This window comes from Komagataeibacter saccharivorans, assembly GCF_003207825.1.
In the GTDB taxonomy this organism is placed as follows: Bacteria; Pseudomonadota; Alphaproteobacteria; order Acetobacterales; family Acetobacteraceae; genus Komagataeibacter; species Komagataeibacter saccharivorans.
This window is the reverse complement of record NZ_NKTY01000027.1, coordinates 1-42,280: the sequence shown is the minus strand read 5'-3', so window position 1 is coordinate 42,280 and position 42,280 is coordinate 1. Positions and strand designations below refer to the sequence as shown.

At 62.5% G+C, this 42,280-nt stretch carries 43 protein-coding genes, 2 tRNA genes and 1 rRNA gene; 25 read left to right on the top strand and 21 right to left on the bottom strand.

Features of this window, described 5'->3' with window-relative positions:
• The 3 genes from CFR79_RS13265 to CFR79_RS13255 all read left to right on the top strand — a co-directional run.
• Positions 1–433, top strand: a 433-nt coding sequence (locus CFR79_RS13265) for a carbohydrate porin (RefSeq protein WP_146220140.1), incomplete at its 5' end; no start/stop codon positions are given.
• A gap of 235 nt (positions 434–668) precedes the next feature.
• Complete coding sequence (locus tag CFR79_RS13260) at positions 669–1,301, top strand: hypothetical protein (RefSeq protein ID WP_254057983.1); 633 nt, start codon at positions 669–671, stop codon at positions 1,299–1,301.
• 21 nt (positions 1,302–1,322) lie between these two features.
• Positions 1,323–1,817 carry a peptide deformylase gene (locus CFR79_RS13255; protein WP_110548208.1) on the top strand — a complete coding sequence of 165 codons (495 nt, stop codon included), beginning with the start codon at positions 1,323–1,325 and terminating at the stop codon, positions 1,815–1,817.
• Between the two features lie 18 nt (positions 1,818–1,835).
• Here the strand turns inward: CFR79_RS13255 and CFR79_RS13250 are convergent, their stop codons facing one another.
• Both CFR79_RS13250 and phoU read right to left on the bottom strand, forming a co-directional pair.
• Positions 1,836–2,564 carry a response regulator gene (locus CFR79_RS13250; RefSeq protein ID WP_102325350.1) on the bottom strand — a complete coding sequence of 243 codons (729 nt, stop codon included), beginning with the start codon at positions 2,562–2,564 and terminating at the stop codon, positions 1,836–1,838.
• Positions 2,554–3,273: a phosphate signaling complex protein PhoU gene (phoU, locus tag CFR79_RS13245; RefSeq protein WP_102325349.1), complete on the bottom strand. Its 720-nt coding sequence runs from the start codon at positions 3,271–3,273 to the stop codon at positions 2,554–2,556. Before phoU ends, CFR79_RS13250 begins: the two co-directional genes overlap by 11 nt.
• Positions 3,274–3,444: 171 nt before the next feature.
• Here phoU and CFR79_RS13240 point away from each other — a divergent pair, with 171 nt between their 5' ends.
• Entirely contained in the window at positions 3,445–5,805 is a 2,361-nt protein-coding gene (locus CFR79_RS13240; protein WP_110548207.1) for a TonB-dependent receptor, read from the top strand.
• Between the two features lie 40 nt (positions 5,806–5,845).
• On the opposite strand, the gene panB is transcribed toward CFR79_RS13240, so the two are convergent.
• A complete protein-coding gene (gene panB / locus CFR79_RS13235) occupies positions 5,846–6,676 on the bottom strand; it encodes a 3-methyl-2-oxobutanoate hydroxymethyltransferase (protein WP_102325347.1) in 831 nt (276 codons plus the stop codon).
• Between the two features lie 102 nt (positions 6,677–6,778).
• Here panB and CFR79_RS13230 point away from each other — a divergent pair, with 102 nt between their 5' ends.
• The 3 genes from CFR79_RS13230 to CFR79_RS13220 all read left to right on the top strand — a co-directional run bounded on the left by CFR79_RS13230 (position 6,779) and on the right by CFR79_RS13220 (position 11,175).
• A complete protein-coding gene (locus CFR79_RS13230; RefSeq protein ID WP_110548206.1) occupies positions 6,779–7,705 on the top strand; it encodes a glucosamine inositolphosphorylceramide transferase family protein in 927 nt (308 codons plus the stop codon).
• A 291-nt stretch (positions 7,706–7,996) separates the two neighbouring features.
• Complete coding sequence (locus tag CFR79_RS13225; protein ID WP_110548205.1) at positions 7,997–8,992, top strand: hypothetical protein; 996 nt, start codon at positions 7,997–7,999, stop codon at positions 8,990–8,992.
• 188 nt (positions 8,993–9,180) lie between these two features.
• Positions 9,181–11,175, top strand: a complete 1,995-nt coding sequence (locus tag CFR79_RS13220) for an AAA family ATPase (RefSeq protein ID WP_110548215.1) — start codon at positions 9,181–9,183, stop codon at positions 11,173–11,175.
• A gap of 89 nt (positions 11,176–11,264) precedes the next feature.
• Here the strand turns inward: CFR79_RS13220 and CFR79_RS13215 are convergent, their stop codons facing one another.
• Positions 11,265–12,110, bottom strand: a complete 846-nt coding sequence (locus CFR79_RS13215) for an acid phosphatase (RefSeq protein WP_102325653.1) — start codon at positions 12,108–12,110, stop codon at positions 11,265–11,267.
• Between the two features lie 165 nt (positions 12,111–12,275).
• Between CFR79_RS13215 and CFR79_RS13210 the strand changes: the two genes are divergently transcribed.
• Positions 12,276–12,485 carry a hypothetical protein gene (locus CFR79_RS13210; protein ID WP_102325344.1) on the top strand — a complete coding sequence of 70 codons (210 nt, stop codon included), beginning with the start codon at positions 12,276–12,278 and terminating at the stop codon, positions 12,483–12,485.
• 18 nt (positions 12,486–12,503) lie between these two features.
• Here the strand turns inward: CFR79_RS13210 and CFR79_RS13205 are convergent, their stop codons facing one another.
• The 4 genes from CFR79_RS13205 to CFR79_RS15705 form a co-directional block, all read right to left on the bottom strand.
• Positions 12,504–12,842 (bottom strand): hypothetical protein, encoded by a 339-nt coding sequence (locus CFR79_RS13205; RefSeq protein ID WP_110548204.1) that lies wholly within the window; start codon positions 12,840–12,842, stop codon positions 12,504–12,506.
• Between the two features lie 225 nt (positions 12,843–13,067).
• On the bottom strand, positions 13,068–14,045 hold the full coding sequence (locus CFR79_RS13200) for a TrbI/VirB10 family protein (protein ID WP_110548203.1): 978 nt from the start codon (positions 14,043–14,045) through the stop codon (positions 13,068–13,070).
• Positions 14,045–14,962: a TrbG/VirB9 family P-type conjugative transfer protein gene (locus tag CFR79_RS13195; protein ID WP_258373600.1), complete on the bottom strand. Its 918-nt coding sequence runs from the start codon at positions 14,960–14,962 to the stop codon at positions 14,045–14,047. Before CFR79_RS13195 ends, CFR79_RS13200 begins: the two co-directional genes overlap by 1 nt.
• The gene (locus tag CFR79_RS15705) at positions 14,959–15,189 is read right to left on the bottom strand and encodes a hypothetical protein (RefSeq protein WP_132305144.1); all 231 of its coding nucleotides are present in this window, start codon (positions 15,187–15,189) and stop codon (positions 14,959–14,961) included. The genes CFR79_RS13195 and CFR79_RS15705 overlap by 4 nt, the downstream gene beginning before the upstream one ends.
• A 152-nt stretch (positions 15,190–15,341) precedes the next feature.
• Here CFR79_RS15705 and CFR79_RS13190 point away from each other — a divergent pair, with 152 nt between their 5' ends.
• The 3 genes from CFR79_RS13190 to CFR79_RS13180 all read left to right on the top strand — a co-directional run bounded on the left by CFR79_RS13190 (position 15,342) and on the right by CFR79_RS13180 (position 17,930).
• Positions 15,342–16,049 carry a lytic transglycosylase domain-containing protein gene (locus CFR79_RS13190; RefSeq protein WP_181417443.1) on the top strand — a complete coding sequence of 236 codons (708 nt, stop codon included), beginning with the start codon at positions 15,342–15,344 and terminating at the stop codon, positions 16,047–16,049.
• Between the two features lie 130 nt (positions 16,050–16,179).
• Positions 16,180–16,710, top strand: a complete 531-nt coding sequence (locus CFR79_RS13185) for a DUF1269 domain-containing protein (RefSeq protein WP_102325340.1) — start codon at positions 16,180–16,182, stop codon at positions 16,708–16,710.
• 98 nt (positions 16,711–16,808) lie between these two features.
• Complete coding sequence (locus tag CFR79_RS13180) at positions 16,809–17,930, top strand: L-dopachrome tautomerase-related protein (protein WP_110548201.1); 1,122 nt, start codon at positions 16,809–16,811, stop codon at positions 17,928–17,930.
• 21 nt (positions 17,931–17,951) lie between these two features.
• Here the strand turns inward: CFR79_RS13180 and petA are convergent, their stop codons facing one another.
• Positions 17,952–18,587: a ubiquinol-cytochrome c reductase iron-sulfur subunit gene (petA, locus tag CFR79_RS13175; protein WP_102325338.1), complete on the bottom strand. Its 636-nt coding sequence runs from the start codon at positions 18,585–18,587 to the stop codon at positions 17,952–17,954.
• A gap of 247 nt (positions 18,588–18,834) precedes the next feature.
• Between petA and CFR79_RS13170 the strand changes: the two genes are divergently transcribed.
• The 3 genes from CFR79_RS13170 (at position 18,835) to CFR79_RS13160 (ending at position 19,993) form a co-directional block, all read left to right on the top strand.
• Positions 18,835–19,023, top strand: coding sequence for a YqaE/Pmp3 family membrane protein (locus CFR79_RS13170; RefSeq protein ID WP_102325337.1), 189 nt, complete (start codon positions 18,835–18,837; stop codon positions 19,021–19,023).
• Positions 19,024–19,030: 7 nt separating this feature from the next.
• Entirely contained in the window at positions 19,031–19,675 is a 645-nt protein-coding gene (gene grxB, locus CFR79_RS13165; protein ID WP_110548200.1) for a glutaredoxin 2, read from the top strand.
• Positions 19,676–19,777: 102 nt separating this feature from the next.
• Entirely contained in the window at positions 19,778–19,993 is a 216-nt protein-coding gene (locus CFR79_RS13160) for a hypothetical protein (RefSeq protein WP_102325335.1), read from the top strand.
• Between the two features lie 276 nt (positions 19,994–20,269).
• Here the strand turns inward: CFR79_RS13160 and CFR79_RS13155 are convergent, their stop codons facing one another.
• Both CFR79_RS13155 and CFR79_RS13150 read right to left on the bottom strand, forming a co-directional pair.
• Entirely contained in the window at positions 20,270–20,902 is a 633-nt protein-coding gene (locus CFR79_RS13155) for a hypothetical protein (protein WP_110548199.1), read from the bottom strand.
• A gap of 534 nt (positions 20,903–21,436) precedes the next feature.
• Entirely contained in the window at positions 21,437–21,757 is a 321-nt protein-coding gene (locus CFR79_RS13150) for a hypothetical protein (RefSeq protein WP_254057978.1), read from the bottom strand.
• 301 nt (positions 21,758–22,058) lie between these two features.
• On the opposite strand from CFR79_RS13150, the gene CFR79_RS13145 reads away from it, so the two are divergent.
• The 3 genes from CFR79_RS13145 to CFR79_RS13135 all read left to right on the top strand — a co-directional run bounded on the left by CFR79_RS13145 (position 22,059) and on the right by CFR79_RS13135 (position 24,429).
• Entirely contained in the window at positions 22,059–22,814 is a 756-nt protein-coding gene (locus CFR79_RS13145) for an SDR family NAD(P)-dependent oxidoreductase (protein WP_110548198.1), read from the top strand.
• A gap of 27 nt (positions 22,815–22,841) precedes the next feature.
• Positions 22,842–23,156, top strand: a complete 315-nt coding sequence (locus CFR79_RS13140) for an antibiotic biosynthesis monooxygenase family protein (protein WP_102325333.1) — start codon at positions 22,842–22,844, stop codon at positions 23,154–23,156.
• Between the two features lie 61 nt (positions 23,157–23,217).
• Positions 23,218–24,429 carry an SMP-30/gluconolactonase/LRE family protein gene (locus CFR79_RS13135; RefSeq protein WP_110548197.1) on the top strand — a complete coding sequence of 404 codons (1,212 nt, stop codon included), beginning with the start codon at positions 23,218–23,220 and terminating at the stop codon, positions 24,427–24,429.
• Positions 24,430–24,432: 3 nt separating this feature from the next.
• Here CFR79_RS13135 and fumC read toward each other — a convergent pair whose 3' ends face one another.
• Complete coding sequence (gene fumC / locus CFR79_RS13130; protein ID WP_102325331.1) at positions 24,433–25,887, bottom strand: class II fumarate hydratase; 1,455 nt, start codon at positions 25,885–25,887, stop codon at positions 24,433–24,435.
• A 107-nt stretch (positions 25,888–25,994) separates the two neighbouring features.
• Complete coding sequence (locus CFR79_RS13125; RefSeq protein ID WP_110548212.1) at positions 25,995–26,624, bottom strand: LysE family translocator; 630 nt, start codon at positions 26,622–26,624, stop codon at positions 25,995–25,997.
• A 115-nt stretch (positions 26,625–26,739) separates the two neighbouring features.
• Between CFR79_RS13125 and CFR79_RS15960 the strand changes: the two genes are divergently transcribed.
• The 4 genes from CFR79_RS15960 to CFR79_RS13110 are packed head-to-tail and all read left to right on the top strand — an operon-like array spanning position 26,740 to position 29,427.
• The gene (locus CFR79_RS15960; RefSeq protein WP_132305160.1) at positions 26,740–26,940 is read left to right on the top strand and encodes a hypothetical protein; all 201 of its coding nucleotides are present in this window, start codon (positions 26,740–26,742) and stop codon (positions 26,938–26,940) included.
• Entirely contained in the window at positions 26,859–27,665 is an 807-nt protein-coding gene (locus CFR79_RS13120; protein WP_110548211.1) for a metal ABC transporter ATP-binding protein, read from the top strand. Before CFR79_RS15960 ends, CFR79_RS13120 begins: the two co-directional genes overlap by 82 nt.
• A complete protein-coding gene (locus CFR79_RS13115) occupies positions 27,662–28,534 on the top strand; it encodes a metal ABC transporter permease (RefSeq protein ID WP_110548196.1) in 873 nt (290 codons plus the stop codon). The genes CFR79_RS13120 and CFR79_RS13115 overlap by 4 nt, the downstream gene beginning before the upstream one ends.
• Before the next feature lie 2 nt (positions 28,535–28,536).
• Entirely contained in the window at positions 28,537–29,427 is an 891-nt protein-coding gene (locus tag CFR79_RS13110; RefSeq protein ID WP_110548210.1) for a metal ABC transporter solute-binding protein, Zn/Mn family, read from the top strand.
• Here CFR79_RS13110 and CFR79_RS13105 read toward each other — a convergent pair.
• On the bottom strand, positions 29,399–31,171 hold the full coding sequence (locus CFR79_RS13105) for an ABC transporter ATP-binding protein/permease (protein ID WP_174234090.1): 1,773 nt from the start codon (positions 31,169–31,171) through the stop codon (positions 29,399–29,401). The genes CFR79_RS13110 and CFR79_RS13105 overlap by 29 nt on opposite strands.
• Before the next feature lie 385 nt (positions 31,172–31,556).
• On the opposite strand from CFR79_RS13105, the gene CFR79_RS13100 reads away from it, so the two are divergent.
• On the top strand, positions 31,557–32,003 hold the full coding sequence (locus tag CFR79_RS13100) for a DUF2501 domain-containing protein (protein WP_102325329.1): 447 nt from the start codon (positions 31,557–31,559) through the stop codon (positions 32,001–32,003).
• Positions 32,004–32,079: 76 nt separating this feature from the next.
• Here the strand turns inward: CFR79_RS13100 and CFR79_RS13095 are convergent, their stop codons facing one another.
• The 4 genes from CFR79_RS13095 to CFR79_RS13080 are packed head-to-tail and all read right to left on the bottom strand — an operon-like array spanning position 32,080 to position 37,434.
• Positions 32,080–33,771, bottom strand: coding sequence for an ABC transporter substrate-binding protein (locus CFR79_RS13095; protein ID WP_110548195.1), 1,692 nt, complete (start codon positions 33,769–33,771; stop codon positions 32,080–32,082).
• 23 nt (positions 33,772–33,794) lie between these two features.
• Positions 33,795–34,424, bottom strand: coding sequence for an SCO family protein (locus CFR79_RS13090; RefSeq protein ID WP_102325327.1), 630 nt, complete (start codon positions 34,422–34,424; stop codon positions 33,795–33,797).
• Entirely contained in the window at positions 34,424–37,204 is a 2,781-nt protein-coding gene (gene polA / locus CFR79_RS13085) for a DNA polymerase I (RefSeq protein ID WP_110548194.1), read from the bottom strand. The genes CFR79_RS13090 and polA overlap by 1 nt, the downstream gene beginning before the upstream one ends.
• Before the next feature lie 14 nt (positions 37,205–37,218).
• Positions 37,219–37,434, bottom strand: a complete 216-nt coding sequence (locus CFR79_RS13080; RefSeq protein ID WP_102325645.1) for a zinc-finger domain-containing protein — start codon at positions 37,432–37,434, stop codon at positions 37,219–37,221.
• A gap of 61 nt (positions 37,435–37,495) precedes the next feature.
• On the opposite strand from CFR79_RS13080, the gene CFR79_RS13075 reads away from it, so the two are divergent.
• From CFR79_RS13075 to CFR79_RS13065, 3 genes are all read left to right on the top strand, one after another.
• Positions 37,496–38,593: an alpha/beta fold hydrolase gene (locus CFR79_RS13075; protein WP_181417442.1), complete on the top strand. Its 1,098-nt coding sequence runs from the start codon at positions 37,496–37,498 to the stop codon at positions 38,591–38,593.
• 57 nt (positions 38,594–38,650) lie between these two features.
• A tRNA-Arg gene (locus CFR79_RS13070) sits at positions 38,651–38,727 on the top strand.
• A 247-nt stretch (positions 38,728–38,974) separates the two neighbouring features.
• Positions 38,975–40,501: a CYTH and CHAD domain-containing protein gene (locus CFR79_RS13065; protein WP_181417441.1), complete on the top strand. Its 1,527-nt coding sequence runs from the start codon at positions 38,975–38,977 to the stop codon at positions 40,499–40,501.
• Between the two features lie 48 nt (positions 40,502–40,549).
• Here CFR79_RS13065 and CFR79_RS13060 read toward each other — a convergent pair whose 3' ends face one another.
• The 3 genes from CFR79_RS13060 to rrf all read right to left on the bottom strand — a co-directional run.
• Positions 40,550–41,911 (bottom strand): sensor domain-containing diguanylate cyclase, encoded by a 1,362-nt coding sequence (locus tag CFR79_RS13060; RefSeq protein WP_110548191.1) that lies wholly within the window; start codon positions 41,909–41,911, stop codon positions 40,550–40,552.
• A gap of 186 nt (positions 41,912–42,097) precedes the next feature.
• Positions 42,098–42,174 (bottom strand) — tRNA-Met (locus CFR79_RS13055).
• 21 nt (positions 42,175–42,195) lie between these two features.
• A 5S ribosomal RNA gene (rrf, locus tag CFR79_RS16440) occupies positions 42,196–42,280 on the bottom strand; the annotation flags it as partial.

Here is a 42,280-nt window from a genome sequence, read left to right as displayed (position 1 = left end):
CAACTGGATGGTGTATGGCATCATCGACCAGATGATCTGGCGGCCTTCGCTGCAATCCGCACGGTCGGTGGGCGTGTTCCTGCGTGCGACCGGCAATGGCGGCGACCGCAACCTGATCAGCTTCGCCATCGATGCGGGCGTGAACCTGAAGGCGCCGTTCAGGGGGCGTGACAACGACACGATCGGGCTGGGCTGGGGCATTGGCCGGGCCAGTTCAGGCCAGCGCCAGTTCGACCACGACAGCGGATCGATCGTGCAGGGCAACGAAAACCATCTGGAACTGACCTATCAGGCGCAGGTCACGCCGTGGATGGTGATGCAGCCTGACTTCCAGTACGTCTGGAACCCCTCCGGCGGGGTGGCGGACTGGACCGGAAACCGCCGCGTGGGCAACGAGGCCGTTTTCGGCCTGCACAGCAGCCTGACCTTCTGAAAACGTCCTGTTCGCCCCCCGCATTACCGTCGTGATGCACGGGGTCAAATGGAAATGTTTTCACACCACAAGGAGACTGCCAGCACATACTGGCGGTCCCGGCAGGTCATGCAGGAACAAAAGCACAGACCGGCATTGAAATTTACATTATTGTGAGGCCGCCAGCCCTTCTATACCCGTGACGGGACAGGGCGGATGACCATGTCACGCACCCTAACTGTAAAGGAAGAATCCGTTGCGCCGTCTTGTTGCTTTATGTCTCCCGCTCAGCATGGCCGCCTGCGCGCAGCATGCACCGCGTCCACTGGTGAATTACTGCAGACAGCCAGCCGTGACGTCCGCCGTGGTGGCAACTGCCAATCAGGGTGCGCCGCAGGCTTCCCCCGCAATCCGTTTTGAAGATGGCACGATCAAGAGCGCCGTCTATGACGACCATATGCAGGTTCTGGCCTGTCACGGCACGGTGGTGCGCAAGGATGGCACACGGCAGGATGGCGTCGCCATTGCCCGCCTGCCCCACATGCACACCGGATGGAAGCAGATCTGGCATACATCAGTCGCCACGCATCAGTGGATACCCGATGCGGATATCATCAAAAACCGGCAGGAACAGTACGCCCGCTATTACGACCATACGCCGCAGGCGTGCAAACCCTACGCGCATGAACTGTTTTACGGCACCCCGAAGTCCGATAAGGAAAACAGCACCCTGCGCGAGACGCTGTACGACTGCCTTGCCGAACACGATGTCAAACCCATGCGGCCCGTATCGGGCATTGACCATACCTACAGCCCGTTTGGCATGAATTTCTATATTCCCTACTACACCAACCTGAACGCGGACGATAACGGTCCTTTCCTTTACTGACCGGGGACCCGGACACCTGTCATGGCCATTCTGCCCATCATCCGCTTTCCACATCCCTGTCTGGAACAGGTCGCAGACCCGGTGGACGCCTCATCGGCGGCTACGCGGCAACTGGCCGCCGACCTGCTGGAAACCATGCATGCGGCACCCGGCATCGGCATTACCGCCTGCCATGCAGGCATCAGCCAGCGGCTTGTCGTCATTGACCTCCCGGACGGTGACGGGCCGCATGTCTATGCCAACCCGGAAATCGTCTGGCAGTCCGATGAAAGCGTAACCCGTGAGGAGGGCAGCGTGTCCATGCCCGGCATTCATGGCCCGATCACGCGCCCGGCGCGCGTGCGGGTGCGCTATACCCGCCCCGATGGCACACAGGCCGAGGAGGAGGCGGATGGCCTCATGGCCGTGTGCCTCCAGCATGAAATCGACCAGATCAACGGCATTTTCTGGATACGCCGCCTGTCCCGCCTACGCCGGGAACGGGCGGTCAAACGGTTCGCCAGACTGGAACGGTAATGGATGGGTGGACCGGGTTCAGTCCACCTTCCCGTCATCAAGCATATAGCCACTGGAACGGACCGTACGGATCAGATCCGCCCCGCCGGATGCGTTGAGCGCCAGACGCAGCCTGCGGATATGCACGTCCACGGTGCGTTCTTCCACATGGATGCCGTCATCCCACGCCGATGCCAGTATCTCGGCGCGTGAAAAGACCCGGCGGGGATGGCGCATGAGGTGCAGCAGGATACGGTATTCCGTGGGACCAAGGGCAATGGCTGCCCCCCCACGCGTAACCCGGCGCGCGCCGTGGTCCAGCGTGACATCGGCAAAGTTCAGCACGTCTTCCACCGGCAGGGCGGAAGCCCCCGCCGCCCGGCCCATGCTGCGCCGCATGACGGCGCGCACACGCGCATGCAGCACGTCCATCCCGCACGGCTTGACCAGATAGTCATCCGCACCCAGATCGAGTGCATGGACGGAATCGCGTTCTTCCCCGCGCGCGGTCAGCATGATGACGGGCAGGTAGCGCGTGGCGGTGGCCATGCGCAGCCTTCGGCACAGGTCCACCCCTGACAGGCCCGGCATCATCCAGTCCAGCAGCACGAGGTCGGGCTTCCACTCGGTTACTTCGCGCAGGGCGTCCAGACCGTTATCCACCGGCATGACGGTGTGGCCCGCAGCCTCCAGATTGTAGGACAGCATGACGGACAGGGCGGCATCATCTTCCGCAACAAGGATGCGAAGCGGTCGGTCAGGCTGCACCGTCCCGCCCTCCCTGCCCGGAGAACCCGCCACGCGGGCGCACGACAGGCAGGATTTCGCCCGTGGCGGTGTAATAGACCCGTTCGGCGATGTTGGTGGCGTGATCGCCGATGCGTTCAAGGTTCTTGGCGATGAACAGCAGATGCGTGCAGGCGCCGATGTTGCGCGGGTCTTCCATCATGTAGGTAACCAGTTCACGGAACATGGCGTTGTACAGTTCGTCCACCGCCGTATCGGACTGCCAGACTTCCCGCGCAAGCGTGGCGTTGCGCTGGCTCATCGCGTCAATGGCGCGGCGCAGGTTGTCCTGCACGAGGCGGCCCATGCCGCGCAGCCCGCTGAGCGAGACGCGCGACGCCACCAGTTCCGCCCGCAGCGACCGCCGCGCGATGGAGGCGGCGCAGTCACCGATGCGTTCCATATCCCCCGTGATCTTCAGCGCCGACACCACTTCACGCAGGTCGCCCGCCACCGGCGAACGCAGGGCGAGGATGCGGATGACCATGGCTTCCACATCGCGTTCCAGCGTATCGACCTGCGGATCGAGGTCGGATGCGATCCCGGCGGCGCTTTCGTCACGGTCGGCGATGGCGGCGATGGCCTGCGATGTCTGTCGCTCCACCAGGCCGCCCATGCGTGCCATCATGGAGCGCAGATGCTCCAGCTCCTGTTCATAACTGCGTACGATATGTGCCGATTCCTGTCCCACCTGCGAACCTTCCTGCCTGCCCGCACAATTATACGGGATGTGCCCGAAAACGGGGCTTACGATACGCTATTTGAGTATATTATATCGGTCCCGAATTTGTTCAAGACGATGTCATACCCCACCGGGGTGGGACAAAATAATGAAATAAAAAGATTTTTTCAGGAATACGAAATGCCGCGCACACCCCGCCCCCCTGTTGTGCCCGATGCCGGTATTCTCTCATGCCGTCAGATGCTTACGGCGGCCCTTGGCATGGCGCTGGGCATGGGGCCGGGCATGGCCGCGGGTAACGACAACGTCCCCGCCACATCCACCGCCGCCCCGGCCACGTCCCATGCCACCAGCCAGCCAGCCGCCCCCAAGGTGGAGCGGATGACCGTGACCAGCCAGCACGTGGTCGGCACCCAGCCCGGCGGCGGCCTGATCCGGGAGGAGGACGCGGCAAAATCCGTCAGCACCATCGGCACGGATTTCATGCGCAAGCAGGCGCCAAGTGCTACCGCGTTCGACATGGTCAGCCTGCTGCCGGGCGCCAATGTATCCTCATCCGATCCGCTGGGATTTTCACCCCAGACCAATATCAGCGTACGCGGGCTGGGCGGGGATTCGCTGGGTTACGTGCTTGAAGGCATGCCGCTTAACGACATCGCCTATTACAACGGTTATCCGGGTCAGTTCGCTGATACCGAGAATTACCAGAGCGTCTCGCTCGAACAGGGATCGGCGGATCTTGATTCCCCCGTGCTGAACGCGGCGGGTGGCCTCATGAACCTGTCCTTCCGCGATCCGTCCACCCGCGCGGGTGGGTATGCGGATGTGTCCTATGGTTCGTACAACACCAACCGGCAGTTCCTGCGGCTGGAAACGGGGCAGATCGGGCATACCGGCATACGGGGCTTCGTGTCGTATTCCCATGGTTATACCGATAACTGGCGCGGTCCCGGCCATGATGAACGCCAGCATATCGATTTCAAGTTCCTGCGCGAATGGGGGGCGGGCAACCGCGTTTCGGTGCTGGGCACGTGGAATACGATGGTCGCCAGCTACTATCCCCCCGTGGACAAGACGGACTGGCAGGCCGAAGGACCGCATGGGGCGGCAAACAACCTTGCCGCCACCTACAACCCGAACGATGCCGCGGGCGGCACCGATTACTGGGCGCTGTACCGCCAGCCCGAACGTATCTTCTACGTCGCGGCACCGGCGCGGCTGACGCTGGCGGACCGGCTGCACCTCAAGCTCACGCCCTATGCCCAATGGAGCTACGGCAACGATCCCGGCGGCACGACGATGGGGGAAACCGGAATGTTCAGCGGGGCAAGCCCCGCCGGGGTGCCCGATGCGGATGCCGTCGTGCGCGCCAACTGGACCCAGACCAGTTACCGTTCCGGCTTCAATGCCGCCCTGGACTGGCAGGTAGCCAACCATGATCTGGTGTTCGGCTACTGGTACGACTATTCCGACGATAGCGAACACCAGCCCTTTACCGCCGTAAACGGCAGCGGTTACGCGCCGGACATATGGGTGGACCGGATCAGCCGCACCGTGCTGCTGCCCGATGGCCAGCAGCTTGATGCAGGCAGCTACCATATGATTTCCCAGACCAATGCGCTGTATGTGGGCGACCGGATGCACTTCCTCAACCACAGGCTTATGGTTGATGTCGGCTTCAAGGAAGTAATGCTGGACCGCCATGGCACCACCACTTCGGCTGGCGTGCAGACGGCTGCGGGCAGCAATGCCGCTACGCCGCTGCCGCGCATCGCCATCCGCTACCGCATCACGCCCCGGCATATGATATTCTTCAACACCACCACCAATTTCCGCACACCGGATGAAAGCGCGCTGTTTGGCGGGGTGACGGCCAGCGGGATCACAACCCAGCTCAAGAACGAATATTCCGTATCGGAGGAACTGGGCTACCGCTACAGCGGCAACCTGATTATCGGCAGCCTTACGCTGTTCAACTATGATTTCACCAACCGCGAAATCCAGACGCTGCTGAACGTGAACGGCGCGCAGGTTGATTCCACCATCAATGGCGGGGGCCAGACCTCACGCGGGGTGGATGTGGAAATCGGGCTGAAGCCATGGCATCACTTCGCACCCTATCTGTCGGGGGAATACCTGCACGCGACCATTGACAGTGACATCCCCTCCACCAGCGGCATGCTGGCCACGCGGGGCAAGACAGCGGTGGAAAGCCCGACGCTGCAGGCTTCCGCCGGGCTGAGTTATGATGACGGCCACTTCTTCGGTATCGCGTCGGTCCATTATACGGGCCGGCAGTATTCCACCTTCATGAATGACGAACGCATGCCCGACCACACCACGGGCAATCTTGCCATCGGCTACCGCATGGACGACCACGCCTTTCTGTCACATCCCGAATTCCGGATGAACTTCGTCAATATCACCAACCAGCATTACCTGTCCGGCGTTGCGACCCCTACCCTGACCGCAGCCGACGGGCCGCAATATTACGTGGGCGGCGGGCTGGCGGTGCTGTTTACGGCAGCATCAGGCTTCTGAAGGGCCGCATGCCCGCGCCGATGCGGCGCGGGCAAGGGGATCAGCCCGGCGTAACCTGACGGCGCACGCCAAAACATTCCTCCGGTCCGGGAAAACGGCGCGCACGCACGTCATCGGCGTAACGGGCGGCGGCATCCTCAATCACATTCCCCACATCGGCATAGCGGCGGACAAAACGCGGCGTAAACGTGCCGAACACGCCCAGCATGTCATCGACCACCAGCACCTGCCCGTCACAGGCGGGCGATGCCCCGATGCCGATAACCGGCACCGGAACACTGGTTGCGATTTCACGCGCCAGAGGCTCAATGGTGCCTTCCAGCACCACGGCGAAGGCCCCGGCGGCGGCAATGGCGTGGGCGTCGTCATGCACCTTGCGGGCCTGCTGTTCATCGCGGCCCTGCGTGCGGAAGCCCCCGGTGGTGTTGACGGCCTGCGGCATAAGTCCGACATGGCCGCATACCGGTATGCCGCGCTGGACGAGGAAACTGACGGTCGCGGCCATTTCGGTCCCGCCTTCCAGCTTGACCGCGCCGCAGCCGGTTTCCGCCATGATGCGGGCCGCATTGCGGAAAGCCTGCGCCGGTGATTCCTGATAGGAACCAAACGGCATGTCCACCACCACCAGCGCCTGCCGCGATGCGCGGACAACGGCAGCGCCATGGGCGATCATCATGTCCATGCCCACGCCAAGCGTATCGGGCATGCCATAGACCACCATGCCCAGCGAATCCCCCACCAGCATGACATCCACATGCCCGTCCAGCAGGCGTGCCATGGGTGCGGTATAGGCTGTCAGCCATACACCGGGCACGTCCCCCTTGCGAACGTCACGAATGGTCCGCCGCCGGGGCTGTTCCACATTGGCCATGCTTGCTATTCCCCTGATATTCCATCTGGTACAGATGGCATCTGGCATATTGCAGCACCCCTGTGTTTGCAAATCCAACCCGGACAGGAGCGGGATAGCGTCATGGGACTTGGCCGTACCGACATATGGCAGACGGGCATCATAAACCGTCCGCTGCCTGATATCATCCGCGCCGGTACGCTGGATTCCATGCCGGTTACATGGCTGCCCGATCCCGGTTCCTTCCGCTTTCTGGCCGACCCGTTCGGCATCTGGCATGAAGACCGTCTGTACCTGTTTGCCGAAGCCTATGATTACCGCGTGAAGGTAGGACGCATCGACGTATTCGTGCTGGACCGCACCCTGCGCATCCTGTCGCACCGCCCCGTTCTGGTGGAGCCGTGGCACCTGTCCTACCCCGTCATCATGCGTGATACGGACGGCAGTTTCCTGATGATGCCGGAATCGGGGGCCAGCGGCACGCAGCGCCTGTACCGGGCAACGGATTTCCCCTTTCACTGGAAAGCGGTGGAAAACTGCGTCTTCCCCGGTGCGCTGATCGATGCCTCCCCCCTGTTCCACGATGGCAGATGGTGGCTGTTCTATACCCCATGGGATGAGGCGGCACGCCCACGGATCGATACCCTGCACGTTGCATGGGCCGAACGCATAAGCGGGCCGTGGCACCCGCATCCGGGCAATCCCGTGCGGCGCGACATACACAGTGCTCGCCCCGGCGGCACGCCGGTCGTGATGGAAGATGGCACCATCATCCTGCCCACGCAGGACTGTGCCCGGACCTATGGGGGCGCCATCACCCCGCTGGCCATCACCACCCTGACCACCAGTACCTTTGCCGCCCACCCCCTTGCGGCCCTGACAGCCCCCCCCGCGTGGCGACCGGCCACCGACGGGCTGCATACCCTGTCCGCCGCCGGGCCGGTGACACTGGTGGACGCGAAGCATACCAGCCGGTCCGTCATCAGGCGGGCCGGGGTGGATATCGGACGCATGACGCGCGAACTGATGCAGCGGTCGCGGCGTTACTGACGCGGTCGAGGTAATCCGCGTTACCGGGCGAGGGAACCTGTCCCGGATTTAATGTGATATTAATAACGATTATCATACATTCGTGCCTATAATGCGAATGGATATGGCGTATTGGCGATAGATATTCCGCCGCCCCCAGCCTGTCGCCCCGACAGGCGCCGTATCCTGTGTGACCTGTTTCCATCGCGTTGAACGCATGGCCGTGCAGGACGCAGGCAATGCCTGCGGCAATAACAATAACCGTTACGCAACATCTGCCCCCATGGCCCCAGATACTTCAAGGACCGTCCGATGCGTGAAACACGCTCCGCCCTGGCTACCTGGCATATGCAGCATTCCCGCCCCGAGCGGCTGGTAAACTATTTCGACCCCTGGCAGCCGGTTGCGCGGCAGCTTGACCTTCTTTCCAACCGGTTCCGCGCCATACGCGCCCTGTGTGACGGACAGGCGGATACCGCCATGGCGGAAGATGCCCGTCTGGCGGCGCTGTGCGACAGCCTTGCATTCCACCTGCTCAAGGCCTGCGTATGGTGGCAGGTCGACTTTGCACCGCGCGCGGTGACGGGACTGGCGGCCACCAGTTTCATGGCCCATGTACGTCGCCACACGGATCGCATGGTAGAAGATGAAACCCTGCTGGATGTCATGACGTGGCAGCATTACATGCACCGCACCGACGCCAGTCACATCATGGTGACGGGAACCGATCCGCTGTGCCGGGGCACCACCACCATCCTGTACGGCATCGATGGCCGCCGGGGCTTCCGTTTCGCCATGCAGCGCGCGGGACAGGCGCTGGCGTGGAATGACCTGACCCATACGGACTTCATCTCGGCCTGCCTGAACGCGCGTGCGCTGCACTGCCTGATCGAGACGGAATGCACCGCCATTGGCGAATGGGATCTGGCGCGGGAGGAACACGGGCAGGCCTCGGTCTATCATACCCAGCATTTCCGCACGCCGGGACAGGCCAACCCGGTGGAGCGTTACGCCGCGGCACTGGACCAGCTCAGCCGCTGCCATTCCCGCTTCGGACGTTTCGAGTTCGAGAACATCGTCAACCACATGGCGTTTTCCGTGGTGCATGCCGCCCACGCGCAGGGGGCCAGCATTGCCGACCTGCTGCGCAACGGCGCGCAGCGTCCCATCAACCCCCGTATTGCGGGCAGCCTGAAAAAACGCGCCCGCGCCCATGTCTCCACCGGCACCGACCCGCTGCGGCGCACGGAACTTGATGGCCTGCTGAAACAGGTTGAAACCGGTTTTGCACTCTCCGACCGGAGCTGAAGGATGGGGGGAGAGAAAACAATTTCTCTCCCCCCACGACATCCGGCCCTGCAAGACCTATATTCATACCGGAGTAGCAGGAGACCCCATTTATGGCGCTAGCCAAAAGCAGAATACCGGCACCCCGCCGCAGGCCAGTCCCAACACGTTCGCCGCGCGTACGTGGTGAAACGCGTCGGCTGCTGGAAATGCTGTGTATGCTGCATGGGTCGATCCATCGTGGCGCGCGCGATGCGGGTGCCCTAGTCCGCTGCGTAGTGCAGGCCCAGCCCGAACTTGGCCTGCCCGACAAGGTCCTGCCCGCCGCCCCCCGCCACGATGGCGAAACCCCGCCGACCGCGACCGAGTGGAAACACCTGGGTCACGCGCTGGAGGAAGCGCGCCAGCAGCATGCGGGCGAACGGGGCTACGTGGATACATGGCTTGAGGAACTGACACAGGCCACCGGGCTGGGCCGGGTCGCCAGCGAGATCCTTGGCCTTGCCATGTGCTACCGCCTGAACGGCCATTTCGAGCAGTTATGGGATGACCTGTGCGAAAACCGTTCGCGCGGTCCCTTCCTGTGCGAGGACATTCCCCTGCTGCACCTGCTGCTGGGGCAGGAGGAGGACGCGATCGCCACCGCCCTCGCCCCCGACGGGCAGTTGCGCATGAGTGGCCTCATGACCGTGGACGAGGACGGCGACATCACCCTGCTGCCCCGGCTCATGGCGCTCATGAACCGGCGTGCCAGCGTGGTGGGCGACATCCGTTCCCTGCTGCTGGGCCAGCCCCGCACCGCGACCCTGCCATGGGACGCCTTTTCCCATCTGGGCCAGCAGGCGGAAATTGCCGCAAAACTGCTGGAAGCGGCGGTACGGACGCATGCGACCGGCATCAATATCCTTCTCTATGGCCCCCCCGGCACCGGCAAGACCGAATTTGCCGCCACGCTGGCGCAGCATATCGGCGCGATCCTGTATCCGGTAGGCGAGGCCGACAGCGCGGGCGATGAGCCCTCGCGCCATGAACGGCTGGCCGACCTGCGGTGCAGCACGCGCCTGCTGCGCAACACGGATTCGATCCTGCTGTTCGACGAGGCGGAGGACCTGTTCACCGCCAGCCTGTTCGATCCGCCGCAGTCCTACAGCCGGGTGTTTTTCCACCGTCTGCTCGAACAGGGTGGAACCCCCGTGATCTGGACGGCAAACGACCTCAATACGCTTGGCCCCGCCATCGCGCGGCGCATGGCGCTGTGCATCGAGGTCCGCCAGCCCGGCATCGGCGTGCGCACGCGCCTGTGGCAGGACATGGCGCGGGAAGAAAAGGTGGCCCTGGCGCCCGAGGATGCGGCGGACCTTGCGCGCGCCATTCCCGCCGCCCCCGCCATCTTCCGCAATGCGCTGCGGTCCACCCATCTGGCGGGTGGCGATTCGGCCATGGCCAGCATGATCGCGACCGGCATCGCGCGCGCGGCGGCAGGCGGGCAGATGCCCATGCCGTCACAGCCCGAGGTCGCCGATTACGACGAAACGCTGATCAATGCGGATTGTGACCTGCAGGCCCTGACCCGGCGGCTGGCGCGCCCCGGCGCACCCCGCGCGGTCTCGCTACTGCTGTCCGGGCCGCCGGGTTCGGGCAAGAGTGCATATGCCCGCCATCTGGCCAGCCAGATAGACATGCCGGTACTGCAGAAGCGTGCATCCGACCTGCTGGACAAATATGTGGGCCAGAGCGAACAGCAGATTGCCGCCGCCTTTGCCGAGGCATGCGACAGCGGGTCCTTCCTGATCATTGACGAAGCCGACAGCCTGCTGGGCGATCGCCGTGGGGCCGAACGGTCATGGGAGATCAGTCAGGTCAATGAAATGCTGACATGGATGGAACAGCATCCCCTGCCCTTTGCCTGCACCACCAACCTTGTCGAAAAGCTGGACCCCGCCAGCATGCGGCGTTTCCTGTTCCGCGCCCGCTTCGGCTATCTGAAGCCTGAACAGGCAGCCCATGCCTTCCGCCGTTTCTTCGATCAGGAACCACCCGCCGCGCTGCGCCATGTCAGCACGCTGGTCCCGTCCGACTTCGCGCTGGTACTGCGCCGGGCGCGGCTTCTGGACGAAAACCCCACGCCAGATGAACTGCTTGAACGGCTGCGGGCCGAAATAGCGGGGCGTGACGGCAACCGGCGGATCGGGTTCCTGTCCTGATTACCGGACGGACACGGGTGCATTCATAAGGCAGATAACCGAAAGGCCGGGCGCCCCGGCCTTTCGCGCATATGGCCCCGTACGCAGTCCTATTGCGGTGGATGGGCTGCGGCATCCGCCTCCACCGCGCATTCGGCGGCTGGCGGGGCGGCCATGGTGGTGCGCAGGGCCGTGACCTCCGCCCGCGCTTTGTCCATTTCCTGCCGGAAGCCCTCGTCCTGTTCCATGGCGGAATACAGCACGCCGCCATTCATCCAGCCTGCGGCGACATCGCTCTGCCACTGCACGCCACAGACAACCCGGCTTTCACCAAAAACCCGCGCGCGCTGCATGATCCATGCCGTGCGTTCGGGCAGGATATCCGCCAGAATCAGGCCCGCAACCCAACCCAGCGTCGCATGGAGCGAAGGATAGGACGGGTCCTGCCGCAACTGCGCCCGCAGCGGAATGCACCGCGGCAGTTCGGCTTCGGTAAACGGGCGGGGACGATTCCACAGTTTCTTCTCCGCCTGTACCGCAGGGGTCAGCCGGTGTTCGAGCCGGGTAAACAGCCCCACCAGTTCGGGCAGGCGTTCAGGCGGCAGTGTAAACCCCACGGCACAGGAAAAGGCCGAGACCATATGCGCGGGCGTATCGCGGTTGTCCGCCTGCGCCAGTTTCCATCGCGGCGTGTTTTCCAGCACGCGGGTCGCGCCATAGATGCTGGCATCAGCCGCACGCTGGGCGGTATCCGGGCCGGGTGGGGGCGGCAGGAATACCTGCCCGTCGGGCAGGGGTGGACCTGCGGGCACCTCCGCCTGCGCGGCCTGATCGTGGGCGGCCGTAGCAGGATGATGATGATGCGGATGCGCCCCCGCGCGCAGGGGTGTCCCCAGCAGGGGCAGCACGACGCAGGCGGCCAGTCCATACGAAGTGGCAAAACGTTCGAGACGCATCATGTTCCTGTCAGTACACCGGTCGCCGCAGGTCATGGGCGCATATGACCTTTCCCCGCGCATAGCATGCGCGCGGGACGTGGCAAATCCCCGATGGCGGCGATGCGCCTTCTGCCCGACCCTGTTTTATGGCAGACTGACGCCACAGCCCGGAGGCACGCAGCAATGAACCGCAGAAACCAGATATGGCCCACGTCGATCAGCCCGGTGCGCATCGCCCTGTGCGTGATCGGAATGACGCTGGTGGTGGTCCAGTTCATGTACGGACTGCATATCAGTCCCGATGCCATGCCCGGTCAGGTCATGTTCCACATTGCCATGCTGACACTGGGGATGATCCTGTTTCTGGCGGGGATGTGGGGCCCATCACTGTAGAACCCGCCTGGAACGGGTTCAGCGGCGTTCGGAATCCGCGCCGCTGCCTTCATCCGTGATCCCCGCGCGGGAGGGGGCGTCGGACTCCGGCTGCACGGTACGGCTCATGCGTTCCACACCCCTGTCATCACCAAAGCCCTGACCCGATACCCGGCGGCGCGGGACGGGATTTTCCATCAGCACGTTTTCCAGCGCTTCGGGGTCGGTGCGTTCGGCTTCGTCAAACAGTTCGTCGGCCCGGGCCTGATCGCCTGCGCGTTCGGCGCGCAGTCCGGCCTCCGCCAGTCGGCGCGCGGTGCCATGCTTGCCTTCGCCCGCATCATCGGGGCGGTCATCATCATTCATGAAACGGGGCATCTGTATTCCCTTTCCTGACGGTTGGTAAGCAACGGATTACCTGCTGCCAATCATCGCGCCAAACCGGGATACAGTTCAACAGGAAAATAAATTCCTCCATCCGTAAACTTATTACTTTAAGATAACGAGAATTGTTCTTGAAAATTACTCAATGTACACACGACATGCGACAGTCATCATGGAAACTGACTGCACATCATCAGAAAAGAAATCCGGGCAACAGTCCTACCGGTCCGTCAGCGTGTAAACGCTGCTGAAATCCAGATCCCGCGCCACATAGATCTGCACCATGTCGCCCTGCTGCACATACAGGCTGGGGGGCACGTTGCTGGTCTGGGCAAGGATGATCTTTTCCACCTGCCCCACGACGGAATTGGTGTCATCGCTGCTGGTGGAAATACTGGTCGTGCCGGGTTTGGACGCAAGGTTGGTAATCGCCTGCACCATCATCTGCCCGACATTGGTAATGATCGACACCATGATCGCATCGCCAAAACGGGCCCAGAAATGGGTATTGACCTTGCCCTTGACCCCGCTGCCGCCAAGGGGCGTGGTGCCGGGGCTGAGCAGGTCGATCGTGACCCCTTCCGGATTGCGCAGGCGCAGCCAGTTCACGAAAATCCGTTTCTGGCCATATTGCAGGGCGGATGTCACTTCGCCTTCCGCCACCGCGCCCTTGTCGATCAGCCGGACCTTGCCATTGATGGAATAGACATCGTGGCTGACGCGGCACGTCACCATGCCCGGCAGGGTGGTGTTGATTTCGTTTATCATGCCGCACGGTATCAGCGTGCCCTTGCCGACTGTCAGGTTCTGGTTATGCATGACCGTGGCGACAGCAGGGGTCATGCTGTCAGGCTGAAGGCGGGTCAGCAGCACGTTATCAGTCTTGGCGGGAGCGGCGGCCGACGTGGCGGACGATGCGGCAGCGGTATCGGCTACGGGCGTGGCAAACACGAAATCATGGCCGAGCCTGCGCTTCATGGCGGCGTCTTCCACGCTTTCGACAGCGGGCGCGGGCGGGGTGGGTGCCGCCACGGGCGTTGCCAGACAGCCCGCCTGTCCCTGACCATCCACGACAACCGTGCCACCGGGGCATTTCAGCGTGATGCGGGCCGGATCATCCGCCCGTGCCCCGCGCCCGGTCAGGGCAAGCATCATCAGGGCCGCCAGCGCAAGAGGCAGCGGAAGGCGCACGCGCATCACGATGCCCCATCGCGCGCGACACGCCGGACAACAGGCGAGATGGTGCCATTTTCCGCACTGCCGAGCGAAGGATTATACCCGTCATTCACAACGCCAATGACCAGACTTCCGTAACGGATGCGCCACTGCCGCGCCGTCATCTGGGCGGCAAGGATATTATGGTCACGCCCCAGCACGACCGCATTCACTATCGTTTCCTGACCGCTTTCATTCATGGCGTATAATGCGGGCAGGACGCCGTTTTCGGGAAAGCGGAAATAGGTGAAGCGGTAATCATCCCATACATTCAGCGGCGCGATGGCCCGGTCCCTTGTTCCGTCGGAACGGCGATAGGCGGTATTGCGCGGTCCGTCGCCATACACATCGGCCAGTTCCGCCTGAATGTGGCTGGCGCGATCGGCAGCGGCTTTCCGGCTGTTTTCCTCGTCGGGGTAGAGATAGGTCAGCTCGACGGTCGCCTGTTCCACAGCCCACGGGGTGGGGGCGAATACGGTGCGGACATGTCCATCCGGTCCCTTTTCCTGCCGCCCGCCCACGTAATGCAGCAGGATATGGTAGACATGGCGGTCGGTCACGATGGTCAGGTTGGTGTCACTCTCCTGCTCACGGGGGCGGATGAAGCAGTGGTTTTCCCGGCAGGCGAAGGACCAGCCGCCTTCCTCGCCAAAGGCATGGGTGACGTAATGCTCCTCCGGGGAAAGGGTGATGTCGGTCGCAATCCCGACGACGCCATCAATCTCCACCGTGTCACGCGGGTTATAGACAACCGACTTGATACGGTAATCGTAGGGGGAAACACTTTTGCTACCTGTCGCCCGTGCGCCATCGGGATACAGGCAGACAGCCGCGAACCCGGCCATGAAACTACCGGCCATCAGCGCCCGCAGGCCGGGCAGATACAGTTGCCGCATCATGCCCCACCCGCCTGTGCCGCAGGCGGGACAGCGGGGGCAACCGCGTCCGCGTGACCGGACAGTTCCGGCGGCATGCCATGGTTGACCGGCACCAGATACAGCATATTGGGCTGGGTGACGTGACCGGGGCGCGCAGCACAGGCGGCCAGCAGCATGCCCGTCGCCACCATCATACTGACCCGGACGCTGGCGGGATGACGACTGAAAAATCCTGATTCCGCTCTCACAGGCAGGGACATCCGGCTATAACCGGAATGACCGCTGACTGCTCAACACCATGTTTTGATAACCCGCACATGGCAAAAGGATAAAAAAGCCCCTCATGCTTTGCAAGTCTGGGACAGAAAAAGCGCAATCCTGCTGGCGGATGGGCCTGGTCATGCTCTGCGCATCAGCAGCCCCGACATGGGCTACGACCATCCCGGCTGTGGAGACGATGAGCCCTGTCGAAGCACTGGGTCGCCGCTGCGCGCCGGATCTGTCACCCCGCACGCTTGCCCTCATGATCCGACAGGAATCAGCGGGCGTGCCATGGGCGGTGCATGTCAACGGTCGCTATCGCCTGCCCCGCGCACCGGCCAGCATGGCGGAAGCGGAGGCGACCGTGCGCTGGCTTGCAGATCACGGCCATGATTTCGATATCGGGCTGCTACAGGTCAACAGCCGCACCATAACCCGGCTTGGCCTGTCCCCCGCAGCGGTACTGGAACCGTGCCGGAACCTGCATGTGGCAAACCACGTCCTGCATGACTGCTACAGCGCACAGCCCTCTTCCGGCACGGCGCAGGACAGGCTTCGCCATGCGCTGAGCTGCTACAATACGGGCAGCCCCGTCCGTGGCCTGCGTAACGGGTATGTCGCCGGGCTGCTGGCGCTTGCGGCACAGCATGACAGTACCCCTGAAACACTGATGATCCCGGCCCTTGAGGCCCCGCCCCCTGCCGATGGCGGCAGGACCCGGCCCACACCCATCGCGCCACCCACCACCGATGGCCCACAGGACAGCCCGCGCGGACGCGACGCCTTTACCCAGGCCCCGGAAGATGTCTTCACGCCCCCACCGCACCCTCCGGCCCCTGCGCAATAGGGGCAGACCTGCGCCGCACCGGGGGCATCCATGCCTAAAAACCGCCACGGGATCAGGGAGCTGTGCATGTAATATCATGCCTGCTGTCAGTCCCCGCCATTCGGGGGACTGTTATGAAATGGAGTAACCCATGTCCGATCTGATCGTTGTCGGTTTTGACCGCCCGGATGAAGCCACGGCCGCGCTGACCGAATGCAAGAAACTGGAAAAGGAATACCTTCTGGATCTGGAGGACGCAGTCGTCGTGGTCCGCGGGCCGGATGGCAAGCTGCACCTGCAGCAGAGCGTCAACCTGGAAAAGGTCGGTGCATCCTACGGGCTGTTCTCCGGCGGGTTCTGGGGCGCGCTGGTCGGGCTGCTGTGCCTGAACCCGCTGGCCGGTTTTGTCGCGGGCAGCATTGTCGGCGCGGGTGCTGGCGCCATTGCGGGCAAGATGTCCGATTACGGAATTGATGACAATTTCATCAAATCCCTTGGCGGCACCATCCCGCCCAATACATCCGCGCTGTTCGTGCTGGTGCGCAAGTCGCAGCCCGACAAGGTGCTGACCGATCTGGCGCAGTTCAAGGGTCATGCCCGCGTGCTGCAGACCTCGCTCTCGCCTGCGGATGAAGGCAAGCTGCGCGCGGCACTGGGCCAGATGGCCGCACCCGCCGCCTGACCATACCCCCGCCGGGTATCCAGACCCGGCGGGACCAGCACCTGATCCCACACGCAGGCGTGATGGCACCGCATCCATACGGGTGATATGCTCGGCCCATGCACACGATCCGTCCCCGCAGGCGCCTGCGCGATACAGTCCTTGCGGCCCTGATGCTGGCTGCGGTCCCTTTTGCGCCCGCCGCGCTGGCCGATGAGGCGCTGCATACGGCGTGGACCTCTCCACGGGTGTTCAATGCGGTCGCCGTGGCCGATAACGGCCGGATGTTCGTCTCCTTCCCCTATTGGGGCGGCGGGGGTGACGGACCGACGGTGGCCGAAATCGACCGTAATGGTCAGCCCCATCCTTTTCCCGATGCACACTGGAACCGCCCCGATGGCAGCAGAGGGGATCTTCAGCCCTTCGTACGCGTCAATGCCATCCGGATCGGACCGGACGGACTGCTGTGGGTCGTTGATTCAGGCGATGCGAATGTAGGCGGACCACCCAACCCGCCTGATGGCGCGCCCGCGCGGCTGCTGGCTTTCGATATTGAAACGGGCAGTGTGAAACATGTCATAACGCTACGCGCCGCCAGCACCGCGCATAGCTACATGGATGACATGCGCTTCCATAACGATATGATTTTCGTAACCGATGCGGGTGATCCAGCGCTGGTTGTGGTGAACCTGCGCACGGGACAGCAGCGGCGCATTCTGGCGCATGACCGCTCCACCACGGATGAACGGCCCATGTATGCCGAAGGCAGGCTGCTGACCACGCATGGCAGGCCGGTGCGCGTCCATGCCGACCAGCTTGAGGTCTCGCCAGACGGGCAGAAACTCTATTTCCAGCCCAGTTCCGGCCCCATGTGGGTCGCCCCCACGGCGGCACTGGAAAATCCTGCCCTGTCCGCTGCCGACCTGTCCCGTGCCGTAAGCCAGTTTTACGACACCCCCACCACCGGCGGTTCAGCCATTGATGGGGATGGCAACCTGTATGTATCGGATGTGAATACGCTGCGTATCCTGCGCATCACGCCACAGGGCAAGGCCACGACGCTGGTGCGTGACAGGCGTCTTGTCTGGGCCGATGCCATGTGGATCGACAGTCACGGCACGTTATGGATACCCGCCGTGCAACTGAACCGCACCGCGACATTCCAGCCCGATGGGGTCAGCCGCCTGCATCTGCCGGTTGCGATGTATACCATGGACCTGCACCTCAAACCCGTGCGCTGACGTACGCGCCCCTCCAGCGCATCAGAGCTGGAGGATGGAGGAGAAGTCGAAATCCTGCCCCGCCGGGTTTTCACCCAGCCGGATAAGGGTGGGCGAGGGCATGCTGTAAGGCGGGACGGGCAGGTTATAGGGCGCGGGCGCGCCACGGAATACACGCCCGGCCAGATCGAAACGCGAGCCATGGCAGGGGCAGGCATATCCCCCCGGCCAGTTTCCCTCCCCCTGCCCTTCGGGCAGCGGGCGGTAGGTCGGCACACAGCCCAGATGGGTGCAGATCCCCACAACGACGCCATAACGCGGATCAAGCGAACGGTGCCAGTTCGCGGCATAGGGTGGCTGCTGCCCGGCCTGTGACTGCCCATCGCGCAGGCGACCGGTCAGGGCTGCGTCCTGCAGGGCGCTCAGGGCTTCAGGCGTGCGGTGGGTAATGAAAACCGGCCTGCCCTGCCATGTCACCACGATCTGCTGCCCCGGCGGCAGGGCGGATACGTCCACGTCCACCGGCAGGTGTGCCGCCGCGCCATCGCGCGGGGCGAGACTTTGCAGAAAGGGCCACAGGCATGCACCGACACCCGCTGCTGCGGTAGTGGCGGTAACAAGCCCAAGGAAATTCCGACGCCCTGCGGGCGTGGACTGTGTATCGGGCGGGTTTTCCATCGTCGCATTTTTATCGTGGTCGTGGCCTGAAAGGAAGGGTTTAGGGCAACCCCGCCCCGGTCATGCGCGTAGGTGGCTGGCTGACAAACCGTGCCAGGGAGGCTGGCGGCGTCACCCGATATGTGTATATCTGCGCGCCCCCAATTCCGTTTGCAGTTTCCTGACCCATGGATTCGGCATCGCTGCCGGAACGTTATCCGTCAGGATCACCCGACCAGCCGGTTACGCCGTTACAGAGAGGTCCGTCATGCGCCTTGTCCTCGCACTGCTTTTGCCGTGGTTGCAATTTTTTACAATTGGCCGCCCCTTCGCCGGGCTGGTCTGTCTGGTCCTGCAATTCACCCTGATTGGCTGGCTGCCAGCCGCGATCTGGTCCGTCTATGCGCTGAGCCAGTATGAGACCGATCGCAAGATTTCCCGCATGACCCGCACCTGAGGCCTGCATGAAGCTCTACATCTACGATCACTGTCCGTTCTGCGTAAAAGCGCGGATGATTTTTGGCCTGAAACAGATTCCGGTCACCGAAATCATCCTGCTGAATGATGATGTTGAAACCCCGACCCGCATGGTCGGACGCAAGCTGGTGCCCATTTTAGAGCACGACGGGCAGTTCATGCCCGAAAGCATGGACATCGTAACCCATATCGACGCCATGGACGGCAGACCGGTCCTGACCGGGCCGACACGCCCGGAAATCAGCCGATGGATGGCGGCGGAACAGCCGGTCTACATCGACCTGATCCTGCCCCGCTTCGCGGCGTCTCCGCTGCCGGAATTCGCCACCACCGCCGCGCGTCTGTATTTCATGCGCAACAAGGAAGAAACGGTGGGGCCGTTTGCCCAGCGTCTGGCCGAAAGCGACAGGCTGCGCGCCAGCACCAATGCCGGACTGGCCCGTCTGGCCGGACTGATCGAAAGTCCCACCGCGGTTAACGGCACCCTGTCCACCGATGATATCCATCTGTTCGCCCATCTGCGCAGCCTGACCATCGTGGCGGGACTCGACTGGCCGCAGGCTGTACGCGCCTATTGCCAGCACATGTCACAGGCCACTGGCATACCGCTGCTGGACGGCATGGCAGGCTGAAGCATCGGGGTACGGAGGGGCACGTCCGGGGAGGGATGGAAACTGTCAGGGTAGGCAGGCCGTTTCCCCCAGGACAGTTTCGACACGACGGGAGATGCCCCCATGTCACAATCACATGAAAATCCGCCGCCAGGCGCAGGGCGGCGTGGCGCCACGCCATTCGAGGTATGGGTAAGAAGATCCCTGCACGCAAGATTCGACATGGTATGTGCCGAAAGCATGCCCATGGAAATCCTGACCCAGTTTGAGATGACCAGCGAGGCGCTGTGTCCCTCCGCCCGGTCGCCCCCATGTAAACCCCGTGGCATGGATAGCTGACGCCCTGCCTGAACGGACCATTCAGGTGTGGATTTTTTTTGCCAGACTCGTCCCGATTCCATATGACAGGCTTCCTGTCCACCCATGACAGAACGCAAGGGATTCCTGATTATGGCTGAAAATAGCCGTTTATTGTCTCTTTGCAGCAACAGGAAAATAGATTCTAACGTCTAAAATCACACAGATCATCCTGTGGATAAGTCTGTTGGTTTTTTGGGAGACTCAGCATATGAAGGCAGGGTTTTCCCCTTTTCGTGATCTGTTCCTGTCCGGCTTTCAGCACGACAGTTCAAGCATCACGCTGTCATGCCCGTCCGCCCGCCATTCCCGCCGCAGCCCGTAGGGCCAGTCCTTCGCGACATAGGTGGGATGGGTAATATTCCACGGGTTGCCATCCAGCCGCAGTGCCGCCCAGCCATGCGGTGTCTCCCCATCGGGCATGAGGCCAACAAGGGTCATGTCCGCCATGGGGTCGTAACAGGCGAACTGTTTCTCACATCCCTGAAAGACCAGTTGCAGACCGCGCCTTGCCACCCCCTTGCGCGTCAGGTGCAGCAGCAGGGTGCCACCGGGCTTTTCCTGCGCACTGAAGATCACGCTGCCGCCACCCAGCACATCGACCGACAGCATCGTTACCGTGCTGGAATAGGAATGGTTGATGATGATGGTCCCGCCATTAAGGGTCAGCAGGCCCCGGTTCCATTCATGCAGTTCGTGCAGTTTCGTACTCAGCCATGCCCCGGCACTGACCACCACCGGGTGCAGGTGATGGGACGAACCCGCTGCAACGTCCGTGAAGTATTCCGCAATGGCCTTTTTAATCATACCCATATCGAAATAACCGGCAGCAAGGGAAAGCCGCCCGTCACTACACGAAATCGCTGCCGCTGAACCGTCCCTCCTGCCCATGAACTGCTCTCTCCTGAACGTCCCCGCATGTCGCCATGGCAGCGGACATGATTAAAATTACCGCTATCCCTGCATGGAAACGGTAAATAAAATTATTGCCCGCAAGGGGCAGAATAATTTCTTGGCAATATTCCTGAATTTAGTAGAAATAGTTTATAATTAGTATTTTCTATTCCAACATACGATAAGCTCATATGATATTTATCAAGGTTAATGCACGGTCTTTTTTAACACCACATAGTGATCCTGTCCACTTGGACGTATGACCCACCCAATGACAGCGCCCCGATTGCCCACGGCATAAAAACTGGGGCGCAAAAGCTTTGGCCAGAAGTCCGTCCCTTAACAATACGTTACATATGACATTCAGATCATTACGGGTTCATCATCGGGAGATTGCCCGTATATCCTCTGCCCTGTCAGATGTTTCATCCGGCACCATATCTGCACCAGCCTGTCTGATCGCATCATGTGCATACACAAATAAAATGGCCATGCCGCCATAAGCGATCCGCCCGCATCCGGTCCGTATGGTCAGTGCGGGGTGGCTGGTGCGGACTTCGCCGGGGTCTGGGCGGGCGGATGGGCCGTGTCCTGTGGCGTATCGTCTTCAAACACGGCGCGACATCTGGGGGAAAGCTGGTCAAGCTTGCTTTCCAGGCATTCCGTCATCAGTTTTTCATTCGGAATGTCAAGAAAACACAGCCGGAATACATCGTTCTTGCATGGATGAGACTGGTTATTGCGGTCGGCAGCCCGCGCCGTGCCGGTAACGACCGTTACGGCAAGGACAAGATTGACTGCCCGGATCAGCATGCCAGCGCTGTAACGCGGAATGACGGGAATACGTCGCATCCGACGATCTCCTTCAGACTTCATACAGGGATTTTGTTATATCATGTCCAGCGCATTGCAGATTGCCGTGCAAGTCAAGCCACATCCACGCAGATCTGCCATCGGACGGGTCAGATCGGTTATTTCCTGAAAATTCCAGCAAAAAACACAAATGGACTTCAGGAATACGTGATGAATGACGGCCCCGCCCCGACCGGATGGCTGCCATACGGATACGGTCACGGGATGGGCACGTTTTATGGTTTGCAGGAACAACAGGCCGCCTATGATCGCACGATCTGACAGCAAGCAGGACGGGTTCATGAACAGCGCCAATACCCCCGGATCATCCGGTGTCGTGATCGTAACGGGCGGCAGCCGGGGCATCGGGCACGCCATCAGCACCCTGCTGGGACAGCAGGGCCATGGGGTCGTCATCAATTACGCCAGCAACGCCGCCCCGGCGGAGGAACTGGCCCATGCCCTTATCGCGCAGGGTGGCCGCGCGCTGGCCGTGCGGGCCGATATCTCGAAACCCGAGGAAATCGGCACGCTGTTCACCCGCGCGGCGGAACTCGGTCCGCTTGCGGGTCTGGTCAACAATGCGGGCATTACCGGCACGAAGGTACGCATTGATGAACAGAGTGCTGAAATGCTCGACACCCTGTTCAACATCAACATCCGCGCCACCGTTCTGGCGGCAGGCGAGGCCGTGCGCCGGATGTCCACCCGCCATGGCGGCAGCGGCGGGGCCATCGTGAACCTGTCCTCCGTCGCGGCGAGGCTGGGGGGATTACCCGGCCTCGTCCCCTACGCGGCCACCAAGGCGGCGGTCGAGGCCTTTACGCGGGGACTCGCCAACGAGGTCGCGCGCGAGGGCATACGCGTCAACGCCGTGGCCCCCGGACTGACCGCGACCGACATGGTGCCGCCGGAAATCGAGAAACTGGCCGAAACCGTGGTGCCCATGGGCCGCGTGGGTCACGTGGACGAGATCGCGCAGGCTGTGGCCTTTCTCCTCTCTCCCGCATCATCGTATATGACAGGAAGCGTGATGACCGTGTCCGGCGGTCGCTAGACTGACCCGCAACAGGAGAAACCGACCATGTACATCGCCATGAACCGTTTCCGTATCCCGCCTGAAAACGAACAGGAATTCCGTGAGCGCTGGCTGGGCCGCGAGGTGCACCTGCGCACGGTGCCGGGATTTGTCAGCTTCCAGTTCCTCCGCGGGCCGGAGCATGAGGATCATATTCTCTACGCCTCGCACACGGTCTGGGAATCCCATGAAGCCTTCCTGGGCTGGACGCAGTCGGAACAGTTCCGCGCCGCCCATGCCCATGCAGGCAACCGCAAGCCCCTTATGGCCGGACCGCCGGTATTCGAAGGCTTCGAGGTCCTGCAGAATATCGAGAACTGAACCCACCCGGCTTCCGTGCGGAGCCGGTGCGCCATTTCACCCGGACCAGAAGGGAAAACCCATGCGGCAGGCCACGCCCCCATTCCATACCGGTCGTCGGACCGTTCTTGCCGGGGGACTGGCGATGGGTGGGTTATGGGCAGGCCGCATGGGTGCGCGCGCCGCCACACCCGAAACCCTGCCCCAGCCGCCCAGCGTGATCTCCAGCCCACCCCGGCAATGGGGGGCGGATGCCCCGCCGGGCCTGCTGCCCGACCCGGACATACTGCCGCTTGATCCATCTTTCAGGGATCTGGTTTATGGTAACGCCAACCTGCGGCTGGCATGGCGTGGTGGTAGCTGGCTGGAAGGTCCGGCATGGAACAGCGAAGGGCGCTTCCTGCTGCTGAGCGATACGATCAAAGCCGTGCAGTACCGCTACCTGTGGGAAAATGACGCGGTTTCGATCTTTCGTCCCTATTCCTACAACAGCAATGGCAACATATTCGACTGGCAGGGACGGCTGGTAAGCTGCGAACATGGCATGCGCCGCGTCATACGCTGGGAGCATGACGGGTCGTGCCATGTGCTGGCTGACCGCTATAATGACGCGCCCCTGAATTCACCCAACGATGTGGCGGTGCATCCCGATGGCAGCATCTGGTTCACCGATCCCGGCTATGGCGACACCATTGTGGAAGGTCATCCCGATGCGCCGGGCGGTCCCGCCAATCGCGGCGGGATCGAACGCTGGACGCTGGATGGGGAGGTCGTAAGCCAGTCTGGTGGCGACAGGCGACAGGAAGACCATGTCTTCCGTATCGACCCGGTAAGCGGGAAGGTCGAAGCCGTGCTGACCCAGCAGCAGCTTAAAGACCCGAACGGGCTGGCTTTCTCACCCGATGGCAAAACCGTCTATGTCATTTCGTCCGGTCCCGGACCGGGGCAGAACGGACAGGGCGGGGACCTGCATATCCATGCCGGGGATGTGGATAATGGCACGGTGCGCAGCCTCCGCCCGTTTGCGGACATGATGCTGAACGGTCAGCAGATGGGACCGGATGGCATGCGCACCGATATTTTCGGCAATCTGTGGTGCGGGGCGAACGGGCCGCTCGGCCTGTGCGGGGTGGTGGTGTACAACCCGCACGGCCGCATGATCGGACGGCTGCGCCTGCCGCGCGGGGTATCGAACCTGACCTTCGGCGGCCCGAAACGCGATGTCCTTTACATGTGCGCGGCCGATGCGCTGTTCACCTTGCAGGTCAATACGCAGGGGGCCGCGCCGTCGTAAGCGTCAGGCGCCCCCCACGCCGCTGCCCACCATATCCAGCGGCCGGACAAGACGATCGAACATGGCCGCATCCACAAAACCCGATGCAAGGGCCGCTTCACGCAGGCTGATATCCTTCTCCATCGCCTGATGGGCGATGGCGGAAGCCCGGTCATAGCCGATTTCCGGGCTGAGCGCCGTCACCAGCATTACGGAGCCTGCCACATAGGCATCAATCCGCTTGCGGTTGAGCTGCGTGCCCTCCACCGAAAAGACACGGAAATTGTGACAGCCATCGGCCAGGATACGGATGGCGTGCAGCACATTGGCCACGATGACCGGACGCATCACGTTCAGGTCCAGTTGTCCCTGACTGCCCGCCAGCGCAACCGTCGTGTCATTGCCCAGTACCTGGGTACAGATCATCACCATGGCCTCGCACTGGGTCGGATTGACCTTGCCGGGCATGATGGACGAACCGGGTTCATTTTCGGGCAGGTGCAGTTCCCCCAGCCCGCAGCGCGGCCCCGAACCCAGCAGGCGCATGTCATTGGCGATCTTGAGCAGGCTGACCGCCACCCCCCGCAACCCGGCGGATGCCCGGACCATGGCATCCAGCCCGCCAAGGGCCGCGAATTTGTTGGGCGCGGTCACAAAGGGCCGGTCCGTCAGCGCGGCGATCCGTGCGGCGATGGCCTGACTGAACCCCGGCGGCGCGTTCAGGCCGGTCCCGACCGCCGTACCACCCGCCGCCAGTTGCAGCAGGCCGGGACGTGCGGCTTCCACCGCTTCCAGCGCATCTTCAAGCTGCTGCGCCCAGCCGGACCATTCCTGTCCCACCGTAAGCGGCACGGCATCCTGCAGATGCGTGCGGCCGATCTTGACCACATCCATCCATTCCTGCGCCTTGGCGCGCAGGGCCGCGATCAGTTCACGCACACGCGGCAGCAGCCTGCCGTCTATTTCCAGCAAGGTGGCCACATGCATGGCGGTGGGAAAGGAATCATTGCTCGACTGGCCCATGTTCACATCGTCATTGGGATGGACCGGGCTTTTGGAACCGATGACGCCGCCCAGAAGCTGGATGGCGCGGTTGGCGATGACCTCGTTCACGTTCATGTTCGTCTGCGTGCCCGAACCGGTCTGCCACACAAAAAGCGGGAATTCGGAATCAAGCCTGCCCGCGATGACCTCATCCGCCACGCGGCCTATCGCATCGGCTTTCCATTGCGGCATGCGGCCATCCGCTGCGTTGACCTGTGCCGCCGCCTTCTTGACGATACCGTAAGCGTGACACACCTCGATGGGCATATGGTCGCGCCCGATCGAAAAATGCACAAGGCTGCGCTGTGTCTGCGCACCCCAGTAATGACTGGCGGGCACATCGATTTCCCCCATCGAGTCCTTCTCCCGCCGGGTGCCGGTGGCATCAATCCCGATGGGACAGTCTTTCAGCGTGGGGGTGGTGGGTTCGGTCATGGTGGCGTTCCTTCCCTTTGTGGTTGAAGGAAATATGGGCGCACCCGACCACTTTCGCGCCCCTGCCCGGCATCACAAGGGGGTGCGCGCGATTTCCCGCCCCCTTCCTATACCCGCGCCAGCAGCAGCATGGCGCCAAATCCCATGAAAACGGTTCCGGTCACAATGCCGAAAACGCGCCGTACCACAGGCGTCCTGAGCCATGACGACAGGATACGCCCACCGCCCGCGTAGACGAGGTACCAGAACGCCTCCACCACCGCAAAGGTCACGATCAGCAGCACATATTGCGGCATGTGCGGCACAGCCGGATTGACGAACTGCGGCAGGAACGCCGCCGCGAACAGCAGCAGCTTGGGATTGCTGATCCCGGTCAGGAAACCATCGCGCGACAACTGTTGTACCCCGATGACCGGCGCGGACGGCGTATCACTGCCGTCTTCCTCCACCGAATCGCGCGCCATCCAGACGCGCACGCCCAGAAATACCAGATAGGCCGCCCCGATAACCCGCAATACGGCAAACAGCCGGGGGGATGCCGCCAGCACACCCGCCATGCCCGCAAGCGATGCGGTCACCACCAGCACGATGGCCGTCATGCACCCCGCCATGACCGCGACACTGCGCAGCAGGCCATAACGCACGCTGATCGACATGACATGCATCATGTTCGGTCCCGGCATGGCGGAAAGCAGGAAAGCGGTAGCGGCAAACAGCAGCCATGTATGAAAAGTCACCTGTTCCGCCCTGTCCGGTCCGTATGTGTCATGTCCCGTACAATGCCGCGTTCCCTTGACGGCGGGCAAGTCCCTGCGGTAGAGCATATGTTATATTATAACGTTCAGGCGCACCATGTCGCTTTCCACACATACACCCGCCCCATCACCGGTGCAGGGCACGCAGACCCCGATGCCGCGCATGGTTCCCGATGCCGCACCCGCCCCCCTTCCCCTTACATGGATGGGCCGCGCGTGGTGGCAGCGGCTGGTGTGCATGGCCGGGCCGTGCGCGGTTCTGTGGGGGCTGATCGCCTGGGCCGTGGCCCAGCCATGACCGATGGGACAATCCGGCTGGATGATGCCGGTGTGGTAATGAATGGCACGCCGGTCTGGCAGCATGTGACCGGCTGTTTCACCCCCGGCAGCATGACGGCCATCGCGGGGGCCAATGGCGCGGGCAAGTCCACCCTGCTGCGCGCCATACTGGGCGAAGTGCCGCTTTCATGCGGCACGATCACGCGCGACGGCCTGCATCAGCGCGATTTCGGCTACCTGCCGCAGGCCCGCATTATCGACCGTGGCTTTCCCATCAGCGTAACCGACATGGTTCTGGGGGGCGCGTGGCACCAGACCGGGGCCTTTGGCGCGGCGGACAGACAGATACGCCAGCGCGCGGCCAACGCGCTGCGCCGCGTCAATCTGGACCAGCAGGCGGGCCGCATGATCGACGCGCTGTCCGCCGGGCAGTTCCAGCGGCTGATGTTTGCCCGGCTGCTCATGTCCGATGCCCGTGTCATCATGCTTGATGAACCCTTTACGGCACTTGACGCCCCCACCATGCAGGACCTGCTGGAACTGGTGGGCGAATGGCACCGGCAGGGCCGCACCATCATCGCCGTGCTGCATGACATTCACCAGATCCGCACCTGCTTTCCCCATGTCGTCCTGCTCTCGTCCGGGCAGGCCATATGGGGGGAGACGGCGCGCATCCTTACCCCCGGCACCCTGCAGCGCGCTTATGACAGCACGCCGGGCGACTGGGGAAATGCACCGCCATGAGCCTGCTTTCCGCCCTGTGGGACCCCTTCGCCAGTTTTGGTTTCATGCGCCGCGCGCTGGTCGCTTCCATCACCCTTGGCATGGGGGCCGGGCCGGTCGGGGTCATGCTGCAGCTACGGCGCATGAGCCTGATTGGCGACGCGATGAGCCATGCCATCCTGCCCGGCGCCGCCGTGGGCTTCCTGCTCGCGGGCGGGCTGTCGCTGACGGCGATGGGGCTGGGCGGCATCGTGGCGGGGCTGGGGGTCGCCCTGCTGGCGGGACTGGTCAGCCGCCGCACCCATCTGGCGGAAGATGCCAGCTTCGCCAGTTTCTACCTGACTTCGCTTGCGCTCGGCGTGCTGATCGTATCGGCGCGGGGGTCGAATATCGACCTGCTGCATGTCCTGTTCGGGACCATACTGGCCATTGATGGACCGGCGCTGTACCTGATGGGCGGCATCACGACACTCAGCCTGTGCCTGCTTTCCATCATCTGGCGTCCACTGGTCATGGAATGCGTCGATCCCGGTTTCATGCGCATGACCGGAAGCCGGGGTGGCGTCTACCACATGGTGTTCCTGTTTCTGGTCGTCATCAACCTCGTGGCGGGGTTCGAGGCGCTGGGCACCCTCATGTCCGTAGGCATGATGATGGTGCCCGCAGCGACCGCGCGGCTGTGGACGCGCCGCCTTCTGCCCATGATGGCGCTATCGGCGGGCGTGGGCATGGCGGCGGGGCTGACCGGGCTGCTGGTATCCTACCATTTCAGCCTGGCGGCGGGGCCATCCATCATCCTGACATGCAGCATCCTGTATGTCGTCTCCCTTCTTGCATCCCCCACCGGACTACGGGCCGGGCGGGGCGCATCCTCCTGGCAAGGTTCATGATCGTGCATCGCCTGTTTTCCCTGCTTGGCCTTTGCGGGCTGCTATCCGTCGCCCCCGTTCATGCGCAGGCGCGTACCCTGCGCGCCGTCGCCAGCTTTACGGTGCTGGCCGATGTGGTCGCCCATGTCGGTGGCACGCATGTCACCGTCACGTCGCTGGTGCCGCCCGATGGCGACCCCCACGAATTCGAACCTTCCCCCGATGATGCACGGCAGTTGCGACAGGCCGATATCGTGTTCATGAGCGGCGAAGGACTGGAAAGCTGGTTCGGACGACTGGCGCATGCGGCCAGTTATCATGGCCAGCCCGTCATCGTATCCAGTGCCATACAGGCCTATACGCCCCCCGGCGCACAGCAGGCCGAAACCGATCCGCATGTATGGAACAGCGTGCCCAACGTGGTGATCTGGACCAACACCATCCGTGACGCCCTCATCGCGGCGGACCCGGAGGATGCGGACAGTTTCCGCGCATCGGCCAGCGCCTATGTCACGCAGTTACAGGCGCTGGATCAGGATATCCGCAGCCGGATATCCGCCATACCCGCGGACCGCCGGCGTGTCCTGACCAGCCATGACGCCTTTGGCTATTACGGGCGCGCCTATGGCGTCACATTCATGGCCCCGCAGGGCCTCTCGACCGAGACCGAAGCCTCCGCCGGGGATGTCGCCACACTGATCCGCCAGATCCACCAGACAGGTATCACCACCTATTTCATGGAAAACGCCACCGACCCCCGCCTTGTGCAGCAGGTGGCGCGGGCAACCGGCGCGCAGCCGGGCGGCGAACTGTATGCGGAAGCCCTGTCCCCGCCCGGTGGCCCGGCACCTGACTACATCACCATGATGCGCCACAATACCGATCTCATGGTTGCGGCGATGCATCCGCGCTGATCCCTTCCGCCGGCGGCTGAACCGCGAAGGGCGACAGGTCGATGGTATGGACATGCATGTCCACCACCGACTGCCGGTGCGTGATGGAAATGACCGTCATGTCGGGGCAGACCTGTCGCAGCAGGCCATAAAGTTCGCCTTCCGCCACGCTATCGAGGTTGGAAGTCGATTCATCAAGGAACACCCAGCCCGGTCGCGCCAGCAGGATCCGCGCGAAGGCAAGGCGCTGGAGTTCACCGGGGGACAGGGTCTGGCCCCAGGCCTCCTCCATTTCCATGCGGGGGACCAGCGCGCCCAGACCGACCAGTTGCAGGGCCTCGATCACATCGGCCACGGGATGGTTTTCCACCCCGGCGGGGTATGTCACGGCGCGGTGCAGCGTGCCGGTTGGCACGTAAGGCCGCTGCGGCACGAACATCATGGGCGTGTCGGGCCGCGTGACATCACCACGGGCGAAAGGCCAGATCCCCGCCAGCACGCGGAACAGCGTCGATTTGCCGGTGCCTGACGGGCCGGTCACCACCGTCATCTGGCCATGGGCCAGCGTAAAGTGCACATCCCGCAGCAACGCCACGCCATCGGGGCGGAACACGTCCAGTCCGCTAACCGCCATATCGCCACCGGCGGGGGCCGGATGCACGCGCACGTCATTGCGCATGGCCTGCGCCCGGTCCATGACACGCTGGAACGTGGCCAGACGGGCGACCTCCGCATGCCATGTCGTCAGGGCGGCATAGGAATTGGCCAGCCAGCCCAGCGCGCCCTGCACGCGTGAAAACGCCATGACAAGCTGCATGAGCGTGCCGAAGCTCATCTTCCCCGCGAAATAGCGGATGGAACCGATCAGCAGGGCAAAGTTGCCCGATACGACATCCAGCCCCGTCGTCAGCAGGCCAAGCCACTTGGTCCGGCGCATGATGGAAAGGAAATTCGTGTAAACCGATGAAAAGGAGCGATCCAGCCCGGCCTGTTCCTCGGCCTCGCCCCGATACAGGGCGATCCCTTCGGTATTGTTGCGAACATGAACGAGGCTGTAGCGGAAATCGGCTTCCGCGCGCTGCTGGAAGAACTGCAGCCCCGCCAGCCTGTGCCCGGCCAGATGGGTAACCCACGTCGCCACCACCGAATAGATCAGCGCCGCCCAGAAGAAATATCCCGGTATGGACATGCCCCACAGTTCCAGCGGACCCGACAGCGCCCACAGCAGCCCCACGTAACTGAACAGCGTGACGATATTGGACAGCAGGCTGATGAACTGCGTAAGCGTATCGGTGACAAAGCTGTTCAGGTCTTCCTGTATGCGCTGGTCGGGGTTGTCGGCCCCGGCTTCAAGGCCGGATGTGGTGATGGCGATGCGGAAATAGGTCTGGTTTTCCATCCACTGCCGCGTCATGCGCATGGTCAGCCACCGCCGCCAGCGCAGGCCCAGCATCTGCTGAAGGTAGGTGGTGTAAATACTGCACAGGATCAACGGAATGGTAATGATGAAAAAGCCCAGAACGAAGCCTTCCTCGTTATGGACATACCAGAACAGTCCACGCAGGAAGGTTTTCGCATCGTGCTGCTGCAGGGCCGTATAATAGACATTGCGCGAAAAGGACTGGAGCACGTCCAGTCCCACCATGGAAAAGGTAAGGGTCAGTACCGCCGCCAGCAGGCCCCAGGCCCATTTCCGGTCTTCGGACACGAAATAGGGACGGGTAAGATACCAGACGTCTTTCAGGAGAAGGCGCAGATGCTGCATGTTGATCCCGTGCAGTGGGTGAGGCCGTGAGTCATACCAGCATTCCCACGAAGTCCGGACGGACTCAATCCCATTCGCCGCCGTGACGGTTTGCGCCTGCCGGTCGTGCGCGCATCTGTCCATCACGACTTGTTGACGGGACATGCCGCCCGCGCCGGCCTGCTGCCCATATGGGGAAAAGCCGCCACTTACCCGCTGGCAACAGGGGTTTATGATCCCCCGGCGCGGGGTGGTACGGGGCTGGATATATCGAATAGCCGAATGTCTGTCATAACAGCCACACGGGGCCGGGACGGGCGCATCGTGGTATGCCGGACATATCGCTTCACCGATGGCGGAATGGCGCGCCCTTCCGCCACGAAACCCAATGTTAGGGAGAATGAACATGACGTCATTCAGCCGCTTCCTGTCCGCTGGCGCCTTCGCCACCCTTCTGGCGGCAGCGCCGCTTGCGGCCAACGCCGAAACTTCCCCCCCGACCGGCGCCGGTGTCGCCAATCAGGTCGAACAGATCAAGCCCGGCTCCCTGTCGGCCGATACCGTGTTCTCGGCAGTGGCTTCGGCCAAGCCCGCGGACCTTGGCGGTATCCTGAACTACTGCATCCAGTCCAACTATCTCAGCTCGGCCGAAGCATGGCCGGTGCTGGCGGCACTCAACAAAAAGACGAACGACGTGCCGTCCAACAGCAAGGGCAACATGTCCTATGCCGATGGGTCCACGGGCCTGCTGAAGGTTGGCGGCGCGGAGCCGATCTCGCTTGAGGACGCATCGACCACGATCCGCCAGCAGGCCTGCGCGAAGGTGGAAGCCCGCGCCAAGTCCATGCTCTGATCCGTTCGCGTATCAGTGTAATGCAAGCCCTGCCGGTCCGCCGGCAGGGTTTTTTATTTTCGGCACATGCCGGTCTTTACTGTACCCACACGCGCGAAAACGCCATGTGATACAGGCTGGTCGAGAAATAATTGCCCAGCCGGGGTGATACGAGATCCACATAACTTATGCTGATCATAGGTGCGGCGGGCGCAAGCCGGGTGATCCGGTCATCGACTTCCTGCCACAACTGCTGTGTCGTGGCCTGATCGGGGGTGGTGCGAATACGTTCCAGCACCGTCTGCACCCCGGAATCACACAGGCCGGACATGTTGATGGAGCTGTCCGAACCCGCATGGAAATTCTCGCAGCCAAATAACGTGTCCAGAAAATTGGAGGGAGAGGCATAATCGGCATACCACCCCATGAGGCTGATCTGCACATGGTTGCTGGTATTCTGCACATATGCCGATTCCATGGCTGCTGAAAGCGGGTGCAGCCGCGCGTGGTAGCCGATGGCCTGCAGCATGTCGCGCAGGTAGGTGCCCATGCTGATATACATCGCCGTGGCGGGAACGATCAGGGTGACATCCTGCCCCTGCGTCCCGCTTTCGCGCACAAGCTGGCGGGCGCGTTCCACATCCGGTCCCATCCACTGGCTGGCGGGATGATCGGGGTCCGCGCCGCGTGTCCACGCGCACATGCCATCACCGGGCAACAGGCCGGGTGGCACCATGCGGCATAGCGGGGCCGCGATGCCCGAACCGCCATACAGGATCATCATTGCCCGCCGGTCCAGCGCGTAATTGACCGCCTGCCGCGCCTTGATGCTGTCAAAAGGCGCGATATTGACGTTCATCGGCAGGAACACCAGCCCGTATAGCGGATAGACATGGACCTGCGCGATATGGCGGCTACCCATTTCCCCCAGCCGGTCCAGCGGCTTGAGACCCGCCATCCAGTCATACTGCCCCCGCTCGACGGCGGTCAGCGCGTCCTCATCCGACAGGCCGTAATCATATGCTATGGCATCCACGTAACCATCGGGCTGGGCTGTCTCGCTCCATTCATGGAAGAAGGGGTTACGTTCCAGCCGCATGCCCCGGTCGGGGCTGGAGAAGACGATCCGGTACGGCCCCGTGCCCGGCGGCGCGGTATTGCCCATATCGTGGGGGGGCATGCTGGCGGGCAGGATCACCGCGTGACCGAACGCCATCTTCTGCGGGAATTCGGAATCGGGCGCGGTCAGGTGAATGGTAATGCGCCGTGTTGCGGCATCCGTCACGACACCGCCGGCAAGCGTGCAGTGAGCGGGATCACGCAGGCAGGCATCCGCGCCTACGATACCACCGTAATATGATCCCGCCGTGGGCGAACCCACGCGGAAGATGCGCCGCAGGGACGCCGCGACATCGTCCACCGCAAGCGGGGTTCCATCGGAAAACCGGATGCCATCGCGCAGGGTGAACACCCATGTGCGCCCGCCATCCAGCCGCTCGGGCAGGGATTGCGCAAGGTCGGCCACCGCCTGGCCACCAGCCGGGCCTTCCACCTTGGGATAAGTCAGCAGACCGTCATAGACGACGCTCATCACCTGCATGTACTGACTGGAATAATTGATCTGCGGGTCCAGCGTTCCGGCAGAAGAAACGGCCGTCAGCCGCAGGGTGCCGCCACGATGCGGACTGCCGCGCGTGCCCTCATCCCCCGCCCATGCGGGCGCGGTCGCCAGCACCACCCCGAAGCCGAGGACCATCGCAGGACCGATGGCCCGCCATGTTCCCGTCATCCGCTGACCCGTTTCCGACTGCTTCAGGGAGTGTCCCTGCCGTCCAGAAGCGCGGTCATCCGCGTGGTAACCTCCTCCGCCGTGGCGGTTGCGGGCAGGCTGCCCGCATATCGCCCGGTGGGGGACATGATGACGATCTGGCTTGCGGTATCCATGGTGTAATCCCCGTTTTCACCCGGATGGCGGACATAGGGGGCGTGATATTCGCGGGCCACCGCCTCGATCATCTTGGGCGAACCCGTCATGACCGTCAGATGGAAACCGAAACGCAGCGCGTAGGTCCGCAGCACATCGGATGTATCGCGCATGGGATCGAGCGTGATGAAGATCGGCGCGACAAGGCGTGCGCGCTCACGCCCCAGCGCCTCGACCCCCTGGGTCATCGCCTTGACCGTGACGCCGCAGACCGTATCGGGGCAGCGGGTGTACCCGAAATAGACCAGCATCCACCGGCCACGGAAATCGGTATCCAGCACCGATCCATCCGCCCCGTTGACCAGCCGGAACGAGCCGCCAACCGGATTGCCGTAGGTGACGAGCGGCACCGGCGCGCGGTCAAAAAGCCGGTACCCCACATACCCGCAGACCGAGGATACCGCCACGATCGCCAGTGTCAGCAGAAGGAAAAACCGGTCCCGTTCATTTCGCATCATCAGTGTGCATCCGCCCAATTCGTTCCGGTCCCGGTTTCCACCACCAGCGGTACAGACAGGGCCGCTGCGGATTCCATGACCTGCTTGACAAGGGCGGACAGACGATCGGCGTCTTCTGCCCGCACCTCGAACAGAAGTTCGTCATGGACCTGAAGGAGCATGCGTCCGTCAAGCCCTGTATCGGCAAGGGCGTCGGGAATTCGCACCATGGCCCGCTTGATGATGTCCGCAGCCCCCCCCTGCAGCGGGGCGTTGATGGCCTGCCGCTCGGCATAGTTGCGCCGTGCGGCGTTGCGATCGGCAATGCCCGGCACCCAGCAGCGCCGCCCGAACGGGGTCGTCACGTATCCCTTCGCCCGCGCTTCCTCCCGCATGCGTTCCATGTAATCGCGGATGCCGGGATAACGAGCGAAATAGGCGTCGATATAGCCGCGTGCCTCCCCCGGCGAAATGCCAAGCTGACGGCCAAGGCCGAAGGCGCTGATGCCGTAGATGATTCCGAAATTGATGGCCTTGGCGCGCCGCCGCGTCAGCGGGTCCATGCCTTCCAGCGGGATGCCGAACACCTCCGATGCCGTGCGGGCATGAATGTCCTGCCCCAGCGCGAAGGCTTCCCGCAGGGCGGGAATATTGGCCACGTCCGCCAGAAGCCGCAGTTCGATCTGGGAATAGTCGGCCGATACCAGCACATGCCCCGGTGCCGCGACAAAGGCGCGGCGGATGCGCCCCCCTTCTTCCGTGCGGATGGGAATGTTCTGCAGGTTGGGGTCGTTGGATGACAGGCGGCCCGTTGTCGTGACCGCCATCTGGAAGGATGTATGCACCCGTCCCGTCGCCGGGTTGATCTGGTTGAGGAGCGCGTCGGCATAGGTGCTTTTCAGCTTGGCAAGCTGCCGCCACGCCAGAATCCGCGCGGGCAGGTCATGGCCCTGATCCGCCAGATCCTGCAACACCGATGAATCGGTGCCCCACGCGCCGGATTTCATGCGCTTGCCGCCACTCAGCCCCATTTCATCGAACAGGATTTCCCCAAGCTGCTTGGGGGAACCGACATTGAAGCTGCGCCCGGCGAGGGTATGGATCTCGGCCTCGATCACGCCCATGCGCTGGGCGAATTCGACCGACATGGCGCGCAGGTCATCCGCGTCCACCGCAACGCCCGCGCGTTCCATGTCCGCGAGGATCGGCACGAGAGGACGCTCCATTTCCTCATACAGCGCCAGCGCGTGACCGGGACGAAGCCGGGGACGCAGCACCTGCCACAGGCGCAGGGTCACATCCGCGTCCTCAGCCGCATATGGCGTGGCGCGGGCGATATCCACCTTGGAAAACACAACCCGGTTGCGGCCCGTACCCGTGACTTCATCATACGGGATGGGCGTGTGATCGAGTGTGAGGCGGGAGAGTTCATCCATCCCCTGCCCATGTTTTCCCGCCGACTGCGCGTAGGAAATCAGCATGGTGTCATCAACCGGCGCAGGCTGGACACTGCCCGCCTGCGTCAGCACCAGCAGGTCGAATTTGGCGTTCTGGAAGATCTTGAGAACGGATGTATCCGCAAAAAGCGGCGCGAGAATTTCAAGCGCCAGCGCGACAGGCATCTGCGCCGCGCACAGCGCGTCCATCAGGTCACCTTCATGGCCAAGCGGAACATAGCACGCCTGCCCCGGCCGGACGGCCAGCGATATCCCCACCAGACGGGCCACAAGCGGGTCCAGCCCATCGGTTTCCGTATCCACCGCGCAGACACCATGCGCACGGGCCTGCTCAACCCACTCACGCAGGATTTCAGGGTCCGTCACCGTGACGTACGGGCCGTATTCCGCAGCAGGCACAGGGGGAAGTTCTGCTTCCGGCTGCACGGATGCAACAGGGCTGGCTCCCTGCGCTGCGGGATGGCGGGCGCGCGGGCGCGCTTTCATCCCCATGCGCTGCAGCAGGGATGAAAACCCCATTTCAGACAGCCATGCACCCAGCCGCTCCATATCCACATCGCAGCAGGTCAGGGCGGAAATCGGTTCGGGACAGGGCGCATCTTCGCGCAGGGTGACAAGCTCACGCGACAGGCGGGCCATATCGGCATGCGCCAGCAGGTTATCGCGTCGCTTGGACGCCTTCATGCCTTCCGCCCCCAGCAGGATGGCGTCGAGCGAGCCATATTCCGCCATCAGGGCCGATGCGGTCTTGGGGCCGATGCCGGGCACGCCAGGGACATTATCCACCGGATCGCCAATCAGCGCCTGCACTTCGGCCACCCGGTCAGGGGTGACGCCAAACTTGGCCAGCACTTCCTTTTCCCCGATCGGCTTCTGCTTGATGGGGTCCATCATCATCACGCCGGGGCGGATGAGCTGCATCAGGTCCTTGTCGGAGGAATAGATGGTGCACTGCCCGCCCTCATCGGTCGCCTTGCGGGCGTAAGCGGCGATCAGGTCATCGGCTTCCCATCCGGCTTCCTCGATGGCGGGGACGCCGAAGGCCGCCGTAGCCGCGCGCACGAGGGCGAACTGGGGTCGCAGTTCCTCCGGCGGTTCGGGGCGGTGGGCCTTGTATTCACTATAGAGATCATTGCGGAACGTATGGCGTCCCGCATCGAATATGACCGCCAGATGGGTGCCTGCATGTTCGCGCAGCAGGCGTGAGAGCATGTTGGTGAAACCATACACCGCATTGACGGGCGTGCCGTCCGGGCTGGTCATGGGGGGCAGGGCGTGGAAGGCACGGAAAATGAAGCCCGAACCATCCACCAGGATCAGGTGAACCTGCTTGTCGCTGGACATGTATCAGAATGCGATCAGTGTTCGGCGCCTGCGGGTGCATCGGGATTGAGGACAAACAGCCGCGAGCAGTAGGGGCAGAATGTCTGGTGGTGACCAATGCGCAGGAAAACGCGCGGGTGGCCAAGCGCACCCAGTCCCCCATCGCACGACAGGGTGCGCGAATCGACAACAATGGTTTCAACCGTACCCAGACGGGGGTGCGGAACGGGATCGTGGGGCTGGGCTTGCATTCTGGCGGGCCTCGGGCTGTTGTCCGGCTTGGATTTGCATGTTTCCGCCCGGAAGCGGAACATGCGCTTGTTGATGATGATACGCAGGATTGCCGTGCTTTCAAACTTTCACCTGTCACGCCTGCTTTATCCAGTGCTTTTTGCGTTACTGGCAGCCTGCACCACGCGGGAAGCTCCGCCCCCCGCCCCACCGGCCCACCACCCGGCATTGAGCCGCCTTGTGCCCGCCGATCGCATGTTCGCCATTGCAGGCGGTCCCACACTGCCCCTGCGTATCTGGCCTGCACAGGGCACGGAACGTGCCGTGATCGTGGCCCTGCATGGCTTCAATGACAGCCGGGACGCATGGGAACGCCCGGCCCCCATCCTGAATGCCGCGGGCATGAGCGTGATCGCACCCGACCTGCCCGGTTTTGGCCAGACGGCACAGCGCGGCGGGTGGGCTGGCACGGATGTACTGGTCCGCAGCGCCGCAGACCTTGTCACCACCATCGGACATGAACATCCCGGTGTGCCGCTATATGTAATGGGGGAAAGCATGGGTGGGGCCATCGCCACCGTGCTGGCCGCACGATCCGATGCGCCGCCGGTGGCGGGCTATATCCTGCTGGCCCCGGCGCTGTGGGACATGGATGGCGGGGCCCGTACCGTCACGCGGCTGATGGCGGCGCTTGCCCCACACGGGCGGCTGAGCGGGCGGGAACTGCCGGTCCATGTCACCGCCGCCGATGACATTCTGGCGCTGGCCCGGCTGTATTATGACCCACTGACACTACGCGATACCGGCACGGTCGCGCTGGCCGGCCTCACCGGCCTCATGCACGAAGCTGCGCGTGCCGTGCCCCACATGCGCGGTCCCGTTCTGGTCATTTATGGCGGCCATGACCAGATCATCCCCGCCCCCGCCATGGCGGCCGCATGGCGGCATCTGCCAACTGGCGCCCGGCGCGATTACATTGCGGGTGGCTACCACCTGCTGCTGCGCAGCCGGACTGCCGAACAGGTAACCGCTGACATAACAGGCTGGATACGACATCCCGATGATTTCCTGCCTTCGGGCGGGGACATGGCGGCGGCGGCATGGATGGCGGACCAGAAAGGCCGTGCGGCACCCTTGCCGCTACTGCCGGGGTATATGGACTGGATTGCGCCGCAATGATTTTTACTGATTTCAGGGGTGGCATTCGACGCGGTCCCGATGTATGCAGACGAGAGTGGACTCGTAGCTCAGCTGGATAGAGCGTCGCCCTCCGAAGGCGAAGGTCGAAGGTTCGAATCCTTTCGAGTCCGCCATTCTCCATAAAAAATTACGAGATACTGCAGACCATTCAGACAGTCTGCCAATCTGCTCAAGGCGACGGCGCGCGTCCCCCTCCAGCGGGTCTGCTCGACCGCACTGATAGAGCGCTCCTTCTTCCCCGATATCGCACGCGCCTGTCAGGCCGGACAGGAACCCGGACCAGCTTCAGACAGTTGTTTTCCTGCCATGCCAGCAGGCAACAACGCGCCTGGCCGGCTTTCATCCGGGGAACAAGAAATCATGACCGACCAGCATCTTTCCACGCCACAGGAGATCGAGCTCAAGCTCGACTTCCCTGCTGAGGCGCACGCTCTGGTCGCGCAGCATGTTACCCTGCTGGAGAATGTGGCCCCGGTCGTCCATACCCATCTGGTTACGATCTATTATGACACGCCGGATCTGGCCCTGAGCAGAAGCGGCCTGTCCCTGCGGGTGCGCCGTTCCGGCAGGCATCATGTCCAGACACTGAAATCCGGCGGCGATAACGCCCTGGCAACCCATCGTAATGAATGGGAATGGCCTGTCAGGACAACCAGACCGGACATCACCCTTCTGGACGCCACCCCGGCGGCCATACTGAAACCGATGCTGGACGGAAAGCTGGTGCCGGTTTTCCGTTCCGACATCCAGCGCGCCATCCACATGATGAAATGTGAAGATGCGGTCATTGAAATTGCCATTGATGAGGGTTCTGTTCGCGCAGGCAAGGCAGAGGAACGGGTCCATGAAGTAGAACTGGAACTCAAGAATGGCCCCGTCCTGCCCCTCTATCATCTGGCAATACGGCTGCAGGCCGATCTGCCGCTCCATATCAGCGCCCAGACCAAAGCCGGGCGCGGCTACCGCCTTCTGACCGGTCATTCCACTCAGGTCACACCGGCCCGCGCGCCTGTCCTGTCCGCCAAAATTACTGCGGCAGATGGGTTCAGAAGGATCATGCGCGAAGACATGGACAGTCTGGTCAACAACCTTCCAGCCGTGAAGGCTGACGATATGGAAGGCATACACCAGATGCGGGTGGCTATCCGACGGCTGCGCACGACACTTCAACTTTTTTCTGTATGTCTGGATGATACGAAGGCCACACAATTTGAAGACGGGTTGCAAAGGATCGGCCGCATATTGGGCGCTGCGCGTGACTGGGATGTATTCAGCACCGAAACATTGCGCACGGCCTCTCCCGCCTTACCGATGCAAGACGGGTGGCAGGCACTCAACACCGCCGCAACGGGATTGAGAACACAGGCCCATAACGCCCTGCAACAGGAACTGGCCGGGCCGGATATCACGGCATGCGTGCTTGCCCTGACAGCATGGATGGAAGATGCCCCCTTTAGGGTCAGCCACAAAAAGATGGACCATAAGCTGATAGCGCTGGCACCTGACCTGCTTGATCGGGTGACCCGAAAGGTTGTGCGGCGGGGCAGGCACATAAGCCATCTTTCCGCGACAGAACTGCATTCACTGCGCAAGACACTCAAGAAACTGCGTTACAGCGTGGATTCCATGGCCAGCCTGTACCCCACCCGAAAGGTGAAATCCTACCTGAAACACTGCCGTCGCCTGCAAAGCTGTCTGGGTGACATCAATGACGCAGCCGTGGCCTTGATACTGACGGACAGATTACGCTGCATTCAACCTGATCTTTCCACCGAAGCCTGCGATACTGTCATCCGATGGAGCAAAAAGCGCAGGCAACAGGCCATGCGCAGATTACCCCAGGCCTGGTCCGCATTTCACAAGGCAACGCCTTTCTGGCGGTCATGATTCAGGGGGCCTCCCCCATATCCCGTCACAATAGGCTATTCTGTCCCTCTACCGGGGCAGGAGGGCGGCTTCAACGCCCATGCCCCGCTCACCCGGTGTAGCCAGCGCCACGCAGTTACGTCCATTTTTCTTGGCAAAATACAGGGCCATATCAGCACGGGCCAGTGCATCGTCGCTACTGACATCCGTCTCGCACATCTCCGAAATACCGATACTGGCCGTCACGGCAATAGTATGGCCGCCGACACGCACCGGTACATCCGCAATAGCCAGACGCAGGCGTTCTGCAATCGCACTGGCCTGTGTCAGATCAATCTCGTGAAGGCAGGCTGCAAATTCCTCGCCCCCTACGCGGCCCGTGTCATCGGTTGAACGCAATGTTTCCATTACGACCGACGCGACATGGCGGATCACGCCATCCCCGGTCGCATGGCCATATTGGTCATTGATCGCCTTGAAATGGTCGATATCGATCATCGCCATCACGATCTGCGGGCTGGCGCCGTCCTGCATGGACCGCCAGACATCTTCCATCCGCTCAGTAAAAGCCCGGCGGTTCGGAAGACCTGTCAGATGATCCACGCGGGCGAGATCATGCAGTTCCTGTTCCATCCGCTTGCGCGCCGTCGCATCCACCACCAGACCATGCCACACTGTAGCGCCATCCGGCAGCCGGAGCGGATGGGCATCGACCTGACGCCAGCGCAGTCCCTGAACAGGCAGAAGCACGCGAAAGACACAATGCCAGGGCGTCAACCCCGCGGTCGCCACTGCAAGTGTCGCCAGATACATCTCCCGGTCATCAGGATGAATGCGTTCATGGATCGCGGCGGTGTTAAGGGCAACCTGTGCGGCTGTCAGTTCATAGATTTCCTCAATCCGCGCGCTGGCATATGTGAGGCGGGCGGTATTGTCCGGTTCCCGGCAGCACTGAAATACCAGACCCGGCACTTCATTGGTCAGGTTGGTCATAAGCGCGATACTCTGATGGAGTTGATCCGTCAGGCTCCTGATCGAGCTGATATCGCTGGTGGTGCCCACCATCCGCAATGCCTGGCCCGCCTCATCCCGGCTGACGACACGGCCACGGCTCATTACCCATTTATAACTGCCATCCCTGCAACGCAGGCGGTGTTCGACTTCGTAAGAGGGGGTAAGTCCTTCAAAGTGATCGCGCATCGTTGCCTGAACATAGGCCAGATCGTCCGGGTGGACGCGCTGGTAGCTATCTTCTATCCGGCTGGAAATTTCTTCGGGGCGATAACCAAGTATCTCGGCCCATCCATCAGAATAGTGAATAGCGCCCGTCAGGACATCCCGATCCCAGATTCCCGTACCACTACCCCGTATCGCAAGGGCCATGACATCATCAAATCCATGGCTCACCGAAGCGTCCGACCTTGTACCCATTCGCACTGGCCTTTATCATCCCGGTTGATTGCGGCGATGGAAACAGCATATTGCACCGGCCATGTTGCGTCGAGGGCGGAACTGGCTTCCCTGTCCCATCCCAATTGCATCCCGTGAAGGATTTTGAACAACAAAAAACCCGCCTGTTGAGGGCGGGTTTATCGTGTCCGATCAGGGACTTAATCATGGTTGCGGGGGCAGGATTTGAACCTGCGGCCTTCAGGTTATGAGCCTGACGAGCTACCGGGCTGCTCCACCCCGCGGTTGTTTGGGGAGACTGGAAGACCTGGCGGCGACCGACTTTCCCGTGCCTTAAGGCACAGTATCATAGGCGCTGGGGCATTTCACGGCCGAGTTCGGGATGGGATC

Bases quoted from the DNA above. Each gene is read 5' to 3' on its own strand.
- CFR79_RS13255 (WP_110548208.1), top strand. From the start codon at position 1,323: ATGGCCATTCTGCCCATCATCCGCTTTCCACATCCCTGTCTGGAACAG.
- CFR79_RS13240 (WP_110548207.1), top strand. From the start codon at position 3,445: ATGCCGCGCACACCCCGCCCCCCTGTTGTGCCCGATGCCGGTATTCTC.
- panB (WP_102325347.1), bottom strand. From the start codon at position 6,676: ATGGCCAATGTGGAACAGCCCCGGCGGCGGACCATTCGTGACGTTCGC.
- CFR79_RS13230 (WP_110548206.1), top strand. From the start codon at position 6,779: ATGGGACTTGGCCGTACCGACATATGGCAGACGGGCATCATAAACCGT.
- CFR79_RS13225 (WP_110548205.1), top strand. From the start codon at position 7,997: ATGCGTGAAACACGCTCCGCCCTGGCTACCTGGCATATGCAGCATTCC.
- CFR79_RS13220 (WP_110548215.1), top strand. From the start codon at position 9,181: ATGCTGTGTATGCTGCATGGGTCGATCCATCGTGGCGCGCGCGATGCG.
- CFR79_RS13215 (WP_102325653.1), bottom strand. From the start codon at position 12,110: ATGCGTCTCGAACGTTTTGCCACTTCGTATGGACTGGCCGCCTGCGTC.
- CFR79_RS13210 (WP_102325344.1), top strand. From the start codon at position 12,276: ATGAACCGCAGAAACCAGATATGGCCCACGTCGATCAGCCCGGTGCGC.
- CFR79_RS13205 (WP_110548204.1), bottom strand. From the start codon at position 12,842: ATGCCCCGTTTCATGAATGATGATGACCGCCCCGATGATGCGGGCGAA.
- CFR79_RS13200 (WP_110548203.1), bottom strand. From the start codon at position 14,045: ATGCGCGTGCGCCTTCCGCTGCCTCTTGCGCTGGCGGCCCTGATGATG.
- CFR79_RS13195 (WP_258373600.1), bottom strand. From the start codon at position 14,962: ATGATGCGGCAACTGTATCTGCCCGGCCTGCGGGCGCTGATGGCCGGT.
- CFR79_RS13190 (WP_181417443.1), top strand. From the start codon at position 15,342: ATGCTCTGCGCATCAGCAGCCCCGACATGGGCTACGACCATCCCGGCT.
- CFR79_RS13185 (WP_102325340.1), top strand. From the start codon at position 16,180: ATGTCCGATCTGATCGTTGTCGGTTTTGACCGCCCGGATGAAGCCACG.
- CFR79_RS13180 (WP_110548201.1), top strand. From the start codon at position 16,809: ATGCACACGATCCGTCCCCGCAGGCGCCTGCGCGATACAGTCCTTGCG.
- petA (WP_102325338.1), bottom strand. From the start codon at position 18,587: ATGGAAAACCCGCCCGATACACAGTCCACGCCCGCAGGGCGTCGGAAT.
- CFR79_RS13170 (WP_102325337.1), top strand. From the start codon at position 18,835: ATGCGCCTTGTCCTCGCACTGCTTTTGCCGTGGTTGCAATTTTTTACA.
- grxB (WP_110548200.1), top strand. From the start codon at position 19,031: ATGAAGCTCTACATCTACGATCACTGTCCGTTCTGCGTAAAAGCGCGG.
- CFR79_RS13160 (WP_102325335.1), top strand. From the start codon at position 19,778: ATGTCACAATCACATGAAAATCCGCCGCCAGGCGCAGGGCGGCGTGGC.
- CFR79_RS13155 (WP_110548199.1), bottom strand. From the start codon at position 20,902: ATGGGCAGGAGGGACGGTTCAGCGGCAGCGATTTCGTGTAGTGACGGG.
- CFR79_RS13150 (WP_254057978.1), bottom strand. From the start codon at position 21,757: ATGCGACGTATTCCCGTCATTCCGCGTTACAGCGCTGGCATGCTGATC.
- CFR79_RS13145 (WP_110548198.1), top strand. From the start codon at position 22,059: ATGAACAGCGCCAATACCCCCGGATCATCCGGTGTCGTGATCGTAACG.
- CFR79_RS13140 (WP_102325333.1), top strand. From the start codon at position 22,842: ATGTACATCGCCATGAACCGTTTCCGTATCCCGCCTGAAAACGAACAG.
- CFR79_RS13135 (WP_110548197.1), top strand. From the start codon at position 23,218: ATGCGGCAGGCCACGCCCCCATTCCATACCGGTCGTCGGACCGTTCTT.
- fumC (WP_102325331.1), bottom strand. From the start codon at position 25,887: ATGACCGAACCCACCACCCCCACGCTGAAAGACTGTCCCATCGGGATT.
- CFR79_RS15960 (WP_132305160.1), top strand. From the start codon at position 26,740: ATGTCGCTTTCCACACATACACCCGCCCCATCACCGGTGCAGGGCACG.
- CFR79_RS13115 (WP_110548196.1), top strand. From the start codon at position 27,662: ATGAGCCTGCTTTCCGCCCTGTGGGACCCCTTCGCCAGTTTTGGTTTC.
- CFR79_RS13105 (WP_174234090.1), bottom strand. From the start codon at position 31,171: ATGCAGCATCTGCGCCTTCTCCTGAAAGACGTCTGGTATCTTACCCGT.
- CFR79_RS13100 (WP_102325329.1), top strand. From the start codon at position 31,557: ATGACGTCATTCAGCCGCTTCCTGTCCGCTGGCGCCTTCGCCACCCTT.
- CFR79_RS13095 (WP_110548195.1), bottom strand. From the start codon at position 33,771: ATGACGGGAACATGGCGGGCCATCGGTCCTGCGATGGTCCTCGGCTTC.
- CFR79_RS13090 (WP_102325327.1), bottom strand. From the start codon at position 34,424: ATGATGCGAAATGAACGGGACCGGTTTTTCCTTCTGCTGACACTGGCG.
- polA (WP_110548194.1), bottom strand. From the start codon at position 37,204: ATGTCCAGCGACAAGCAGGTTCACCTGATCCTGGTGGATGGTTCGGGC.
- CFR79_RS13080 (WP_102325645.1), bottom strand. From the start codon at position 37,434: ATGCAAGCCCAGCCCCACGATCCCGTTCCGCACCCCCGTCTGGGTACG.
- CFR79_RS13075 (WP_181417442.1), top strand. From the start codon at position 37,496: ATGCGCTTGTTGATGATGATACGCAGGATTGCCGTGCTTTCAAACTTT.
- CFR79_RS13065 (WP_181417441.1), top strand. From the start codon at position 38,975: ATGACCGACCAGCATCTTTCCACGCCACAGGAGATCGAGCTCAAGCTC.
- CFR79_RS13060 (WP_110548191.1), bottom strand. From the start codon at position 41,911: ATGGGTACAAGGTCGGACGCTTCGGTGAGCCATGGATTTGATGATGTC.